The sequence below is a fragment of the Dapis purpurea BLCC-M126 genome (genome assembly GCF_050015975.1).
In the GTDB taxonomy this organism is placed as follows: domain Bacteria; phylum Cyanobacteriota; class Cyanobacteriia; order Cyanobacteriales; family Microcoleaceae; genus Trichodesmium.
Map to the genome: position 1 here is coordinate 1 of NZ_JBNHER010000238.1, position 57,671 is coordinate 57,671.

The 57,671-nt window shown below is 34.9% G+C and carries 43 protein-coding genes and 2 tRNA genes (1 of these 45 running past the window's edge); 19 read left to right on the top strand and 26 right to left on the bottom strand.

Annotated features, from left to right (window positions below):
* Positions 1-937 precede the first annotated feature (937 nt).
* The 5 genes from ACP6PL_RS21325 to ACP6PL_RS21345 form a co-directional block, all read right to left on the bottom strand.
* Complete coding sequence (locus ACP6PL_RS21325; RefSeq protein WP_426547283.1) at positions 938-2,629, bottom strand: sodium:solute symporter family protein; 1,692 nt, start codon at positions 2,627-2,629, stop codon at positions 938-940.
* 341 nt (positions 2,630-2,970) lie between these two features.
* Positions 2,971-3,480, bottom strand: a complete 510-nt coding sequence (locus ACP6PL_RS21330; RefSeq protein WP_426547284.1) for an ester cyclase — start codon at positions 3,478-3,480, stop codon at positions 2,971-2,973.
* Positions 3,481-3,550: 70 nt separating this feature from the next.
* The gene (locus tag ACP6PL_RS21335; RefSeq protein ID WP_426547285.1) at positions 3,551-4,132 is read right to left on the bottom strand and encodes a Crp/Fnr family transcriptional regulator; all 582 of its coding nucleotides are present in this window, start codon (positions 4,130-4,132) and stop codon (positions 3,551-3,553) included.
* 214 nt (positions 4,133-4,346) lie between these two features.
* The gene (locus ACP6PL_RS21340) at positions 4,347-6,038 is read right to left on the bottom strand and encodes a sodium:solute symporter family protein (protein ID WP_426547286.1); all 1,692 of its coding nucleotides are present in this window, start codon (positions 6,036-6,038) and stop codon (positions 4,347-4,349) included.
* Positions 6,039-6,326 carry a DUF4212 domain-containing protein gene (locus ACP6PL_RS21345; protein ID WP_426547287.1) on the bottom strand — a complete coding sequence of 96 codons (288 nt, stop codon included), beginning with the start codon at positions 6,324-6,326 and terminating at the stop codon, positions 6,039-6,041. It lies immediately after the preceding gene.
* A gap of 865 nt (positions 6,327-7,191) precedes the next feature.
* Between ACP6PL_RS21345 and ACP6PL_RS21350 the strand changes: the two genes are divergently transcribed.
* Entirely contained in the window at positions 7,192-7,755 is a 564-nt protein-coding gene (locus ACP6PL_RS21350; RefSeq protein WP_426547288.1) for a Fur family transcriptional regulator, read from the top strand.
* Here the strand turns inward: ACP6PL_RS21350 and ACP6PL_RS21355 are convergent.
* The 6 genes from ACP6PL_RS21355 to ACP6PL_RS21380 all read right to left on the bottom strand — a co-directional run bounded on the left by ACP6PL_RS21355 (position 7,694) and on the right by ACP6PL_RS21380 (position 17,743).
* The gene (locus ACP6PL_RS21355) at positions 7,694-10,213 is read right to left on the bottom strand and encodes a hypothetical protein (RefSeq protein WP_426547289.1); all 2,520 of its coding nucleotides are present in this window, start codon (positions 10,211-10,213) and stop codon (positions 7,694-7,696) included. The two genes, ACP6PL_RS21350 and ACP6PL_RS21355, sit on opposite strands and share 62 nt — an antisense overlap.
* Before the next feature lie 662 nt (positions 10,214-10,875).
* Positions 10,876-11,256 carry a response regulator gene (locus ACP6PL_RS21360; RefSeq protein WP_426547290.1) on the bottom strand — a complete coding sequence of 127 codons (381 nt, stop codon included), beginning with the start codon at positions 11,254-11,256 and terminating at the stop codon, positions 10,876-10,878.
* A 469-nt stretch (positions 11,257-11,725) separates the two neighbouring features.
* Complete coding sequence (locus tag ACP6PL_RS21365; protein ID WP_426547291.1) at positions 11,726-13,804, bottom strand: PAS domain-containing sensor histidine kinase; 2,079 nt, start codon at positions 13,802-13,804, stop codon at positions 11,726-11,728.
* Between the two features lie 46 nt (positions 13,805-13,850).
* Positions 13,851-15,788, bottom strand: a complete 1,938-nt coding sequence (locus ACP6PL_RS21370; protein ID WP_426547292.1) for a response regulator — start codon at positions 15,786-15,788, stop codon at positions 13,851-13,853.
* A gap of 969 nt (positions 15,789-16,757) precedes the next feature.
* Positions 16,758-17,000: a NifU family protein gene (locus ACP6PL_RS21375; protein ID WP_426547293.1), complete on the bottom strand. Its 243-nt coding sequence runs from the start codon at positions 16,998-17,000 to the stop codon at positions 16,758-16,760.
* Positions 17,001-17,095: 95 nt separating this feature from the next.
* Complete coding sequence (locus tag ACP6PL_RS21380) at positions 17,096-17,743, bottom strand: DUF3386 domain-containing protein (protein ID WP_426547294.1); 648 nt, start codon at positions 17,741-17,743, stop codon at positions 17,096-17,098.
* A 520-nt stretch (positions 17,744-18,263) separates the two neighbouring features.
* Between ACP6PL_RS21380 and ACP6PL_RS21385 the strand changes: the two genes are divergently transcribed.
* From ACP6PL_RS21385 to ACP6PL_RS21395, 3 genes are all read left to right on the top strand, one after another.
* Complete coding sequence (locus ACP6PL_RS21385) at positions 18,264-20,027, top strand: pentapeptide repeat-containing protein (protein ID WP_426547295.1); 1,764 nt, start codon at positions 18,264-18,266, stop codon at positions 20,025-20,027.
* A 217-nt stretch (positions 20,028-20,244) separates the two neighbouring features.
* Entirely contained in the window at positions 20,245-21,336 is a 1,092-nt protein-coding gene (locus ACP6PL_RS21390) for a TauD/TfdA family dioxygenase (protein WP_426547296.1), read from the top strand.
* A 12-nt stretch (positions 21,337-21,348) separates the two neighbouring features.
* Positions 21,349-21,543, top strand: coding sequence for a hypothetical protein (locus tag ACP6PL_RS21395; protein WP_426547297.1), 195 nt, complete (start codon positions 21,349-21,351; stop codon positions 21,541-21,543).
* Positions 21,544-21,671: 128 nt separating this feature from the next.
* Here the strand turns inward: ACP6PL_RS21395 and ACP6PL_RS21400 are convergent, their stop codons facing one another.
* Positions 21,672-22,637 carry a GNAT family N-acetyltransferase gene (locus ACP6PL_RS21400; RefSeq protein ID WP_426547298.1) on the bottom strand — a complete coding sequence of 322 codons (966 nt, stop codon included), beginning with the start codon at positions 22,635-22,637 and terminating at the stop codon, positions 21,672-21,674.
* Positions 22,638-22,839: 202 nt separating this feature from the next.
* On the opposite strand from ACP6PL_RS21400, the gene ACP6PL_RS21405 reads away from it, so the two are divergent.
* The 4 genes from ACP6PL_RS21405 to ACP6PL_RS21420 all read left to right on the top strand — a co-directional run bounded on the left by ACP6PL_RS21405 (position 22,840) and on the right by ACP6PL_RS21420 (position 28,400).
* Positions 22,840-23,478, top strand: a complete 639-nt coding sequence (locus ACP6PL_RS21405) for a beta-carboxysome protein CcmP (RefSeq protein ID WP_426547299.1) — start codon at positions 22,840-22,842, stop codon at positions 23,476-23,478.
* A 696-nt stretch (positions 23,479-24,174) separates the two neighbouring features.
* Positions 24,175-24,573, top strand: coding sequence for a response regulator (locus tag ACP6PL_RS21410; RefSeq protein WP_426547300.1), 399 nt, complete (start codon positions 24,175-24,177; stop codon positions 24,571-24,573).
* A gap of 1,343 nt (positions 24,574-25,916) precedes the next feature.
* Positions 25,917-27,644 (top strand): ABC-F family ATP-binding cassette domain-containing protein, encoded by a 1,728-nt coding sequence (locus ACP6PL_RS21415; RefSeq protein ID WP_426547301.1) that lies wholly within the window; start codon positions 25,917-25,919, stop codon positions 27,642-27,644.
* A gap of 168 nt (positions 27,645-27,812) precedes the next feature.
* Entirely contained in the window at positions 27,813-28,400 is a 588-nt protein-coding gene (locus ACP6PL_RS21420; protein WP_426547302.1) for a hypothetical protein, read from the top strand.
* Between the two features lie 556 nt (positions 28,401-28,956).
* Here the strand turns inward: ACP6PL_RS21420 and ACP6PL_RS21425 are convergent.
* The 8 genes from ACP6PL_RS21425 to ACP6PL_RS21460 form a co-directional block, all read right to left on the bottom strand.
* Positions 28,957-29,268 (bottom strand): hypothetical protein, encoded by a 312-nt coding sequence (locus ACP6PL_RS21425; protein ID WP_426547303.1) that lies wholly within the window; start codon positions 29,266-29,268, stop codon positions 28,957-28,959.
* 11 nt (positions 29,269-29,279) lie between these two features.
* Entirely contained in the window at positions 29,280-30,125 is an 846-nt protein-coding gene (locus ACP6PL_RS21430) for a hypothetical protein (RefSeq protein ID WP_426547304.1), read from the bottom strand.
* 190 nt (positions 30,126-30,315) lie between these two features.
* Positions 30,316-31,767 carry a hypothetical protein gene (locus tag ACP6PL_RS21435; RefSeq protein WP_426547305.1) on the bottom strand — a complete coding sequence of 484 codons (1,452 nt, stop codon included), beginning with the start codon at positions 31,765-31,767 and terminating at the stop codon, positions 30,316-30,318.
* A gap of 399 nt (positions 31,768-32,166) precedes the next feature.
* A complete protein-coding gene (locus ACP6PL_RS21440) occupies positions 32,167-32,613 on the bottom strand; it encodes a hypothetical protein (protein WP_426547306.1) in 447 nt (148 codons plus the stop codon).
* Positions 32,614-32,620: 7 nt separating this feature from the next.
* Positions 32,621-33,010, bottom strand: coding sequence for a 50S ribosomal protein L7/L12 (gene rplL / locus ACP6PL_RS21445; protein ID WP_426547307.1), 390 nt, complete (start codon positions 33,008-33,010; stop codon positions 32,621-32,623).
* A 97-nt stretch (positions 33,011-33,107) separates the two neighbouring features.
* Positions 33,108-33,193 (bottom strand) — tRNA-Met (locus ACP6PL_RS21450).
* A 782-nt stretch (positions 33,194-33,975) separates the two neighbouring features.
* Positions 33,976-34,045: transfer RNA gene (locus tag ACP6PL_RS21455), tRNA-Leu, on the bottom strand.
* 389 nt (positions 34,046-34,434) lie between these two features.
* Complete coding sequence (locus ACP6PL_RS21460) at positions 34,435-34,635, bottom strand: hypothetical protein (protein WP_426547308.1); 201 nt, start codon at positions 34,633-34,635, stop codon at positions 34,435-34,437.
* A 598-nt stretch (positions 34,636-35,233) separates the two neighbouring features.
* Between ACP6PL_RS21460 and ACP6PL_RS21465 the strand changes: the two genes are divergently transcribed.
* The 3 genes from ACP6PL_RS21465 (at position 35,234) to ACP6PL_RS21475 (ending at position 37,981) form a co-directional block, all read left to right on the top strand.
* Positions 35,234-35,968: an SDR family NAD(P)-dependent oxidoreductase gene (locus tag ACP6PL_RS21465; RefSeq protein WP_426547309.1), complete on the top strand. Its 735-nt coding sequence runs from the start codon at positions 35,234-35,236 to the stop codon at positions 35,966-35,968.
* Positions 35,969-36,136: 168 nt separating this feature from the next.
* Complete coding sequence (locus tag ACP6PL_RS21470) at positions 36,137-37,282, top strand: AAA family ATPase (protein WP_426547310.1); 1,146 nt, start codon at positions 36,137-36,139, stop codon at positions 37,280-37,282.
* A gap of 123 nt (positions 37,283-37,405) precedes the next feature.
* Complete coding sequence (locus tag ACP6PL_RS21475; RefSeq protein WP_426547311.1) at positions 37,406-37,981, top strand: hypothetical protein; 576 nt, start codon at positions 37,406-37,408, stop codon at positions 37,979-37,981.
* Positions 37,982-38,107: 126 nt separating this feature from the next.
* Here ACP6PL_RS21475 and ACP6PL_RS21480 read toward each other — a convergent pair whose 3' ends face one another.
* Complete coding sequence (locus ACP6PL_RS21480; protein WP_426547312.1) at positions 38,108-39,076, bottom strand: GNAT family N-acetyltransferase; 969 nt, start codon at positions 39,074-39,076, stop codon at positions 38,108-38,110.
* Positions 39,077-39,266: 190 nt separating this feature from the next.
* On the opposite strand from ACP6PL_RS21480, the gene minC reads away from it, so the two are divergent.
* The 5 genes from minC to atpC all read left to right on the top strand — a co-directional run bounded on the left by minC (position 39,267) and on the right by atpC (position 44,257).
* Positions 39,267-40,058 (top strand): septum site-determining protein MinC, encoded by a 792-nt coding sequence (gene minC, locus ACP6PL_RS21485; RefSeq protein ID WP_426547313.1) that lies wholly within the window; start codon positions 39,267-39,269, stop codon positions 40,056-40,058.
* A 388-nt stretch (positions 40,059-40,446) separates the two neighbouring features.
* Positions 40,447-41,253, top strand: coding sequence for a septum site-determining protein MinD (minD, locus tag ACP6PL_RS21490; protein ID WP_426547314.1), 807 nt, complete (start codon positions 40,447-40,449; stop codon positions 41,251-41,253).
* Positions 41,254-41,313: 60 nt separating this feature from the next.
* Positions 41,314-41,598, top strand: coding sequence for a cell division topological specificity factor MinE (minE, locus tag ACP6PL_RS21495; protein ID WP_426547315.1), 285 nt, complete (start codon positions 41,314-41,316; stop codon positions 41,596-41,598).
* A 582-nt stretch (positions 41,599-42,180) separates the two neighbouring features.
* Positions 42,181-43,635 (top strand): F0F1 ATP synthase subunit beta, encoded by a 1,455-nt coding sequence (gene atpD, locus ACP6PL_RS21500; protein ID WP_426547316.1) that lies wholly within the window; start codon positions 42,181-42,183, stop codon positions 43,633-43,635.
* 208 nt (positions 43,636-43,843) lie between these two features.
* Complete coding sequence (atpC, locus tag ACP6PL_RS21505; protein ID WP_426547317.1) at positions 43,844-44,257, top strand: ATP synthase F1 subunit epsilon; 414 nt, start codon at positions 43,844-43,846, stop codon at positions 44,255-44,257.
* Here the strand turns inward: atpC and ACP6PL_RS21510 are convergent.
* The 3 genes from ACP6PL_RS21510 to ACP6PL_RS21520 form a co-directional block, all read right to left on the bottom strand.
* Positions 44,254-44,553: a DUF7734 family protein gene (locus ACP6PL_RS21510; protein ID WP_426547318.1), complete on the bottom strand. Its 300-nt coding sequence runs from the start codon at positions 44,551-44,553 to the stop codon at positions 44,254-44,256. The genes atpC and ACP6PL_RS21510 overlap by 4 nt on opposite strands.
* A gap of 395 nt (positions 44,554-44,948) precedes the next feature.
* Positions 44,949-45,569 (bottom strand): DUF3177 family protein, encoded by a 621-nt coding sequence (locus ACP6PL_RS21515; RefSeq protein WP_426547319.1) that lies wholly within the window; start codon positions 45,567-45,569, stop codon positions 44,949-44,951.
* 179 nt (positions 45,570-45,748) lie between these two features.
* Positions 45,749-45,976 carry a Calvin cycle protein CP12 gene (locus tag ACP6PL_RS21520; RefSeq protein ID WP_426547320.1) on the bottom strand — a complete coding sequence of 76 codons (228 nt, stop codon included), beginning with the start codon at positions 45,974-45,976 and terminating at the stop codon, positions 45,749-45,751.
* Positions 45,977-47,234: 1,258 nt separating this feature from the next.
* On the opposite strand from ACP6PL_RS21520, the gene ACP6PL_RS21525 reads away from it, so the two are divergent.
* Positions 47,235-48,479 (top strand): FIST signal transduction protein, encoded by a 1,245-nt coding sequence (locus ACP6PL_RS21525; RefSeq protein WP_426547321.1) that lies wholly within the window; start codon positions 47,235-47,237, stop codon positions 48,477-48,479.
* 593 nt (positions 48,480-49,072) lie between these two features.
* Here ACP6PL_RS21525 and ACP6PL_RS21530 read toward each other — a convergent pair.
* The gene (locus ACP6PL_RS21530) at positions 49,073-50,164 is read right to left on the bottom strand and encodes a metallophosphoesterase family protein (protein ID WP_426547322.1); all 1,092 of its coding nucleotides are present in this window, start codon (positions 50,162-50,164) and stop codon (positions 49,073-49,075) included.
* Positions 50,165-50,462: 298 nt separating this feature from the next.
* On the opposite strand from ACP6PL_RS21530, the gene ACP6PL_RS21535 reads away from it, so the two are divergent.
* Positions 50,463-52,160 (top strand): hypothetical protein, encoded by a 1,698-nt coding sequence (locus ACP6PL_RS21535; protein ID WP_426547323.1) that lies wholly within the window; start codon positions 50,463-50,465, stop codon positions 52,158-52,160.
* 1,537 nt (positions 52,161-53,697) lie between these two features.
* Here ACP6PL_RS21535 and gcvP read toward each other — a convergent pair.
* A complete protein-coding gene (gcvP, locus tag ACP6PL_RS21540; protein WP_426547324.1) occupies positions 53,698-56,616 on the bottom strand; it encodes an aminomethyl-transferring glycine dehydrogenase in 2,919 nt (972 codons plus the stop codon).
* 649 nt (positions 56,617-57,265) lie between these two features.
* On the opposite strand from gcvP, the gene ACP6PL_RS21545 reads away from it, so the two are divergent.
* Positions 57,266-57,671 carry part of the coding region annotated (locus tag ACP6PL_RS21545; protein ID WP_426547325.1) for a tetratricopeptide repeat protein on the top strand (this coding region is incomplete at its 3' end). The annotated region continues 65 nt past the right edge of the window, so 406 of the 471 annotated nt are shown.

The window sequence follows — 57,671 nt, forward strand, 5'->3', positions numbered from 1 at the left end:
TATTGAAACGGGTGAGCCACGAAATCATTTGCACTCACCGATGGCAAATGTCTAGTTTTGTCTAGTTTTCAAGAAGGTGGGTAAGGTCTAAAGGGTTAAAGTTAGTTTTAGAGAAAAATGCTCGTACATGGTCTAAGGTCATCAGGACTATTACGAGTCCACGCAAAATATCAATTGATATTATCCGTGGAATGCGGTCTTGATTTTGATTTTTAGAGTCTAATACCATTGGAATAAAATTATAAATTCTTAAGCCCACCCTGACCAAGCTATCCCTTATAAGGAACTCCTAAAACTCTTTTCTGATAGGGAGATGGGGGGATGGGGAGATGGGGAGGTGGGGGGAGAAAAACCTCTAATTAAATAGGTTTACTCTCCTGAAATCTGCATTGAATAGCAAATATATAACTTCTCTATGCGTGTCAAATTTTATGTTAAGGAAGATGTTTATAAAGCATAGCTTACCAAGGGGGGTTGGGGGATTGAACTTTTTTGTTTTCATATTGTAGTCTACCTCAATTAAAACTGCTCTCATCCTGACCTGCATTATTTAATAAAGGTCTGCCACTCATACCATATTATTTTCAATAAATGTCTGTGGGAAGCGCGACAATACAAGAAAAAGGTAAAAAAATACTCCAATAGATCTCCAATACACCTCTAATCGGTCATCTTCCCTGCCCTACTCCCCACACTTCCCGCTCTTCCCACACTTCCTACCTATAGATCCCATTTGGGATCTATATTTTTTCCTCTTCCCTCCTGATATCATGTCCGCTGGTATCGTTTGTGTAAAAGTTAGGGTAAATATCTACAGGAAATTTAAGTTTTTTCCAGCTTTTAAGCCTTCTTCCTTCTTACTTCTTCCTTCTTCTTTACCCTTACTTACAATACTGATGCTACCGGACTTGATATGACTCCTGACTCTTTCTTTAAATTAATCCAACTCTTCCTCCCCAATATCGCTAATTGGAGCAGGTGCAGCTAACGGCGATCGCAAGTCTCCCACCATCTCTTGTATTTCTAATGGTGGAGGAACTGTCATCCGAGATACTAGCAAAGTCACAACAAAATTCAATAACATTCCTATTGTACCGATACCCTGATCGGATAATCCCAAAAACCATGTCGGCATTCCGTAAAATCTTACACCAATAATATAGATACTTGTAAACACTAAACCAACTACCATACCACTTACTGCTCCTTCCCGGTTGGTGCGCTGATCGAATACTCCCAAAATAATTGCTGGAAAAAAAGTAGCAGCAGCGACACCAACTCCCAAAGTTGCTATCTCAATCACAAAACCGGGGGGGTTAATGCCGAAATAACCAGCAAAGGCGATCGCTAATACTACCATTATTCTGCCTACCATTAATCTTTTTGCCTCTGATGCTTCTGGATTAATAAGGCGGTAGTAAACATCATGAGCAATAGCACTAGAAATCACTAATAACAAACCCGATGCTGTAGACAAAGCAGCAGCTAATCCTCCTGCTGCCACTAATGCAATTACCCAAGGAGCGAGTTTAGCTACTTCAGGAGTCGAAAGAGTAATAATATCTGGGTCAAGAATGATTTCATTAGTCTCTGTCTCTGGAGTCAACTGCAAACGACCGTCATTATTTTTATCGGTGAATTCTAATAAACCTGTGTTTTGCCATTTTGTCGCCCAGTCTAACTGTTGCACCTCCTCCACAGTTTTGTTGTGTAAATTATCAATTAAATTATATCGTGCAGCAGCAGCTAAAGCAGGAACAGTTGTGGAAAAAATGGCAATAAACAATAATGCCCAAGCTACAGAATACCTAGCTGCTGTCACATTAGGCACAGTATAGAAACGAACAATAACGTGGGGTAAACTAGCAAGCCCTACCATGCTAGAAATAGTTATGAATAGAACATCTAGCATAGTTTTTTTGCTGAAGGCAGCGGTATATTCGGGAAAACCTAAGTCAACCTGAACTTGATTCAGTTTTTCTACAAGATCGCTAAAAGTAAAAGCCAATTGTGGGAGCGGAATATTTGTCAGAATATTACAAATAGCAATAGCTGGTATCAAATAAGCAACAATAAGTATAAAGTATTGGGCGACCTGAGTCCAAGTAATGCCTTTCATGCCTCCTAAGATGGCAAAGAAGGCCACTATAACCATACCGATGACAACACCAACTTCAATGGGGACTTGCAAAAATCGACTGAAGACAATACCAACACCCCGCATTTGCCCGACAACAAAAGTTAGGGATATGATGAGGGCAGCAATAACCGCAACGATACGAGCAATATTAGAGTAGTAGCGATCGCCTATAAAATCTGGTAAAGTATATTTACCGAACTTGCGCAAATATGGGGCAAGCAGTAATCCCAAGAGTATATAACCTCCTGTCGCTGCCATTACATAATAAGAACCATCATAACCTAAAATTGACACTGCTCCTGCTATAGAAATAAATGAAACTGCAGACATAAAGTCCGCTGCTGTGGCAGCACCATTAGCAATTGCAGGTACGCCCCTGTCGGCGACGAAAAAACCTTCACTATCTTGGACTCGTGATCGCCATCCAATGTACAGGTAAAGCATTAAGGAAATTGTTACAAAGATAAATGTCCAAACTTCTGTATTCATTGAGTTTTTCATACACTATAGCAATCTGTTCTTAGCCAGTATATCTTCTGGGAGTAGACACAGCTAAAATCGATGGTAATTATTCTACCATTTGCTGTATCTTCACAACAAAGTAGCCAGGACAAGAAAAGTTATCAAGTAGGTATCATATAAAATCCGGTTGAATACTTATTATATATTTAGGGGAGATGAGGGATGGGGGGATAGGGAGATGGGGAGATTGAATATTGAAGTCTAGATAGAATTATGAACAAATTCACTTGAAAGCCTTTTTATAAGGCTTTCAAATCTTAATTTCCGCAGAAGTCTAGTACCAATAATTTCTACCAACTCATCTACTGTCACTTCTTTGATGCACAATCAAAACATCCATAATTAAAAACCTTCAAAACTTTGGATAGAATATTCTTCAGGATATATGGAATAAATGTAGGACTAGGAAAAAACATAATACCTAGTTGTTGCATTAATTCTTGAACATCACCTTGTCCCCAATGTTCTACAATTTTGCCATTCTCGACGCGATCGATATGAATAACTGAAAATGTTACTTGTTTTCCTGTTGGGGGAATACCCATCAACTCTCCCTGATGAGTTCCTTGAAAAATTCCACGAGTTACAACTTGATCGCCTTCTACTATCACTTCTTCTAAAATATGGCGACCATCAGGAAATGCAGCAAACATAGTTGCTCCATACTGCATAACTGCATCGCGACCTTCGAGCGGATTTCTATCGAGTCCTCTAGCAACAATATCGGCAGACATCAACTTTAGACCTTGCTCAATATCTTGTTGGTCAAAAGCTTCATAGAATTTGAGTACGATTGCTTTGTTCTGTTCTAGTGACATAATATTTGTCTGTAACCAATATATTTTTAATCACTCTAGTGTACAGATTTGTTACTCGCATTGACTTGGGTTAAGATATTCTTTTTTTATTTACTCTTCGTTTCAAACGACTTAGAGATTCTGGCTCGATACCAAGATGGGATGCAAGATAATATTGTGGTATACGTTGTAAAAGTTTCGGCTCACTGTTGAGAAAATTAAGATAGCGTTGTTCAGGTGAATCTCGATATAAAGAAAGCAAACGGTCTCGTAACTGAAAAGCTAAATTTTCTACCACAAGTCTAAGTAATTTTTCTCCATCTACTTCAGTTTCCAACACCTTAATCACTTGTGTATTTATAATTAGCACCTCAGAATCTTCGATTGCTTGACATGAAAAACAAGCTGGTTTTTGTTTGCGCAAACTTTCATAGTCTCCCAATGTATGATGTTCGGGATGAAAAAATAGTGTTAGTTCTTTGCCATCTTTAAGAAAGAAGGTTCTGAGACATCCTTTTTTCGTCAATCCTACGAAGTTACAAATATCACCCTCTTGAAATAGAAATTCTTCTTTATAAACTTTCCTTAATTCAAGAAGAGGTTCAACAAGAGTTAAATCAACTTGGCATTGTGGGAAAAGTTTTTTAACAAATAAATGTAGCGACTCATACATTTACCTAGTATATGTTCCTTGATAAATTCTAGCTAACTTTCAGCTTTTTTTCGAGGGGCAGGGCTAATTCATTGTGTTTAGAGAATATTTGTCACCCTATATTTTCCATTAAGTAACTGTGGCAAGATATAGGATATTTCAAAGGATATAATTTTTCTCCCGTGACAATTAATTAGTCCTGCTGCCTGCAAAGGGGATTTAAAATCAAAAAAAATTAATCTAACTCTTCCTCCCCAATATCGCTGATTGGAGCAGGTACAGCTATAGGCGATCGCAAATCCTCTACCATTTCTTGTATTTCCAATGGTGGAGGAGGTGTCATCCGAGAAACTACCAAAGTCACAATAAAATTTAGTACCATACCCACAGTGCCAATACCTTCAGCAGAAATTCCAAAAAACCATGTTGGCATTCCCGCAAATTTGACACCTATAATATAGATAGTAGTAAACAATAAACCTACTACCATACCAGCTATCGCTCCTTCCCGGTTAGTACGTTTATCAAACACTCCTAAAATAATCACCGGGAAAAAACTAGCAGCAGCTAAACCAAAAGCAAAAGCTACCACCTGAGCAACAAACCCTGGTGGGTTAACTCCAAAGTAACCAGCAATAGCAATAGCAAACCCTACCATTATTCGCCCTACCATTAACCGTCGCGCCTCCGATGCTCCTGGATCGATCATCCGATAATAAACATCATGGGCAATGGAACTAGAAATTACCAACAACAAACCTGATGCTGTAGATAAAGCAGCAGCTAATCCTCCTGCTGCCACTAAAGCAATTACCCAAGGAGCGAGTTTAGCTACTTCTGGTGTAGAGAGAACAATAATATCCCGATCAATCTTAATTTCATTAGTCTCTGTATCTGGACTTAGTTGAAAGCTACCATCATTATTTTTATCGGTAAATTCTAACAAACCAGTATTTTCCCACTTTGTTGCCCAGTCTAACTGTTGCACTTCCTCCACAGTTTTGTTATGTAAACTCTCAATTAAGTTGTATCGGGCAAAAGTAGCTAAAGCGGGTGCGGTTGTATACAAGATAGCAATAAACAATAATGCCCAACCAGCAGAATATCTCGCTGCTCTTACATTAGGAACCGTATAGAAGCGGACAATAACGTGAGGTAAACCAGCAGTTCCCACCATCAACGCAATAGTGATAAACAAAACATCCAACATACTTTTGTTAGTAAAAGCAGCGCTGTATTCTTGGAAACCCAAGTCTACCTGAACCTGATTGAGTTTTTCGACGATATCGCTGAAAGTAAAAGCAAATTGAGGAATGGGAATACCTGTAATAACTGTTGCAATAGCAATAGCTGGAATCAGATAAGCAATAATTAGTACAGTATATTGGGCAACCTGAGTCCAAGTGATGCCTTTCATCCCACCTAAGATAGCGAAGAAGGCAACAATAATCATTCCAATAACAACACCAGTCTCGATATCAACTTGCAAAAATCGACTGAAAACAATACCGACACCACGCATTTGCCCAGCAACGTAAGTCATGGATACGAATATAGCAGCGATAACTGCAACGATCCGGGCAATATTTGAGTAGTAGCGATCGCCTACAAAATCAGGGACTGTATATTTACCAAACTTCCGCAGGTATGGGGCGAGTAGTAACGCTAATAATACAAAACCTCCAGTCCATCCCATCAGATAGATTGAACCATCATAACCCAAAAAAGAAATTAACCCCGCCATGGAAATAAATGAGGCGGCAGACATCCAGTCGGCACCAGTAGCAGCACCATTAGCAATAGCAGGTACACCTTGATCGGCGACAAAAAAACCTTTACTATCTTTAACTCGCGATCGCCATCCAATGTACAGATAACCCATAAAGGAAATAGTAACGAATATAAATGTCCAGACTTCTGCACTCATTTAGTCTCTCCTGTCAGAATTAGATTTTTTATCAAGTTTGTCCATGTTGTATTTTTTATCAAGTTTATCCATTTGAATGGCGTAGGTAAAAATTAAGATTACGAACACATAAATTGAACCTTGTTGTGCCATCCAAAAACCCAAGGGGACACCGAAAAATTGAATTGCATTTAAGGGTTGAACTAATAAAATGCTAAAAACAATTGAAACTAAAGCCCAAACTATTAGCAAGTTTCTGATTAATGCTGTATTAGCACGCCAGTATGCTCGACGTTGTTCTTCGTTCATTTTTTAAGTTTTTGATTGATGATAGATATTTTTATCAGATTTTTTACCCAAAATCTGATTAATTTAGGACTTACGCAAAGAAACCCGGTTTTGAGAAGAAATCTTTAGCTAATAGCTGAAGCTATTTCAAAAGCTCTATACTTCTGACTTCTCACTTCTGACTTCTGACTTCTGTAAAACAGGTGGCTTGGCTCGATTCCAAGTATATTATTAAAGCATTATTTGATATTTGGAAAAAATGTAATATTAGTTATCATTTCTGTAGGTTTTATATGGTTATATTAATCTGGGAATTTAGAATATTTGCAATATAAATTAATTCAATTCTTAAATAATAAATATTTACAGCAATTTATTAGATTGAGAAACTTATCAAACGATTCTAAATTTATGAAGTATTTTTATGCTGAACAGTCTTAAATCGCGAAGGTAACATACAGCACTTTTCAGATAGATAGACTTTACGTCACAATCAAAACCTTATAGGGACTTTCTATAGAACGTCCCTATAATGGTATACTCATGAAAACCACTGTAAATATTGGATGTAAATAAATCAACCCGACTTCTCCTCAGCTATAATGAAGTTTCATCAAGAAATGGTATTTATGTAGCAGATTTTTCCCAAAACTTAGGAGTAATATAGACTGACAGTTAAGCAGAAAAAAAGTATTGCTAGTAGTATGATATAAAATTTTTCTTTTAAGTTTTAATTTGCTCTTATTTAGCTCTTGCAAAAATATTTCAATAAGTATATATTTGCTATATATCGTAGATATACCAATTAAAGTAAAGGTTAGGACATTTCTCAATTCTTAAACTTAGTTAGGGATTAGTTCTAAATTCTAAATTCTAAATTCTAAATATGGCCTTCTATAACCATGATTCACTTAAGTCTGAACTTAACCAAAGAGGCTGGCGTTTAACTCCTCAAAGGGAAACTATCCTACAGGTGTTTCAACGTCTACCTCAAGGCAAACACTTAAGTGCAGAAGAAATATATCATCTGTTGCTACATCAAAAGGAACAAATTAGTCTGTCTACCATTTACCGGACACTACATTTGTTGACAAAAGTAGGTATTTTGCGGGAACTAGAACTAGCAGAAGGACATAAACATTACGAGATTAACGCCCCTAACCTTCGTAAACATCACCATTTAGTCTGCCTTCAATGTCATAAAACCTTTGAGTTTAATGATGATTCCATACTGAAAATAAGTAAGAAGCAAGCTCAAAAAGAAGGTGTTGAAATGTTAGACTGTCAACTAACAGTTCATACTATTTGTATAGAAGCTGTACGGAAAGGTTGGCCTGCTTTAGTAGCTAGCAGTTGGTCTTGTCCAAGAACTAACTTAGGAATCAAGTCTAACTCAAATCATCAAAAGGCAACTTTGGAGGAGGAGGGGGAACTACCAAACGTTCAATAACTGCTTTATGACTCTCGCGGTTAGTTTGGACTTCTGCAGCGATCGCCTCAAACTTAACTTCCAAACAACCATAAGCAATATCCAGTTCCGTAATTACCTCTAGTTGCCCCATTCCATTTGGAATAAAATCAGTTAACCAACGTGGTCCAGATACTATTGTTTGAGCTTGGCGATCATAAACCCAAATCTTAACATAAATGCGAGGTAAACCTTCCGGTAATTCTACCCTAACTTTTACCGCTCTTCCAGCAATCACATCTTTAGCCAGCACTTCTAAATCAGGAACTGGCACTAGTTCCTCATCAGGTAAAATATAAGTCTGTGTAGAAATTGATTCATCCTGCTCCTGAGAAATATTATCTAAACCAAAATTCCATTGTTTCTCTTGGTTTGGTAAAATTTCTTCTAGTTGTTCATCTTCTACCACAAATTCTTGGGCTTCCCAATTAATTTCATCATTATTTTCACTAGCAAACTCCTCATCATCAACCATTACACTTATAGAATCATTATCCTGTAATTCTTTTTCAGTTTTTTGGTTAGAGTCTGATTTATTCTGTAATTCTGTACCCTTGTCTGTTTCTTCAGTTGGTGACAAAGAAGAAGCCTTCATCCATTGCAACAACTCAGAATCATTAATCAAAGAATAAGCCTTGGAAAAGAATCTATCCTCCAAGTTCAAAGCCTTAAACTCCTTGTTTATAGGAGCAAATTTTGTGGGAAAGGGTACGAGATTTTGCTTATTGTCATCTGCTTCCTCTTGGTTAATAGTTTCCGACTCTGACTTTTCTATTTCTGCTTGTGAAATTGTTTGCTCTTCAGGCCGATCCGAATTTCTCCAAACATCATCCATTTCATCTGGATCTTTAGGAGTATTTGACTTAGCCAATAAATCATTGATTTGAGTCGCATCTTTAGCCACATTATCCGGTAGTGGATTTCCAAATATTGGTAATTCTAGTGATTCGGGATCTGACTCACCTGTAATAGGTTTATATATTTGTGGTGGTAAAGGTTGATCTTTATCTGTTTTCTGCTCTGGTTGAGTCTGATTAATTTTTTCTACTAATTCCAGAAAAGAATGGGGTTTTTTCTGTGGCTTTATTCCGGCTAAAGTTTTTGTTTTTGGACTCATTCCCTGATGCCCATCTTCAACAAAATTATCATCAATTGCGGCTAACAAATTCTGCAGTGGAGCTGTAATTGTGAAAGATTTATTAGCGAGAGTATTCGTAGGATCTGTGAGAATAATTTGTCCTAATATTAGACGAGTTCTAATATTTTCTGGCACATTAATTGTACAGGCAAATATAATAGGTGGTATTTGCTCTGGCAGAGTTTGCTCTACTTCAATTAAAATTTCTGAAGTTTGAGGATTACGCAAACAAATTTTTAAGTTTCCATTGACTATCGGAGTATTATTCTGTGCAATGGCAGCATCTTTTTTTGTTAGATTATTCTGCAAAGGCAGGTGATTAAAGCCTTCATTAGATTGAATATTCTGATTTTGATTATCAATAATTATCTGCCCAGATATAATTAATGCTTCTCCTGGTTGAGCAATATAAGATGCTCGATCTAAAGTTAGCTCTAAAGGGAAATTTACAGTAGAGTTAATTTGGTCATTAGTATCTATATTTGTTTCTTTATTTATCTCTAATTCTATTTCTTCCTCTTGCTGAAGTTGCCCCAATATTGATGAATTATTTATCAGAGTTTCGGTTAGTTCTTTTAATTGATTCTCTATATTTTTGCCTTCTTGGTTTTGACTTGAAATATTTGGCTGTTCTTGTTCACCACTATCTAGTAAATCAGTGATATTTTCCATAATCTCTGATTCTTCAGATAATGCTTTTGATTCATCTTGAACCTGACCATCTAATAATTCTATTTCATCTGATTTAATTACCTCAAGTTTTGGCAATTCAGAATTATTTTTGACTGTATTTTCTTCCAAATTAATTGCCACTTCATCTGTGTCTACTTGACCTGAAAAAAACGATATATTTTCATTAGTAATTAAGTCCTTTGGCTCAGGTTGAGAATTTGCTACTATATCGGGTTTCTGATTCTGTAGTTCTAGTTGTTGTGAAAAATCTGAAGTATCATACTCTGTGGGCAATACTTCTAGATGGACAATATGTTGCTTTGTTTCTTTTGATGATGTGGTTAGTTTAGCTTGACAACGAAATTCCCACTTACCAGGCTTGAGGCGGGTAAAGGGGACAATAGATATGAGACCTTGAGAGTGAGTACGACTAGAACGTTTATGAACTCGCCTTATAGGTGGGATTTCTTCAGTAGAATCGTGAATAATGCGAATCTGGACTTCTGTATTGGCTATATGGGTATTAGCCACAATGCGATAGCGACCTTCTAGAATTTCTACATCGGCTGATTCTAAAGGTAGCCAGGTTTGGTCGCCTTCTTTCTGTAGCAAAAATTCCCAGTCTGACATCTACGGCTACAGCTTTACTTTACAAAATATATCTTCTTAAGTTTATCTCAAAATTATTATTTATTTAAGTAATTTTAGGCAATCAAGTCATAATTTCTTTAATCTTAAGATTTTCTTGATTTTTATAATCATAAATAATTATTTTTGTCAAGATAAAATGCGGATTTGATATTAGACCTCTCCCAGAAAGAGGAAGTAGGGAGTAGAAGGAAAGAATTAGTAATTTCTGCCTATGGGATTGATTTGATTTTTGATTGTCAGAGATGTCTATTTTAGGAAGGTTAATCTCCCACTCCTGCTATCAATTATTAAAGAGGTAATCATACATTATATCATGTCCGCTGGTATGGTTTGTGTAAAATTTGGGGAAATATTTACTATATTTAAGCTTCTTCCTTCTTCCTTCTTCCTTCTCTATAAAATACCGATGCTTTTTAGGTGAAGATGAAAATTTTTTATAGCAAATTAAGCGGATTTGATATTAGACCTCTCCGAGAAAGAGAAAGTAGGGAGTAGAAGAAAAGAATTAGTAATTTCTGCCTATGGGATTGATTTGATTTTTGATTGTCGGAGATGTCTATTTTAGGAAGGTTAATCTCCCACTCCTACTATCAATTATTACAGAGGTAATTATCCATTATTCATTATCCATTATCAATTAATTAAGAATTCCAACCCAAAGTTGTTTCTATTTCAGTTGCTAGAGACATAGGATCGAAGGGTTTAGTAATTACTCCATTTACTCCCAGCTCAAAAAAATGACGCTTATCATCTGAGCTAACTTTAGCTGTCAGGAAAATTACTGGAATTTGCTTAGTGGCTTGATTAGCTCGTAATTCTTGAAAAGTAGCAAATCCATCTAGTTCAGGCATCATTACATCTAAGAGAATAGCATCTGGTTGTTCTAGTTCAGCTTTAACAATACCTTCTCTACCTGAACTACCGGTAATTACTTGCCAACCACCAACCATTTCTAAACTAAGTTGGGCTACTTCCCTAATATCATCTTGATCGTCTATTAGTAAAATTCGTTTTTTTCTCATCCGACTTCACGCTTGAAAAGTATTAGCTTTTTAACACCTTTGTTACAACAATTGCTGATATAGAAGAAACTTCTTATACCAATTATGCTGCATTAATACTTAATTTGAGAAATACTTTATACTTTAGTATTTTTCTCTAATATCAAGTCTCATTAATTAGCCATAATAAAAATTATATAGCTGTTAAAGAGAGGATATTTTTTCTGAGCGGAATGCTGCAACAACAAATTTTCCCTTGTTCCCCACTCCCTGCTTTCTACTCCCTCAATTTTTTATTTTGCGTATTCAAAGAAACATGATATAACACCTACCACATTTTTTCAGAATATCTAGGAAACTTGAATTAGATTTAGTATTATAGCACTCACTATTACTTTTAGAAGATATCAAAAGCATAAAATTTAGACAAAGTAGGATTTTTCCTTCTAGCTTTTTGTTTCTTCTTCCCAAATTCTACTATCATACAACTTTAATCAAAAATTGGTAAAGTAACAAAAAAAGTGCTGCCCTTTCCCAAAGTGCTTTCTGCCCAAATTTGGCCTTCATGTTGTTGGACTATACTACGACAAATAGCTAGACCTAAACCAGTTCCTCCCTTCTGACGAGAGTCAGAAGCATCAACCTGTTGAAAGCGACCAAAAATACTTTCTATTTTATCAGCAGGAATACCTCGTCCTTGATCTTTAACCATAATTAAAACTTGATAACTAGAATTAATTCTACAAGCTGGTGCTACAGCAATATCTCCTGGAACGCCGGAAGTCAAATTATGGGAGTTATCAACTTGATTTTGACTGATTCGTTGTTTGCTGGCAGTTAACCATACAGTTTTTCCTGTAGAGGAATATTTGATAGCATTACTTAATAGATTAGTCAAAGTTTGAATTAATCTGTCGGCGCATCCCCACAACTTAGTATCTATTGGTGTTACTGATAAATTCACTCCTGTTTTCTCGGCTATAGGTTGCATTTCACTTGCCGCTTGCATCATTAACTCAGAAACATTGCAAGTTTGTTTGACCATTGTAACTTGATTAGAATGAAGACGCTCTAAGTCTAAAATATCGTTAACCAACCTTACCAAACGATCAGTGTTTGCAACAGCAATATCTAGCATTCTTCTACCTCTTTCTGGTGCTTGATTTAGTAATCCACTTTTCAATAAACCTAAAGCACCGTGAATGGAAGCTAGAGGAGTGCGTAACTCATGACTAACTACAGAAATAAATTCATCTTTCATCTGTTCAACGGCAAGTCGATCTGTGATATCTTTAAATGTCACAACCGCACCAGTAATTTTTCCCTGTTCTAGAATAGGTGTACTGACATATTCTACTGGAAAAAATGAGCCATCTCGTCTTCCAAAAAATTCATCAGTAACTTGACAAACTATTCCTTTTTCTAAGGTTGTTCTAACTGGACAAGCTTGACTATTTTTTTCTGTAGAAATACGATCAGTGTTCCTGTTAGTTTCACCTCCATACATTATGAAATTCCAGTCATTATTTACCAGTTCTTTAATTGCATAACCAGTCATTTTTGCTGCAGCAGGATTAACAAAAGAAATTTTACTAAATATATCTATTACACAAATTCCCTCACCCGCTGATTCTAAAATTAATTGATGTTGGTGACGAAGTTGTTCCAAAGATCGTTCTACCTGTTTGCGATCGCTAATGTCACGGGCAATAGTTGATACTCCTATAACATTATCTTGAGTATCTTTAATTGGAGATATTGTTAAGGCTACATCTATATGTTTACCATCTTTTCTCAGATGTACAGTTTCATAATTATCTATGCCGATACCCGCAGTAATATTTGCTAAAATTTGGGGGATTTCATTTGGTCTTTCTGGTACAGCCAACATTGAAATAGAACGACCTTTTACTTCATAAATAGAGTAACCGTAAATTTCTTCTGCTCCTGAATTCCAACTATAGATAATTCCTGCTAAAGTGTTGCCAATTATTGCATCATTAGATGATTCTACTATGGAAGCTAACCTCGTCATAGCTTTTTCTGTTTGCTTTTGCTCTGTAATGTCACGCCCTAAAACGACAATTCCATTTCGTTTTCCATCTTCATAAAATAAGGGAACTTTAATGACATCATAAATTTTTACACTTCCGTCTTTTTTTTGAATTACCTCTTCACTCCTAGACAAAATTCTTTTATTCCATGCTTCTTGATCGCTATGTTGGCAATTTAAAAGAGCTTCTTGATAAAATTTACTGATTTCTCCCAGTTCAGCATCTGATTTACCATGATAATCTACTTTTTCTATATCAAATAATTCTAGCATTGACTTATTAGCTTCTAACCATTTTCCTGTACCATCTTTAAAACAGACAATATCTGGCATGGCATTAATTAAAGTACGAAGCTTTAGAGAAGTTTCTTGGTATGTTTTCACCAGTTCTTGTAAAGCTTTTTCTGCTCGTTTACGTTCCTGTATTTCCGTTTTTAATTTAGCATTACTAGCTTTGAGAGATGCTATTAAATCTGTTTTATTTTTAAGAGTATCTTCAATCATTTTTCTTACCATATTTAACTCAATAATATCAAGAATGAATATTTATTAAAAAAAAAAATTAAATACTTGGAGTGCGTTTGATCCGGTTAAGAATACGAGTGACTAACTCAGAATATCTAAAAGGTTTACTCAGATAATCATCAGCACCAGCAGCAAAAATTTGATTATGAATATTAGAATCTTTGTGAGCTGTAATAAATACAACAGGAATTCCACTCCAATGAGGATCGTTACGAATAACTTTACACAAATCTATTCCGTTAAAATGTGGCATTTCTATATCTAAAATTAATAAATCTGGGGCTGTATCTTCCAAGGTTTTCCAGAAATATCGCTCATCATTGAGAGTAACCACTTTAATTCCCCACTGCATTAGTATGTGTTTGGTAATCTCTAAAGTTGGTAGATCATCATCTACTATCATAACAGTTCCGGGTATCTGATTTTTTCGCCATATATCTAATACTACATCTATTACTTGAGCTGCTGGTATTTGTTTTGTTAAATATGCTGATGCCCCTAATTTAGCAATTTTTATGCGATCGCTCAAATCACCTTGAGTATTAAGTACAACTACTGGTAAAAATGGCATCTGACTAGAAAATTTTGCTAAGATTTTTTCAGCATTGCTGGCAATTTCCAGGTCTAGTAAAGCCACATTGGCAGAAAATAATAAATCTTGGCAATGAAAGTTGCAATTATGATTAATACAAGCATCCATATCTGTAAGTAATGTAGAATTTTTCACCACCATAGATTGTACTTTTTTAGTAGTAGCTTCCTTAGTTAATTCTTTGGCTAATAAATTATCTTCTAGTATTAACAATAACTTGCATTCTTGGGAAAAATTATTTGTATAACTTAAATAAGTTTGTGTAGAGGATTTAGCATCAAGATATTTCAGTTCCTGATTTACACTTTGTTTATTATCAATCTTACTACTATGCCCATCTATCTCATTGCGTAGAGTGGTAAGTAGTTTAGATATATGAGAAATTTTTGTGGAATCAATAGGTAATTCAGATGCTAATAAAGTTTCTATTTCTCTAGATAAATCTGACCCATGATTCAAACCAAATGTACCCAGAGATCCTACTAATTTATGAGCTTCTTGTTGTGCTTGATGTTGCAAATTAGTCTCTAGTTTTCCATTTTTTCCAGCTATTATTGCTTGTTCTACTAGATCAATTCGCTCAGTTATACTTCCCTTAACTCTATCCCAAATTGTATTTATCGAGTTTTGTAAATTTTCTTTAGGTTGCTGAGATATATTATGTTGAGATTTATCATGTTTTTTCCTTTTTTTTGGTGGTAAATTATTCTTTTCTTGTTTAAGCCTATAGCCCAAACCATAGACAGTTTCAATTAAATCAGTGGGAGCATCTACTGATTTTAATTTGTGCCTTAAACCCTTAATATGTGCTCTAACAGTATCTTCTGTGGGTGTATCTTCTAAATCCCAAACCCGATCTATAATTACACTACAACTAAATACTCTTTGGGTATTGTGCATCAACAGATTTAGTATTTCATATTCTTTAGGAGTAAGATTTAATTGCTTGTCATTGTAACTAACTTCACAACTTTGAGGATTTAAACATAAACTACCCCATTTTTTGATTACTGAAGCAGGGTCATTTCCCCGTCGTAATGATGCTCTAATTCTAGCCAAAAGTTCTTCCAAATTAAATGGTTTAACTACATAATCATCAGCTCCAGCATCTAAACCCTTGATCTTATCTTGACTGTTGTCGCGAGCTGTTAAAAGTAGAATAGGAATTTTTTTATTAATAGAGCGCAACTTTTGACATAGGGTAATACCATCTAACTTTGGCAGCATTACATCTAATAAAATCAAATCATAATTAAAAGCTTTAGCTTGGTGCCAACCTGCTTCACCATCTGTTGCTATATCAACAACAAAAAATTCTTTAGTTAAGGCATCAGCTAAAGTTTCGGCGATAATTTGATCATCTTCTACAACTAAAATTTTCATTGATTGGCTGTTTTAATTAATTGTAGTTACTGTTATTTTAATCAACTTTTTTAGTAAATAAGTTTTATTTAAGAAATAGCATTTATAAAATAGATGATATACAGCATTTTATAAGTTTAGAAAACACCAATTATGGGAACATTAGAGGAGAGATAAAATACTGTATTCATTTATCAAATAAGTTCCATAGTAGAGTAATTTGTTAATATTTACATATCTGATACAACTAATAGTGTTTCAGGGAATTCATGCTCTTAAAATTCACAAATCAAAAGTAATATTTGATTATCTCAAAAATTTACTATACACTAATTCATGGGATTTTTTTTCACATCATAAGTTAGAAACTATTTTTAACATCTTTCAAGTAAATTTGTGTAACTTTAGATAGTTTTTCCTCCTAGCTCAGAACTACTAAAACACAGTTTATTACTTCTAATAAGCAAATTAAATAAGTATATTATTAAGTGATAAAATATATATTTTTGCCGTTCAATTTTTAGGTGTTTTGAGAGAAAGACAGTGGTTTACAAATAGTGATATTTCAAGAAAAGTTCGAGAAGTAATTACTATTCCTTTGAAAGGAGATAATTAGGGCTGTTTTCTGTTCCCTATTAAGATGTTCTCTATTTACACCGTAAATCAATATATCTATAAATGTTAAAAAAATTAATGCCTAGTATTAGTACTATACAAGACCACCTCTTAATAGCTAGCAGTTAACGAAGTCAGAAGTTATTTTTGTAACTGGGATTAAGTGAGCAACCCTCCAAAAACATTTCGCCTTCAAAGGCGAGGTTTTAGACCCAATTATTCTAATGATCTTTTAATTTTTTCACTTATAAATATGATACGAATATTTCAAGATAAGACCCAATTAATTATTTAATTGTTGGTGAAGCTGTGATAAGTTACATTGATAAATTTTCCACCCACATTTAAAAGTAATGTGAGTGGAAAAAAATATGCTTACATCACAGAATTAACTTCAGCAATTTCAGGAATTTCTTCCCTGAGTTTGCGCTCAATACCCATTTTGAGAGTCATGGTAGAACTGGGACAAGAACTACAAGCTCCCTGTAATCTGAGATTAACTATTGGACCATCAATCTCTACTAATTGCACGTTACCACCATCTGCTTGAAGATAGGGTCGTAATTCATCTAATACAGTTTCAACATTTTCCTTAGTAAGTGCTAGTCCTTGAGTCATTTTTTTCTCCTTGTTTTTTTGAATATATTACGGATAGTAGAACTATGGTTTATCCTAACTGACTGAACAGGGGAATAAACTAAAATTTATGATTTTTATACAACTGCTGCTTCTAATAGTTTTATATTAGAATAGTTAAATTCAGTAGTTGTTTTTTGACCCTTTTCTGTCGAATTAACAACTTGGCTAGTCATTATGTAGTAGTTGCCAAATTTTTCATAAGAGTCCTCAAATTCTAGTTCTCTAATTACTTCATTAGTTTGAGGGTTACGGAAAATTGCGTTATAGTCAGTAGCAATACAACCTTCTGGTGTCTCCAAGCTTTTATGAGTGTTAATCACAAAGGCCATCCTACCCATTACTCGACTAACTAGACAAATTTCTTTGCCTCTAACTTTGTAATTTGATCCCATGGCATCCCCTTCAACGAGAATTTCAACTGCACCTGTGTCATCGCTATTTCCTAGACTGAAGCTATTTTTACCGTGGGATGCTTCAAATGATGAACGTTTGCGGTGAGTCACTACGTCCCGTAATTGGGTATAAACACTTTGTTGTACTTCTTCGTCTGGGATACCTGTTACTTCTACGGTTAAGTCTGGTTTGATGCAAATTTGGCCATTGTAGACTTCTGACCCTTGTTTCAGTTCGATATTAGCACTACAACCAGGAAAATTAGAATCCCAAGTGTAGCGATTTTCGTAGGCAGCTTTAAATAAATCACGAGCATTTTGCTCAGTCATAGAAACCTCGTTTTCTAGAAATTTTCTTCTATTATTTTACCATAAAATATTAATTTGGGCATTTAATACTATTGGAAATGAAAAGTATAACAATTCTGTTACAGTAATAATATTTTGGCGCAGATTGATAGTTTTCGAGTCAGGATTTACCAAGTTATAATTTCCATATTTTTCAGTTGATTTTAGCTATTATTTAATTCTTTACATATTATCGATAATTCCTAGAGATATAAAATATTTAACACAAAAAAATTCTACTTATTTATAATCTATTTTTTTTGTTTTACTTTAATTCTAAAAATTACAGGATTTAATTTATTATAAAAATCTGAATAACTTGAGATATATTTTTTTTATTTATTCACAAAAAATCTTTTTATAATTATTAACAATTACTGAAATTAAAAAAGGCGGTAATTTGTAATTGCTACTAAATAAAAAAGATGATATAATTATAAAAACATATTTTTTCCATTAGCCCCCTATTGACAAGCAGAAAAAACAAGGTGGTACTATTAATATGAAACAAGACCTTTCTAACCATGGCTATGAAATTATCAGACAAATTGAACGTCACCAACAGCAGGGAGAAGTTACATATCAGGGACTAGCTCTTAAACAAGACCAAGAAGTTGTCATCAAAGAATTTCGTTTTGCAGATGGTGATGCTAATTGGGCAGGATTTGAAGCTTATGAACGGGAAGTAGAAATTCTCAAACAACTACAACATCCTCGCATTCCCAACTATATTGATGCCTTAGAAACTCCTGAAGGATTTTGTTTGATTACAGAATATCAAGAAGGAAAATCTTTAGCAGAAAGGAGAAGTTTTACCCCAGAACAAATTAAGCAAATCGCTATTTCAATTTTAGAAATTTTAGTTTATTTACAAAAGCATACACCGCCAATTATTCATGGCAATATTAAACCAGAAAATATATTAGTTACTTCCGATGCCAACGGTGATAGATTTCCTACCGCATATTTAATTAATTTTGGTTGTGCGCGTATGGGAATAGAAGAGAATTTAAGTGAGGGTTTCAGTGGTACGCCAGGGTTTATGCCACCAGAACAAGAATTAAATAGCACAGTCACTATTAATTCTGATTTATATAGTTTGGGTGTAACTCTAATCTGCTTGTTGACAGGTACTCCCACTACAGATGTTAAAAAATTAATTGACCGCAACTATCGCTTTAACCTGAAAAAATTAATGCCACAACTGAGTACTTTATTCACTATGTGGCTAGAAAAAATGGTATCTCCTAACGACAAAGATCGTTTTGACAATGCAGCAGCAGCTTTAGCTGCACTCAAACCTATTCCGGTTTTTGGTGATGCTGCTAATTTTAAGAATGTGGCGATGGCAATGCAACCTGTAAAAGCATCTGCTATGGTGGGAGTAGCGAGTATTGCTGCTCTTGCTGTCTTGGCGACAAGTTTAACAGTTTTCCGACAGCAACGATATCAACCGAATTCTCACAGAGCACCAAGACATCAACGGGAAAGGACGATCACCAGATTTTCTGATAACAGTGCAATTGCTCAATTGCGAGCAACTTCAGAATGTTTCGCTTGTAACCTCCGTGGTGTAAATTTGGCAGCTCTCAAACTCGAAGATGCTTATTTACGGGACGCAGATTTACGGAAAGCTAATTTGAGGGGTGTTGAATTTAGAGGAGCAAGATTACAAAATGCGAACCTCAAGGAAGCGCAATTGCAAGGAGCAAATTTTATCAAGGCTAAACTTGAGAAAGCAAATTTATCTCGTGCTAGTTTAGAAGGTGCAAATTTAACCCATTCTGATTTCCAAAATGCCACATTGGAAAGAGCTTCTCTTGGTGGAGCAAGTTTACGTCGAGCAGTTTTAGAAAATGCGAACCTAAAACAAGCAAATTTATCTGGTGCAAATTTGACCAATGCAAATTTGCGTGCTGCTAATCTCCATGGTGCTAATCTTGATGATGCTAATCTCACTAGAGCTAATTTAAAGGGAGCTAATTTAAGAGGAGCTAATTTAAATGGTGTAAAGATGCATCGTGCTAGTCTCCGAGGTTTAGATCTCAGAGGTGCGACTTTAATAGATGCTAGTCTCAGGAGAGTAGATTTAGTAGGAGCAAATTTAGCAGGGGTTAAGTTAATGGGTGCTGATCTTGAGGGAGCTAACTTGAAGGGAGCTAACCTGAAGAATGCTAATTTACTAGGTGCAAACCTGGAAAAAGTAAATTTGGAAGGTGCTAATTTAGAAGGTGCAATTATGCCTGATGGTAGTTTTAATGAGTAGATGGTGAGATATTAGGGGTTTGGTCATTTCAGTTATCAGTTAGCCTCCTAGATCCGAACTTCATTAATAGTACCTCTGGCTTAAGTTAGAGGTACTGGTAAGCGGAATTTTCTTTTTTATCCCCTTGCAAGAAGAGGCTTAATAACTTATTTCATGGTCACAAAATCCCTAGTGAGGCTAAAATTTCCTTGATAGCAATATTTTGGAGGTGACAACAATGAAACTGAATAAAGACGATAAACCATATAGACAATCAAATCAAAGTTTTCCTCTGGTAACTGCTAAACAAAACTGCACTGATTTTAATTCCCTACTTGATTATCTCAAAAATCATCAGCACGAACTCAAGTCTATTCTGAGGAATCATGGTGCTGTGGTTATTAGAGGATATGAAGTGAAGACTCCCGAGCAGTTTCAACAGGTTGGATTTAGTATTTTTCCTAATCTGCAAAATCAATATCCTGGTGGGGCACCTCGTCATAAAGTTGCTGAGTATGTCTGGACTGCTTCTGGTGTGCCAAGTTATCTATCAATTGCTGGTCATACAGAATTATCTTACTCTCCATCAGACAAACCTGCTTATATATTATTTTTTTCGCCTCAAGTTGCTACAAGTGGAGGCGAAACTCCAGTTATTGATATGAAATCAGTTGTATTAGATTTACCTAAACATTTACAGCATAAGTTTTCTCACACCCATTTAGTCACAAAATTTTATTGGGTAAGTACACAGAAAAAATTATTTGATGTGCGATTATGGCAGTGGCCTTGGTTTCGTGATGTTAAGTCTTGGAAAGCTGTATTTAATACTCAGGATAAGGGTTTAGTCGAAACAAAATGCTTGGATACAGGACGACAGACTGAATGGCTTACTAATGATAACTTAATTGTTTCTTGTTCGATGCCAGCAATTAGTTCTCATCCTATTACCTCCGAAACTATCTGGACTGGATGGATCCCTAGGTTTCATATCTGGGGTGTTTGTATTAATGCCTGGTTTGTTGCTAAGTATCAAAGAAAATTCAGGAATTGGTTAGTATTTTTTATCTTATTTTTAATCACATTTGGGCAAATTTGTCTCGAAAAATTGATTCCAAATAATCGCAAATATAGAGTTTTGGATGTAGCATTTGAGGATGGTTCTGATTTATCTTTTTGGGATGTTTATCATATTGTCAAGAGTTATTGGCAAAATACAGAATTATTTTCCTGGCAAGAGGGAGATATAATAATTTTAGATAATTATCGTATAGGCCATGGTAGGCTTCCTTTTACTGGAGAAAGAAAAGTTTATACAGCTTTTGCTTAAGATACATATTAAATGAATAATGTTAAATTTTTCCTAAGTATTCAATTAGGGTATGAAGGTTATGGGATGACAAATAGGGAATTTTCAGGGATTTGTAGTCAAATGATTTTTGCTCAATCTGTTATTAGTTATCGTATTGCTCTAGGAGTCAGAATTCAGGACTCAGGAGTCAGGAGAAATATTGGATTTAAACTCTTGAATTTTTAAATTCGTATTCAATAGAACATCTGTAAGTTGAGGAAGTAATGAGGGTGATTATTGTATAACCGGATTTTATATAATACCTTTGACAAACGTAATTAGCTGATAGCTTAAACTGAATGGTGACAATTTCTCTACCGATAATCATCAATAACATAAATATCATAATTGTTATAAGCTGCTTCATTAGGATTGTGCATTGCTACTCCTAAAATATCAATTTTAAACCCCCTATTTAATATTTGAAGGTAGGCTTGTTGACGACTTGTGTTGACTCCAGCTATTAGTTTAGACATTCCAATAATATTGCTAAAAATTTCACATTCATTCAATAATTTTCCAAAGCTTTCGCTTGAGCAGAACTGAGTTATATCGCTCCGTTTTTTCCCTGAATTAACTGCACCAAATTTAATATAACAATTATTACTTCCTGCTTCGGTATCTGCACCATAATGACAAATAGCAAATCCTTCTAAATTCCCATTTTCCCAGAGAAATAGAGTATCTCCTAATCTCTGATTTGCTACTACTAAAATTTCTGACTGTAAATCCAATCCGGAATAAATATTATTAGTTAATTCTTGACTGGCTTGTAAATATTCTTTTTGTTGTTTTGCGGAAATTTGTGAATACCTAATGCTTTGTAATTGTTGCTGTTTTTGAGAAACAGATTTAGTACAAATAGCAGTTAAAAAACGGGGCATAAAACCAAATTTTTGATAAAAATATAAATGTTGAGGACTGCGGGAAAATGTAAAGAAACAAATCTGTTGGGTTTGCCAATTTCTGAAGCATTCCATTGTCGCTGACATCAGTTTCTGACCTACTCCTTGATTCCAAAAATTTGGATGTACTGATAAAGGACCAAAACCACCAAAACTACCCCATTTAGAAAGAAAATTAGAACCTACTAATTGACCATCTATTTCTGCTGCTAAAGCTGCATTTGGATAAGCATACCAACGCTGCATATAGTTAGTATCACCATAGAATGTCATTGGGTCTGGCAAACCTAAAAATGTACCAAAAGCTAATCGAAATATTTGATCGGCTTCAGATAATTCTTGTTCTTTAAGTAAGCGAATATTAATTTGATTCATTAAATTTTTTTTTGATGATTGGTTGGAGAAAATACTTTAAATTTTTAGTATTTATCAAAACTTAATCATGAGAAAATAAGGAACTAGATTTATTACTCAAAATAGAATTATGATGTTTAAATTTTGACTTAAGAGAAACAGTTAACATATAATAATTACGATTAAAGATGTAATTTCATCCCCGTACATGGAGATTTAAGCCTTGGGTATAGAACTGCGTAGTTATGTATTTATAGACAACTTGCAACCTCAGCACGCTGCCTACATTGGTACAGTAGCCCTTGGCTTTTTACCATTACCAGGTGATACTTCCCTATGGGTAGAAATTTCTCCAGGTATTGAAATTAATCGGATTACGGATGTGGCCCTCAAATCTAATTCTGTTCGGCCTGGGGTACAATTTGTGGAACGACTTTATGGTTTGCTCGAAATTCATTCCAGTCGTCAGGGAGATACAAAAGCTGCTGGTAAAGCAATTTTGCAAGCTTTGGAAGTGCAGGAACGCGATCGCCTGAAACCTCGTATTGTCTCTAGTCAGGTTATTCGTAATATTGACTCCCACCAAGCACAGTTAATTAATCGTAATCGTCGTGGCCAGATGATTCTGGGTGGCCAAACTCTCTATGTTTTGGAGGTCCAACCTGCTGCTTATGCTGCTTTAGCGGCCAATGAAGCAGAAAAAGCTGCTTTAATTAATATCTTACAAATTCAAGCTGTCGGTAGTTTTGGACGGCTTTATTTGGGAGGAGAAGAACGGGATATTTTGGCTGGTTCTCGAGCAGCTTTAGAGGCCATGAAAAATGTTTCGGGTCGAGAAAATTCTGACCAACGTCAAGAATAAATTACAGAATTTTGAGTATTAATTTTCTGGGGTTACATAAATGAGGGATAATTTTAATAGTTTTGGGAAATGGGCATCTTGACCATTCCTGATATTTTCGGATAGCCAGGATGCCACTTATATTCATCCTGCCTTTCAGCAATGCCATTTTTTAGACATACAATTTATCTTAGTTGAGCAATGTTTGGTTAAATCTACATATAGTAGTTTGCAACTTGATCGGGTACAAAATTATGGGGTAGTAGGGAAGAAGGAGCAGGGAAAAGGGTAGAAATTAATTTTAATACTATTTCTCTGTAACAATGCAATTAATAATTATTCCCAATTTTTTTCTGGGGCTTGCATATATCAAGTTATATTAAGTGCATCTTCATAGAAAATTGGTAGTGCCGTGTTAAGGCTTAAATTTTACTTTAGGAAAATGGTACGATGATGATTTTTCAAAGCTTTTAGTCAAAAATATATTCCACTCTTTAAGCTTGATACAAAAGTAGAAAATGTACCTCACTATCCTGAAAAGTGCTGTATTTATTTCTGGAAAAATTGTAATCTTATATAAAATTTATAAAGTCATTTTGTGTAAGCAAATATTGGCTGTATTAGCTAGTATGATAATTGGGTACAGATACTAAAATTTGTATAACCCTAATTTTGTTCAAAATTGTTCCTTAGATAGAAATTGCTAAAAATTTAACAATGTCGGAAAAACTTAAGTTAATGGTTGTTGATGATGAACCTAATAATTTAGATTTACTCTATCGAACTTTTAGACGTCAATTTAAAGTGTTTAGGGCAGAAAATGCTAGTTTAGCTATGGAAATTCTCGAAGCTGAAGGGGAAATGGCTGTAATTATTTCTGACCAAAGTATGCCAGATATGACGGGTATTCAACTTCTCAGAAAAACAAAAGATAGCTTTCCTGATACTGTTCGGATTTTGTTAAGTGGTTATGCAGAAGAACAAATAAATTCTGAAGTTGATGAGATACAACAGGCTGATATTTTTAAATGTGTAACTAAACCTTGTTCTCCTCAAGAACTCAAGGATGTGCTTCAAGAATCTATAGAATTATATAAAACTAAGAAAGGTTTATAAGTCAGAAGAAAATAACTGAAACTTTTAAATATATATAAGGAATATAATGACTAAAAGTTATTGATTTTCGTGGGTTAATTTTTACTCTGCTATAGTGGTTATGATGTTAATGAGATATAGTATTTTTTTGTCTTATTTCTTATCTGTTACCTTATCCGTATTAGCTAGAATTTAAAACTTATATATCTCACTAATTGTAAGTATTCAGCTATTAGGAGTCAGCGTTTCTGTTTTTAATTCTGGACAAATAGCTTTTTTTATGTGAATGAATAAGACACATTCGCTATGGATATTTAATACCAATTATCAAAAAATTTGCTATCGTTTATCACTTTATAACTTGGGAAAATCAAGATTATAAGCCTAGCAGAATTTTTTTTTAATGCCAAATTTAAATAAGATAGTTACACTAAATATCTAACCAAAACTGTTAGTAAATTTGCTCCAAAGTTCGGGAGTAAAAATAAAATGAGACCTTATTAAAAAACTATTTATTATGGTTATCAGACTATTTTAAGTCAAAAAATTCTATTTTTGAGTCTCAGTAAAAATAAATACTAAAATTATTACCTCCTGAATTATGACTCCTGACTCCTGACTCCTCAAAACAAGCATACTGTAGCAATATTTTATGAAATTGCTATAACATACTTAAAAATAAGTAGGTGAGCATAAATAAGCATAACAAGTGTAGGAAAGGTTTAATGGACTCGATGGAAAATATCAAGGCTTTCTCATAACCCTCCCCCTACAATTTTTTAAAGTTTAATTAGACCTACCTACTTAATAAAGGGAATTAAAATACTTGACGCCACTATTTTTCTCTGAGTAAAAAGGCATATTAAATCTAAGAAATGATATTTAAGCTATTTGTTATAACTCTGCCATAGTATACTTAGCTAATCCGATAGATCAACTAAGCTAATACACATTTAAAATGTGTATTAGCAAGTTAGAAGTCAGAAGTTAGAATGAATAAAGATTTTCCCTTAAACAAGGTACAGAACAATAAGTCGTTTAAACGCACAACAGCTTACCTGACTCCTAAGCAATAATCTAAGTATTCATAGCAAAAATTTATTGAATTGGTATAACAATATTTTGTTTAAAGATATTTTCCAAAACTTTTGAAATTTGGTATAGCCTCTTTTCAACAGGATAAATAATTGTCTTAATATGTTGATGATAAATTTTAACAATTACCGACTCCAAAAAATATCAAAATATTGAGATAGAAAATCTAATTAAAATTTGTTAAGATATACAATACTTGATAGCCAATATTAAGAACTTGGCCAAAAAAACTTAACTTTCTGTTAACCTACCTAGGAGATAAATTATAAATGCTAAGATTAGAACATATAAGTAAAATATATCCGACAGGTGTTGTTCTCAAAGATGTTAACTGGGAAGTTAAACCAGGCGATCGTATTGGTTTAGTTGGTGTTAATGGAGCCGGAAAATCAACTCAATTAAAAATTATTACTGGGGAAATGGAACCTACTTCTGGAGAAGTTATTCGCCCTGCAAGTTTACACATTTCTTATCTGACTCAAGAATTTGAAGTAAATCCTAACCGTACAGTTAGAGAAGAATTTTGGACAGTATTTACAGAAGCGAATAAAACTCACGAATCTCTTCTGGAAGTACAACGAGAAATGGAAACTGCTACTCCAGAAAAATTAGATGAACTTATTCATAAACTAGACCGTTTGCAACGACAATTTGAAGCTTTAAATGGTTATGGATTAGATGCAGAAATTGAAAAAATATTGCCAGAAATGGGATTTGAAACAGAGGATGGCGATCGCTTAGTTAGTGCTTTTAGTGGTGGTTGGAAAATGCGGATGAGTTTAGGAAAAATTCTTTTGCAAAATCCAGATGTATTACTTTTAGACGAACCGACTAACCATCTAGATTTAGAAACAATTGAGTGGTTAGAAAATTATTTGAAAAATTTAGTAACTCCTATGGTTGTAGTTTCCCATGACCGGGAATTTCTTGACCGACTTTGTACTCAAATTGTGGAAACTGAAAGAGGAGTTTCTACTACTTATTTGGGGAACTATTCAGCTTATTTAGAACAAAAATCAGAAAATCAAGCAGCACAACTTAGCACTTACGAACGACAACAAAAAGAAATAGAAAAGCAACAAGCTTTTGTAGAAAGGTTTCGTGCTAGTGCTACTCGTAGTACCCAGGCAAAAAGCAGAGAAAAACAGTTAGAAAAAATAGAAGTTATAGAGGCTCCTACCGCAGGATTAAAAACTTTAACTTTTCATTTTCCCCCTGCACCTCGTAGTGGTCGAGATGTAGCAATAATTAAAGATTTAGTTCATACCTATGATGAGAAAATTCTATTTTTAGAGGCAAACTTAGAAATAGAAAGGGGAGATAAAATCGCTTTTTTAGGACCGAATGGTTGTGGGAAATCTACTTTACTGCGAATGATTATGGGATTGGAAAAACCCACAGAAGGCACAATTGAGTTAGGTAAATACAATGTTATACCTAGTTATTTTGAGCAAAACCAAGCGGAAGCTTTAGACTTAACAAAAACCGTGATGGAAACTATCCATGATGAAGTTCCTGATTGGAAAAATGAGGAAGTAAGAACTTTACTTGGTAATTTCTTGTTTAGTGGCGATACGGTATTTAAAAAAGTAGCTGCTTTGAGTGGTGGAGAAAAAGCTCGTTTAGCTTTAGCAAAAATGCTTCTTAAACCAGGAAATTTTATGTTATTAGATGAGCCAACAAATCATCTAGATATTCCAGCAAAGGAAATGTTGGAATCAGCACTAAAAAATTATGATGGAACTGTAATTATTGTTTCCCACGATCGTTATTTTATCTCTCAAGTTGCTAATAAAATTGTGGAAATTCGAGATGGTGAATTTTATCCTTACTTAGGAGACTATCATTATTATCTAGATAAGCTTGAGGAGGAAAGAGAAGCAGAAAGGTTAGCCAAAATGGCTGCGGAAAAAGCTGCCAAAAAAGCTGAAAAAGCTGCCAAGAAAAAACAGAAGGAAAAAGAAAGTAAAAAGTCAAAAGTTAAAAGTCAAAAGTAATAAAACAAGAAGGAGTTAAGCCAGGAAATTATTTATAGAGTATACCCAGTTAGGTCTGTATTGATGGGAAGTAGCAAATGCGATAATTGTATAACCGAATTTCAGATAAAACCTATTACCTAAAACCTTCTTCAATATTCAGTTTAATATTTCGGTAGGATTTTAATTATGTCTATCATTGCTCTTTTTCAAAACACATTTTTACTAAGTAGTCTAATAGTATTTTGGGGTGATTCACAGCCAATACTTAAAGCATTTAATCATACAGTTAATGCCGAAAATAATGTATTAGTGGTTCAAAAATCTGCACCAGTCGCAGCAGAATTACAGGAAATTTTGCCGAAAATAAAAGAGCAAACTCAAGTGCCAATTTTGCTACCTACTAAATTATTAATTACAGGTACAGATAGGAAGATTTATGTTGAGGGTAAAGGTACAAGTAATGGTTATGAAATTACTTTAGCCTTTGAACCTAATTGTAGTGGTAATGCTTGTTCAATTGGTTATTTTAGTGCTCAAAAGGGAGGTAAATCTTTAGAAGATGAATTTAGTAGAGAATTAAGTTTAGTGGAAAACATTAAAGGGTATTTTAGACCCTTAACTTGTGCTGCATCTTGTGCACCTCCAATTATTGGTTGGGAGTATAAAGGAGTGTTTTATCGCATTTCTTTAAAAGGTGTTGGTCAAAGTCCTGAAATTGAAGGAGACACTCTAGGAAAAATGGCTAATTCTGCAATTCAAGCAGGGGCAAGATAAGATTAATTAGGGTTTGCTCAAAAAAGCAGAATTTTGGAGGGGTGGGAAGACTGATATCAAATCCGGTAGCAATAGAGAGTTCCACAGTATTTTCCTATCTCATTGGTTGAAAAAATATCAAAAACAAGATGTATATTTTGTTTTAAGACAAAAAAAATCAACCATGATAAAACGAGGTAAAAAATATTGTTAACTCTCAGAATTAAAAGTAAATATCGGTGAAGCTAAACTGTTATTGAATCAAAAAATTACCAAAATTTTGAAGATAGGAACATATAATCTACTCGTATATAAAAAACAGAAATATCGTCAAAAATATGTTAAATAGCGAGAGGAGAAAAAATATTAAGAATTGATTTTTTTTGGTAACTTAAGCTTCATTCAGGATTGTTCCTGCTAATAAGAGTCTGTTGCTAATTAAATAGAAGCTAGATTTCACAATTCATTTCAGATAAAATTTCTACAACTTAATTTTGACATAGCTCCTGGTGGGAAATAACTACGACTCAACAAAAGTTAACACAAACAGACTCTGTATTATTTTAACGAAGACAAATTAAACCTGATTAACACCTATCTCCAGTAGTCTTTCCAATCTTGCACTTGACCAGTATTCTGTCGGATATGCGATCGCAAAAATAGAATCAAGTCGAATCAACCATGTCACCTGTTTAAAAGTATCATCTTCTTCATCAAATTCATCTGGTGGAACTAATACCATAATTTCTACAAAATCTTCCGTTACACAAATGGGAAGACCATAATAAGTTTCCTCTGCTTCAATGCGGACTTTACTACCATTTTCTAATGCTTCTGTTAATCTTTGATAAAGAAGATTAGGCTTTTTTGACTTTTCTTTTTTAGTCACAATTATTCTCCTTAACTATAAGGTTGCAGTTTAGCACTTTTAATAGTATTAACACACAACTGCACTACTAACTCAGTTGCAGTTGCAGCACTTTGTAATTGAGCAAAATTAAGAGTATCTGGCTGAATATTAGTTTCAGACAAAACTCTCTTAATACCATCATCAGTTAACCGCATTCCTGCTTCCATAAAATCAGTACAAACTCCTTTATGTCGTTTAGTTAATGCTCGACTACGTTTGCACCAAAAATGGCTAATAACATGAAAAACGTGTCCCTTTTTCCAATCAAAACTAACTGCTACTACTGGTGCTTTGTGACGCACTAATAAATCGTGACTGGCAGCTTCAATAGTAACTTTAGGATTAAGAATTTCAATAGGATGACTGCTAGCTTCTAACCACCATTGCGGATCTGCTCCCAATACTACTACTTCTGACCACAAACTATTTAAACTTGCCTCTACAGAAATAACTTCATCCCCAGTATGTTGTTTATTCCAACGAATTGTATTAGGAAAAGCATGGTCAATAAAATTACCTAATGCCCAGTCCGAAGTTACTAACCATTTACCATTTTCTACCTGTTCTCTCAGAGAATTAATTAGTTGATTTTCATAGGAATTAGAACAGTTCACAAATATAATTTTGGCATCCAATTTTTGTGGATTAGGATTTATTTTTACTGGTACTTTTAAACATTTAAAAATTTTTTCAACGTGGTCATAACTACCTGAGTAAACAGCTATATCCTCTTTGGTAATATTATTTAAAATTACTAAATCTTCAGGACGTTGTTCTGCAAATCTTTGCTTTACAGCAACAGCAGCTACTTGATAAGCTTTCTGCATATCTTTCATAGTTTCACCAAACTCTAAAGGGGAGTGGAGGAGTGAGGGAGTAAGGGAGATTGAGCAAAAAAGAAACCGGGTTTATTGCCCTGATTATTTTCAAATCACAAAATTTTCTGGATAAACCCGGTTTCTACTTCATTAACAGATAATGAAAACTATCTCTAATTATCAATTATCAATTATCCATTATCCATTATTACTTATCATTACGCACTGGCAAAGAAGTCTCCATAATTTCCATCAACAACTCCAGTCGTGAAGGGTGAGACAACATTGGTACCAAGTTAGGCAGAGAGTAGTAGTCACCTTTGAAACTAAAAGTTTCCACTGGCACTTGCTTCTGCTTCAGTTGACTTTCCACATAGTTAGAAGCATAATTACCCAAACGCACGATAACCACATTTGGCATCACCGCCAACTCACGACAATAAGCAGTATAAGCATCAGCAAAATAAGGTGAAGTATTTTCTCCTTCATCTGTCACCAGAATAAACTGCTCAACAACTTGCTTTTTGCGTCGCATTGCTTCTACAGCACAACCACAACTTGTACCTCCACCTGCGCGAATATGTTGGAAACCACGTTCCCAGTCACTCAACTCTGTACCTTCTGCAGTCACAAGGTAAGGCATAGTATCAAAAGCGTAAACAAATAGTTCGGCTTCAGTAATACCCGAAATTAGAGAAGCTAAACGCTTACCAACTTCGATCGCCTTTTCCATGGAACCAGACTTATCCACCAGTAAAGCAGTTGGGAGAGAAATTTTACCGCGCTTTTTGACTTGCTCGTTAGTCACCTGCTCCAACTTGGCAGCAGTTTCCGCATCAACCGGGGAAGCATCGGCAGCAACTTTAGCTTTATAAGCAGATACGCGATCGCTCTTTTGTGCCTCAGTCAATTTCTTATCTATTAATGTCTTTACCTCTGGGTGTTCCATTGCTCCACGAGCAGTCAGAGATTTCAGGTTATTGATAATTTCCTGGGGAGACATAGAATTAATCAACGCTACTAATACAGTAGGTGTTAATTTTTTTACTGCTCCTACAGCAATAGTATAGGGAATGTTGTGTTCCACTATTAAAGCTGCTTGCTCTGCTGCTGTTTCTGTTTTTGCCAACTGCTTCAGCATGAAAGCCAGACTATCTTCTGGAGGTCTTTCCTTAAATAAGATAGCATCAGCGCGAGAGTTAGGTTTAATGTGCAAAGTAGCATATAAATGCTTCATTGCCTTGCGGTTACGGATAGCTGCGCGGTCGAAAAATTCTGTATTTTGTTCGCGCTTGCGCAAATAACGAGTAACAGCAGTCCGTGCGGAACGTGGCATTTTATTTTGCTGTTGTTTCATAAAGTCTACAATGCGTGACACCTGATAAGGTGGGAAGTTTTGTAGCATTATAAAACCTGCATCTCGGTGTTCTGTAAGATTACTTGTTAGCAAGTTTCCTAGAAAAACTTCTTTATGGTCTCGCACATCACCGTTTTTTTGATACCAAACTGCTAAATGTCCGTAAAAAATTGGGTCTAACTCAACAATTAATTGATGAATTTCTGCTACTTTTTCTAATTGACGGTGAGGAGTAGTTAGCAGACTATTGAGCATTTCTAGACGCAAGTCATGTTCATCTTTATTCATATTGGTTTTATTCATTTTAACTACTTCCTTATTCAGTTATCAGTTAATATTTTCAAGTGAAGGTTAAATGTAAAAATGATCGTATACTTGATAACCTATAACTACTTGATATTAACTGATTTAATTACAAAAAAATAAACTTTGAATAGACAATTATCGTTGGCAGTTTTGCGGAGTATTAATATTGATATTTATAATGAAATACACCGCGCAAGTTCAGAGATTTTTGTACTTATAAGCTCCCCAATAAGTTGTATGTAACCTCTCTATTTTAGGGCGCGAACTGTAAATAAAAGCTTGTAGTAGGGCTTCAGCCCGAAGATAGATAGGGCTGAAGCCCTACTACAAACAAAAATTTTTTGAGCGGTTAGTTATTTAGACATAATATTAGTGTTTAAAGATAATTCAAAATTATCAATGAAATTGGTCAAAAGGTTTTAAATCTGGTTTTACCCAATTTTTGCGAGCTTCCCAAGACATCAGGTATTCTCTACTGTAATATTCAAAAGGTAAAGCTGCATTTTCGTAAAGGTTGACTAAATTATTTGCCATTTCTACAAAATAATTATTGGCTGAATTAATAGCTACATATTGCCGAACAATTTTTACCCAAAACATTGTAATTGTTTCATGGTAACCACTATTTTTAGTCATTTCAATACCCAGAGATGCGTTATATTTTTTGATGCGATCGCGAATATTATTTATAGCCTCTGATTCTGAGTAATTAGTCAAATACCATAGAGCCACAATCAAATGTGCCCCATGAGTCCAATTGCTTCTTGGCAAAGTACAATTATTAAATTCTTTGACAAGATTTTCTAATTCATTACTGCTGAAATCAATAGTTTGATTAGACATACTAAAATTATTTCAAAGAAACTGTTGCTCCTAATTCTTCTAACTTTTGCTTAATCTGTTCAGCTTCTTGAATATTGACATTAGATTTAATAATTTGGGGTAAATTATCGACTATTTTTTTTGTTTCCTGTAAACTTTCAAACAGATTTAAACTGCGTATCTCCTTAATAAAAGATATTTTTTTATTAGCAGGAAATTGCTCTAAGACAACATCAAAAATAGTTTGTGGTTCGGGAATATATTTCCGATCGTCGTCGAAATTAGGAGGAGGTTTTATTACAATCTTAGGTTTGGAACTTACTTGAAAATAATCTTCTATTTGTTTCACCAATTCTGTAGCTTCCAACATTGTAATAGATTTGAATTTTTCCAATATTTCATCAGTTTTTATAGACATGATACTTTCTTCATATAATAAAAATTTTATATACTGAAAATTTATCGACCAATTACTTAAAATAAATACTTTACGCAAGTCAAAAAAGCTGTTTCTTCATACGCAGGATTTGAACCTGCGAAATCCTTTTTTGGATTTGCTTGATTATGAGTCAAGTGCCTTAAACCACTAGGCTAGTATGTAAGCTTTTTCTGTTAGGGCGCAAAGTAAATATTTTGATTTTTTATTAAATATTCGTAGGGTGAATAAGTGTTGCGATTGACACTAATATAAAATCTTATAATTTTTGCCGACTCTAACTATTTTGTAATTTTCTGTAAATCTGTATAATTTTTTTTAAATGACCTTTTCTTTATTTAAAATCATCTCGCACAAGTCAAGAAAGCTATTTGTATACACACAGGAATTACACCTGCTTTTTCTTGAGACCAAATCAAGCGCCGTTTGGCTAGTATGTAAGCTTTCCCAGTTAGGGTGCGAGATGAAAATTAAATTTTTGATAATTTATATTTAATTATATAAACTGACATTTTTTTTACATTAATATTTGCTCTAATCATTCGTAAAACAGACTCATAAAGTCGATTTGCTCCCATTACACCAAGTCCCCGGAGGCAAAAAGTTAACAATTATCAATAAAATCTTAGACAATTTTTAAGATAAAAAAATTTATTAACTTTCAGTAAAATACTTCGCACAAGTTGAAAGAGTAATGAATACAATACAGCCGTTATTATCAGTTTTCAACCTGACAGTGAACCCGCTAATCTTTATCTCAGAGAGACTTAGAAAGCTTCGCTATTTCAGTCGCCCGAACATCCCTACCTTAGGACCGTTAGAAAATGTATGTATACTTTATCAGTTGGGGTGCGAAGTCTTTTCAGTTATCAGTCAAAGTTTAAATTTTTTTATTCCTATTAGAATAGTTAAAAATCACTTCGTACAAGTCAAAAAAGCTGTTGATTCATACGCAGGAATCGAACCTGCTACACTTTGTTCTTGAGACAAATGCTCTACCAAATGAGCTAGTATGTAAGCTTTTTTTGTTAGGGCACGAAGTGATTTTTAACCACTATTATTATGCTCCGCACAAGTCAATAAAGCGTTTGACACTAACGCTCTATCCATTGAGCTATATCCCCACAAAATATTCAAAGAGGGGATAGTAGGACTCGAACCTACAACCTTTGGTTTAGCAGACCAAAATGTATGTACACTTTACAAGTTAGGGTACGGAACATTATAGCTTTCAGCATTCAGCTATTAGCTGTCAGCTTTTTCTGCGGAATCCTACGCAAACAGAATTAAGACTCTACTTTTAAGGACAAGTTTTAAAATAAATCACTTTTGTAGTAAGACTTTATTCTGGCTTAATTAATAAAGCTTTTATGCTGATAGCTGATGACTGAATACTTACATTTTATTTAACCATAAACTGCTTCGGGACGAACAATTAAATCCCCACTTGGACGATGATCTAAAACGTAGGAATTAAAGCGTTCTTTACCCACATCAAAATATTGAGCTAGGCGTTCTTTAATAGCATTTTCTTTCATATTTTCTGTGATGCCTAGTTGATTTTCTGTCACATCATAAGAACGCCCTTCAAATCTAATATGAACCATATCAACACCTCTCGATTTTTTATCTAAAGAAAACAGAATATTTTTCTAGTTGATTTTATACTTATTGCTAGTTAATAAAAGACTGATAATATTGCACTATCGAATTTTAAAAAAACTCAAATTTCACAAGTTTAAAGTCAGCATAGACAACTCATATTTTGTCTAATACAGCGGTTCCTATTACTATTAAACATCTCCAAAAATTCTCAACATTTAGTCACAGCAAAAATTTAACTTCTGACTTCTGACTTCTAACTTCAGTTATACCTGATGGATATTTGTGAAAATTTTGATTAATTATTTAGTTTTCAAGGTGCAGATATGGCTTGTTTCTCTAGAGGTTGTTTGCCTCTCCTTTAAATGCCATATTTATATACTACATAAATAATACATAAAGTGTCAAGGGGGTAGAAAATTTTTTTTTGAGGAGATTGAAAGTTAACTATATCAATAAATATAGAGAAATTACAGTTCGTGAAATATAGATATTCTGCTAAAAAGCCTCCATAAAATCTAAAATCTAAATCTAGATTCTATACCTCAAGAACATAGTATTAAACAGTAGTCCAAAATTATTAGTTTTATTTAGGAAAATAAGATGAGCGAAAAATCTGCAGCAGTTGTCATGGGTGTTGGTTCAGAAGAAGGTTTAGGTGCGACACTTGCTAAATATTTTGCTAACCAGGGTTTGCACGTTTTTGTTGCTAGTCGTAGCGGAGATAAACTACAGTTAATTGTCGAAAAGATCGCACAACAAGGTGGAGGCGCAACTGCTGTCGTTACTGATGCAACAGTCGAACAGGATGTCGAACAACTATTTGCAGTCGTGGAAAAAGCAGGTTATCCTATTGCTCTTGCTGTTTACAACGCTGGTAACAATATTCCTGCACCTTTATTAGAAACAGACAGCGAAACCTTTATCAACCTTTGGCAACAAAATTGTTTTGGTGGGTTTTTATTTGGAAAACAAGCGATCGCTACCATGAAAAAGCGACAACAAGGTACTCTTTTTTTTACAGGAGCGACTGCTTCCTTAAGAGGAAAACCACCTTTTACAGCTTTTGGAGTAGCAAAAGCAGGTTTGAGAGCATTAGCTCAAGGCATGGCGCGAGAATTTGGTCCTGAAGGTATTCATGTTGCTCATATAATTATTGATGGTGTTATTGATGGGGAAAAGTCTCGCACAAACTTCCCAAATTTTGTTTCCCAAAAAGGTAAGGAAGGTTTATTACAACTTGATGCTATTGCAGAAACCTATTGGGCTATTCACCAACAACATTCAAGTGCATGGACTCACGAACTTGATTTAAGACCATTTAAAGAGTCTTTTTAAAGAGTAGAAAATTAGCTCGAAAATCAAAATTTAAAAGTTAAGATAAATAGTTTGATATAAATAACTTTTTTACCTTTAAAAAAGCATTTTTTAATCTTGTTTAGTATTGCATAATGGCAAGATACTAAAAGTGCTTTCTCCTTTTTTTCCAAATTCTTAATTCTGCCAATGCTAAAAAAACTTTACGTCAACAACTTTAAATGTCTGGTCAACTTTGAAATTAAATTCTCAAATATAAATTTACTACTAGGAGCAAATGGTTCGGGAAAAACAACAGTTTTTGAAGTTTTGCATAAACTCCAAAAATTTATATTAGGAGAATTTGAAACTACCGGAAAATATTATCAAGTCTCAGAAATTTTTTATGAGCAAGATTTAACTAGATGGCAAAACTCACCTGTTCAGAAATTTGAATTAGAAATTGCAGGAAACGGAGACACATATTTATATGTTCTAGAAATTGAATATCCATATAATTCTTTTCCCAAAATGCGTTCTGAAAAATTGACCTTTGATAAAAAACTTCTATTTGAGTTTGATATCCAGGAGACTTTCGGAGAAATTCCTTATGCAAGACTATTTAATGATTACTCTAGCACCAAAGGATCTATGCTTACTTATTTTGATTTTTCGCGCTCAGGAGTAGGTTTTGTTCCTGAAAAACCAGACCAACAAAAACTTACTTTCTTTAAAAAGTTAATTGCCAATTTTTTTATTGTTCAAATAAATCCTTTTGCTATGACTACAGAAAGTCGTCAAGAGGAAAAACATCCTAATAGAAATATGTCAAACTATGCTGCTTGGTATAGTCATCTATCTCAAGAATTTCTCAATCAAATATTTGAACTTACAGTAGAATTGCAAAAAATAATCAAAGGTTTTAATTCTTTCCAAAATCAAAAATCTGGAGAAGCCAGAATTCTTTCGGCAATTTTCAACCTTCCTACTAAAACTTCTTATAAACTCAACGAATTATCAGAAGGTCAAAAAACATTAATCGCCCTATACACCTTACTATTTTGCACTCCAGAAACAGATTGTACTTTATGTATTGATGAACCAGAAAATTTCTTAGCTTTACCAGAAGTACAACCTTGGCTAATGAAACTTTTTGACTATTGTCAATCGAATCAAAAACAAGCATTATTAATTTCTCATCACCCATCTTTAATTAACTATTTAGCTAGTAATTCAGGTTATTGGTTTGAAAGACAAGAGAACCAACCTGTGCGGGTACAGAAAATTGTTGAAGAAGATGAAGAAGGTTTATCAATTGCCAAACTAATAGAACTTAGATGGATTTATGATGATTGAATAAAAATTATGTTTAAAGAAACCGGGTTTGTTGAACGTAAAAGTGAGTATTGTGGGGGATTTAATACAAACCCGGTTTCTATCTTTTGATTTGATATTACTTCTAAATTAATTTTGCTAAAAATGACTAAAGTAACAATTTTGTGTGAAGATATTGACCAAGAAAGATTTATTAGAAAATATTTAATTTGCCGAGGTTTATCATCTAGAGATATTAGTTGTTACCCAAATACTAAAGGTTTGAAAGTTAAAAATAATAATGCTTCAATTTTAGCCTATTATCCCAAAATTTTAAAAAGTTATAGAAGCAGAAAAAATTCTCAAGATATTGCATTAGTAGTAATGATTGATGCTGACGATAAAACTATAGATGAAAGAATTCGTTCTCTAAATATGGCTGTAAATAAAGAAGAAGGAGAGCGAAACAAAGATATGCGTTTACCTAATGAAAAAATAGCTATTTTTGTGCCTGCCAGAAATATAGAAACTTGGTTTTCTTATATTAACGGTAATCAAGATTGTAATGAACAAGATGACTACAAAAATAAAACTCTAAATACCACAGAAAGAATTACATTAGCTGAAGCTTCAGCAACAAAATTAGCATCCGATATTTGTCCTCAAGGACTTGATGAAAATGCTCCGGATTCCCTACATCATGCTTGTAATGAACTGCAACGATTACAATTAGATAAGTGATAAAAAGTTTTTGTTTGTAGTAGGGCTTTAGCCCGAAGATAGATAGGGCTAAAGCCCTACTACGAGCTTTAATTAAACTATTCAACCGGACACAATATAACAAGTTTTTTAACCGAATAATATACTTCACGAAATTTCTTTCACATAAGCTATCTGAGTATTAACTCTTTCAAAACCCACCGACTCATAAAGTCGCGTCGCACCTGAAAGGTTATCCGCGTCAACATACAACATTGCAGTTTCGATCCCCTCTGCTTTCAACAATTTCAATGCCGACAGCAAAATACCACGCGCCAAACCCTGTTTACGGAAACCACGTCGAGTACCGAGCATATAAATTAAACCATCTTTACGTCCGTTTAATTCATTATTTTCTGAGTGAATTTGACAGTCACAAAAAGCAGCAAAAGTACCATCAGATGCAACAGCAACTAAACTTAACTCTGGTTGATATTTAAAATTTTTGAGTTTATTCTTAACCTCTTCAACAGTTATATCTTGATGATTCCAATGGTCAATAAAAGTTTGATTAAACATTTCCACCCAAGCTGCTGCATCTGCTTCATTATCTATATTTTTTAGGGTGAAACCTTCAGGAAATTTAGCTTCTGGAATAGGTTCGGTAAGCGATCGCTCCATCGTCAGAAAATACCGCCCAATTTTAAAACCACAACTTTCTAATAAAGCTATACGTTCAATATTATTACTATGTCCTCCAGACAGCACTCTAACTTTGACATTTCTTTCCCTACCAACTTCCCCCATTCGTTTCTGTCCCCACTCCAGAATTTGAGTTTCTAAATTATTACCTTGAGTTTGAGGATCGACTCGAAACCACAAAATACCTGCTATATCTTCTCCCATTTCGGGAATCATCAGTCCCGCAAGAGCTACAAGTTGACTGTTTCCATCTTCCCATAGACAAATATCCCGCTGCTTATCTACAGAAGGATTTTCAAATTGCATTAACATTTCTCCGGGAGATGGCCATTCATGGAATTGATTAGCTGATTCACTATCGTTTAGCAATCTAGCGATCACCTCTAAATCTATTTCACCTCTATAAAAACGAGGTATTATTGTTTTAATTCTCATAATTAGCCAATTTATTTAGTTATCACTTCAAACAATAATTTATTTATATGTAGAGACTACCTTGAAATTATCTCCTGACTCCTGACTTCTGACTCCTGACTCCTGACTTCCATAGCAGAACTCTTAACTAAATGACTGATATGATAGGATAGTTTGCCTATAGGAAAAGATAAAAAACATCTCATACTTTATGTCTTCTGATGCTTCTGATGCTTCCGTCTCAACTACTTCCACCTCAACACAAGAAGTAAGTACCAACTTACAAGTTAGGTTCAAAACAGAGGAAGGAAAGTTGTTATTACTATTGCCACCAGAATCTAATCATGGTGAGATAGAAAGTCCAACAGCTATGACGTGGACAGAAATTTGGCAACAGTTAAAGCAACGCCTCAAAGCGGGAGAAAGATTTTGGCAACCAAATACAGAAGTAGAGCTAATTGCATTTGACCGCCTATTAGATACTCGTCAACTCCAAGAAATAGCCGAAGCTCTTTTAGAAGTAGAACTAAAATTAGAAAGAGTTAGCACATCACGCCGTCAGACTGCTGTAGCAGCAGCTACAGTAGGCTATTCTGTGGAACAAAAATCTGCCTTGACTACCCTAAGTAAAACTCCTACAGAAAAGGTTCAACCTTTAGCTGAACCACTTTATCTACAAATGACTGTACGTTCTGGAGTAGAAATTCGGCATCCAGGTACCATAATAATTGTAGGAGACCTGAATCCAGGTGGCTCTGTAATTGCAGATGGGGATATTCTTGTATGGGGTCGTTTACGGGGAGTAGTCCATGCAGGTGCTAGAGGAAATTCTAAAAGTGTAATTATCACTTTGCAAATGGAACCAACTCTCATTAGGATTGCCGAGCAAGTTGCTAGAGGGCCAGAAAAAGCACCAGTCCAATTTTATCCTGAAGTAGCTTATGTGGTAGACCAAGGGATTCGTATTAGCAGAGCTAAAGATTTTGCTAAGATATATCGTTAACGAAGTCAGAATTCAGAAGTCAACCCACCCCTAACCCATCCCAGGATGGGAAGTCGGAAGTTATTTTTGTAATGGGGATTTAAACTTCCCTCCAAAAACATTTCGCTTTTTAAGGCGAAGTTTTAGACCCAATTATTTTGATAAATTTATTTAGGATATAGATGAGAAACCTCCAAAAATTATATTTTTAACTTCTGGTAATTAATGGCCTCAAGATAAACAATTAAAATTTAGGCGGGAAAAATAGTCATACAAAGTTTAGAATATATCAGTTTTGAAGTCTTTGCTAATTAACTTAATTTGGCAAAAACAAAATTTTCTTGACAAAATTCCCTTTTGTCTCGTAACAAAAATTGACCATATACAATTAGTTAATGTCTGATAGCTTATGAGCAGAATTATTGTGATTACTTCTGGTAAAGGTGGAGTGGGAAAAACTACCTGCACAGCAAACTTGGGGATGGCTTTAGCTCAACAAGGTAGGCGAGTCGCAGTAATTGATGCGGATTTCGGTTTGAGAAATTTGGACTTACTTCTGGGTTTGGAAAATAGAATTGTCTATACAGCAGTGGAGGTTTTAGCAGGAGAATGTCGCCTTGAACAAGCAATAGTTAGGGATAAGCGACAACCCCGTTTATCTCTTCTACCTGCGGCTCAAAACCGGATGAAAGAGGTAGTTACTCCCCAACAAATGCAGGAATTAGTAAATATGTTGACGCCAAAATATGAATATATTTTGATCGACTCTCCTGCTGGAATTGAACAGGGTTTCCAGAATGCGATCGCGCCAGCCCAAGAAGCTATAATTATTACAACACCAGAAATATCTGCAGTCCGTGATGCAGATAGAGTAATTGGACTCCTAGAAGCAAATAATGTCAGGAATATCCATCTAATAGTTAATCGGATTAGACCCCAGATGGTACAAGCTGATGAAATGATGTCTGTACAAGATGTAGAAGAAATACTTGCTATTCCACTTATGGGAATTATTCCAGATGACGAAAAAGTAATTGTATCTACTAACCGAGGAGAACCTTTAGTTTTATCAGAAAATATTTCTCAGGCAGGTTCAGAATTTAATAATATTGCTCGTCGTTTGGATGGAGAAAAAGTAGAGTTTATAGACTTAAACCCCCCACAGGAAAACTTTTTTACTTGGCTGCGTAAACTATTGTCATCTAAAGTTATTTAATCCTTGAAAATTTTACCTAAACCCACCTAATAAATGAACTATTGAGTTAAAAATAAGCTAATGCTAAATGAAATTATAGAAAAACTTTTTTCTAGAAATACTCCTAATAGTCGTGAAGAAGTTAAGCGTCGTCTCAAACTGGTTATTGCCCATGACCGTGCCGATCTTAATCCAGAATTAATTGAAGCAATGAGAAAAGAAATTATGGAAGTAGTATCTCGTTATGTCGAAATAGATGATAGCGATTCAGAATTTTTGTTAGAAAATAATCAAAGAGCTACAGCTTTAGTGGCCAATTTACCTATTAGACGTATTAGGGCCAAGCAAGAGACTGATGATAGTTAAGTAATTACATAACGAAGATTAATAATTTTAACATTATTGTTGACATAATCTATTATCTTAATTATTTTGTTTATATTTGACAATAGTAATATAAAGTGATACTTTAAACGGCTCAACTATCATATAGAAAATTCGTGAGCAAAATAATTAATATCATCCTGGATGAACGCTTCAGTGATAATCTAAAAAATGACCGGAAAATTGGGTTTCAACCCTAGCCCTTTTAGGGCAACTAAGGTTTTTCTTAATAATTTGAATGTCCCGTATTTGTCCGGGAAAAGCGGAAAGTCAATGAGAAACTCATGTCTTGAAGCACAATTTCAAAATGTCAATTCCCCCTAACCAAAGTTTTTAAGTTGTCGCCGGGGGACACTCGGAGACTAAAAACGGACGTGGATGAAAGCATAACCCTATCTTATCCCCTCCCAGGAGAGGAACTAAAGGGGTGGGTGTCGCATTCGATCAAACGTTAACCCGCCGATAAGCATTTGCTTAGTAGGAATCTCCCATGTAGAACATAGGAGAGGGTGTCAAATATTAATCTTCCCAATTTCGGATAAGTCAATAATTACAGTAAGTAGAATGGTAAGCACCGCAGAAAAAACAAACGTAGGATATATTACTCAAATTATCGGTCCAGTAGTAGATGCCAAATTCCCTAGTGGAAATCTTCCAGAAATCTACAACGCCTTAACAATTACAGGTCAAAATGAAGCAGGACAAGATGTGTCCGTGACCTGTGAAGTACAACAACTTCTAGGGGACAACCAAGTTAGAGCTGTGGCTATGAGCGCCACAGATGGCCTGGTACGTGGTATGGAAGTAGTAGATACCCGTGCTGCAATTAGTGTACCTGTAGGAACCGCAACCCTTGGTAGAATATTTAATGTTGTCGGTGAACCAGTAGACGAATTAGGTCCAATTACCACCGAGGACAAATCACCCATTCACCGTGAAGCTCCTAAACTTGTAGAACTAGAAACAAAACCTGCTGTTTTTGAAACAGGTATTAAAGTTGTAGATCTATTGGCTCCCTATCGTCGTGGTGGAAAAATTGGTCTATTTGGTGGTGCGGGTGTAGGTAAAACCGTTATCATCATGGAGTTAATTAACAACATCGCTAAAGCTCACGGTGGAGTATCTGTGTTTGGAGGTGTGGGAGAACGGACTCGTGAAGGTAATGACCTTTATAATGAAATGATTGAGTCCGGCGTGATTAACCCAGACAATCTCACCGATTCTAAAGTTGCCTTGGTTTATGGTCAGATGAACGAACCACCAGGAGCAAGGATGCGTGTTGGTCTGTCAGCTTTGACAATGGCAGAATATTTCCGGGATGTTAGTAAGCAAGACGTACTGCTATTCATTGACAATATTTTCCGATTTGTACAAGCTGGTTCTGAAGTATCTGCTCTTTTAGGAAGAATGCCTTCTGCTGTGGGATATCAACCTACCCTTGGTACAGAGATGGGTGAATTGCAAGAACGAATTACATCCACAAAAGAGGGTTCAATTACTTCTATTCAAGCTGTGTATGTACCTGCGGATGACTTGACAGATCCTGCGCCTGCGACTACTTTTGCTCACCTAGATGCTACTACAGTATTATCAAGGGGTCTTGCTTCTAAGGGTATCTATCCAGCAGTTGACCCCTTGGATTCTACATCTACTATGTTGCAGCCAAGTGTAGTTGGTGATGACCACTACAATGTTGCTCGTTCAGTACAATCTACTCTACAAAGATACAAGGAACTTCAAGATATTATCGCCATTCTTGGTTTAGACGAATTATCAGAAGATGACCGCCTAGTTGTAGCTCGTGCTCGTAAGATTGAGCGCTTCTTATCACAGCCATTCTTTGTAGCAGAAGTGTTTACAGGTTCTCCTGGTCAATATGTGAAGTTGGAAGATACCATGAAAGGCTTCAAAATGATTTTATCTGGTGAACTTGATGACTTACCAGAGCAAGCTTTCTACATGGTAGGTGGTATTGACCAAGTAATTGCTAAAGCTGAAAAACTTAAGGCAGAAGCATAGTCATAATTTGCTGTGTTAGTTATCAGATATCAAATAAATATTGACCAAAAAATAAAAGGTCTCAAGCTTCTCCTTTCAAGGGGATGAACAAAATATCTGATTCAGTATTTCAAGCCTCTGGCTGAAGCCAGAGGTACTTATAACTGATAACTGATAACTGAAATGGCAGTCAACTGACATATAAAAAACAATAACAAATTATTGACAAATGACATTAACTGTGCGTGTAATAGCTCCCGACAAAACAGTTTGGGACTCAGAAGCTGAAGAAGTAATCTTACCTAGTACAACAGGTCAATTAGGAATTTTAAGTGGACACGCTCCACTATTAACTGCTCTCGATACAGGTGTAATGCGAGTTCGTCCTGGAAAAGATTGGGTACCGATCGCTCTGATGGGTGGTTTTGCTGAAGTAGAAGCAGATGAATTAACTATACTTGTTAATGGTGCTGAAAGAGGAGATGATATTGACAAGGAAGCAGCACGTTTAGCTTATGAGGAAGCCGAAAAACGTCTGCAAACCGCTGAAAGTGGTGATAATCTTCAAGAAAAGATTCAAGCTCAAAAAACCTTAAAGCGAGCCAGAGCACGTTTGCAAGCTGCTGGTGGAATGGTTAACTAAAGTCCTACTTCTGTTAACAGGGACTGCATTTGTTCCCAGGTCAGTCCCTGTTTAATATAGATAGGTGTTTCTGGATTGTAGGGACTAGCAACTAAATCGATACTGAGAATTCTAGCTGTTTCTGGTAATACAGGTATATCTGGGTTAAAAGCAGTAGGTTGCATCAGAGAACTAGAAAAACCTTTAAAGATAGCTATTTCATCTGGTTGTTCATTAATTACTACTTTAACTATTAATACTTGATTCGGTCGTTTAATTGTGTACTGTTCCAAACGATGAGCAATATTATTATTCATTGTTTGTAGGTAAAATATTCTCTTAAGGATATATTAGTTCTTATTAGGGGTAAGGTGAGGTACAAAATTCTTGATTTTAGGGAATAGGAAAGAATCAAAACAAGTTTACTTTCACAAAGAGCGATCAAGGCTATATAACATCAATATAATAGATATTTATAAAACGAGTAAAATTAAGTAGTATTGCAAAATTATTTGTACGTTTACTAATTGCGTTTTGCCTCTTGTATATTTCACACCAAATGTTAAGTTGATTTGTTTCAGGTACTTAGAGAAGAGGAAAAAATAAATTATCAAATTTTTAACTATACCTAGTTTTGCTGGCTCTATTCTCTACTCCTTACTCCCTAAATTCAGGGTAGTTGTATATTTTTTAATTTTGAAACCCGATAATATTAATTTCCTGTAGCAGAGCGCCCTTGTCTCTGTAATTTAACCAAAACAAAGTAGCAAAGAAAAATTGTATAAATTATTAATCCAGAAAATCCCAAAAAACCTATAAATTCTTGAGGCCAATCTGGGTGAAAAATTTGTTTAAATAACCAGGGTGGATCTAACCAAACGTTACAAAAAGGATCGTTTAGTAATTCATTGCGAGGTTTAAAAGCACAAACTATAAAAGGAATTTGAAATATTGCTCCAAGTAGATTATAAACAGTAGCAGCCCAACGCCAAGAAGTAAAGCCAGCCTTGAGAGGAGAATTTCTTAGCTCTCTAATTTCCTCATTCAAATCTACCCAGAACCACAAAGATACAGGAATTAAAAATCGAGCTATTAATGATGTGAAAAAACTAATAGGTACTGCTGGAATCATTAAATAAACTGTGATTGCAAATAAACTAGCAACTCGCCAATAAATAATCAATAAGTGTTGAATAGCTTCAGATTTTTTGACAAAAGCCCAAATCAATATAAATAAAGGTATTACTATAGTCAATAATACTGCTAACCTATAGTCCATCCAGACAAAAGTTTCTAATCCAGATGTAATAGCTAAGGGTAAAAAAATTAACATAATTATTAATTTATCAAAATTATTTAAACATCATTAATTAACAATAAAAAGTTATTTATGGTATTATACTAATCCAGTAGTAAGCAACTGAGTCACAAAGTGAAGGACTTCAGTTGCTTACTTACTGAACATATATACTCAATAAACTACATCTTGATGCAGCCTATTATTAGTTAATTTTAGTTATCGTGTACTCGACATTCAACAGCATCAGGATTATCATCGCAATAAGTTTCAAAGGAATTTTTAGGTTTATGTTCCTTTTGATGAGAAGCTTCAGCTTGAAGTTCTTCCACTACATCCCAAGCTGCTGCACATTCTTTAGAGTTAGCACCAGAAACATCACAAGCGTTACGAGCTACCTCACGCTCTTGTTCAATTTTTTCCTCAATGTTATTATTAGTCATAGTTTTCTTAATTTTGACTTACTACCTACAGATTTTAGGATTTAATTCCTAACTAAACTAGAACACTAGAACAAGGGCTAGGAATTGAAAAATAGGCCAAGAAATCAGCTAAAATTATTTCTCTATTCCTAGTTATATAGTTTTTCAGAAGTCCCTAACCAAATGATCTTGATCTTTTAAGATTTGCCTACCAAGAATCAAAGTATTAGACTCCAAAATGTCCAGGCTGTAAAACAACATTTAATATACTAACATAGCTAAAATGACAAGCTGTTCTATAAGTAAAAATTATCAAATAAAAACAAAAATTATTGTAAATCTCAGAATAGTTCTATAAGTCTTTAATATTTTTAGTTATAAGTTAGAGCTTATTGATAAATTAAATCTTAATACACAATTATTTAAATAGATAAGTATGCTGAGATTTTTCAGGAAATTCAGAACTTTGCGCATATGTTGAGGTATACTTTAAAACTAACGTTTATTTTCTGTTATCTTTTCTCTATTCCCTACTCCTCCCAAATTTTATACCTCTAAGACTCTAAAATGGCTGTGAATGCACAAAAAAAAAGTCACGAAAAATTACAATTCAATATAATTAAATCTGGTTCTTTGTGGGAAATAAAAATCAAAAACAATGGCTGTAATTAACTGATTGATATTGATAGGTAAAAATCTATAAATTGTGGATTTATTTTCATCATACAAAGGTGAGAAGAATTTCTTTCCTAAGTATTGTGGAATTCAGAATTCAGATTCCTATAAAACAAGATAATATTTTTTATATAAATTATAATAGATTTTGAATCAACTCGTGAGAAAAGGGTGGAACTTCCAGGTAAATTGTTAAAGAAGCAGTCACCACTCAGTAAGATAATTTTTTTTAACGTTGAGAAGGAAATTTCAACCCAAGCCCAAAAAGCTGTTAACGTAGTTAAAACCCAGGAAACTAGATGTTTTAGCACCATTACAGCACCGAAAAGCTAAACACTGATAGCTAGTTAAATCAGCAGATAAATTACGCAAAAACCGGGTTGAGTAAAGGAATTTCCTGAGAGCTAAAAACAATAATAAAGGCAATAAATCCTATTTCTTGTTTGAGTGTTTGAGTCTCGTAGGACTCAAAAAATTAACTCTATCCTCTGGTATTTTACCTTATTTCTACCTTTTACCCTCTTCGTGATTCCCTATTCGCAATTATTTAACTGAAATATTAACATTAGAAATATAATCATAATTCATAAGGAGAATCAAACAGATGAAGTGGTCAAACTTTATTTCAACACGTCCCTCATTAGAAGCAGCAGTTAAAGAAGTAGCAGAAAAAAGTTTAGAATCATTAGGAACTGCAGCAGATTTAGGACTGGTATTTATCTCATCAGCTTTTACCAGTGAATATCCACGACTAATGCCCCTGCTGAAAGAATATCTACCAGAAACAATTATAATAGGCTGTGGTGGTGGCGGTATTGTGGGTATGAATGACCACGGAAAACCAGAGGAAGTAGAACAACAAACGGCCATTAGCCTCAGTTTGGCATATTTGCCAGAAGTAACAGTAAAAGCTTTTCACATATCAGCAGAACAACTACCAGATTTAGACAGTTCTCCTGATGATTGGTGTAATCTAATCGGAGTACCTACGGCAGATCAACCTCAATTTATTATTCTTGCCGATCCATTTTCTGCTAAAATTAACGACCTGCTTCAAGGGCTAGATTATGCTTATCCTCATTCCCCCAAGGTGGGAGGATTAGCTAGTAGTGGACTAAATGGCCAAAATACCGGAATCTTTTGTGAAGATAGACTCTATCAAGAAGGAGTTGTAGGAGTCTCTCTCTCTGGCAAGATTATCTTAGAAACAATAGTAGCTCAGGGTTGTCGCCCTATTGGCAAACCTTATCGGGTTACAGAAGGAGAACGTAATATTGTTCTAGAACTGGAAGAATTAGTTAGTTCCGATCAAATTGTTAGTGGTGGTGTTAAACAATCTCCATTAGAAGCATTACAGAATTTAGTCCAAAATCTCAGCGAAAATGACCGAAAATTAGCAGAAAACTCTCTCTTTGTCGGTATAGTCGGAGACGAATTTAAGCAAAATTTAGAGCAGGGAGACTTTTTAATCCGTAATTTGATAGGGGTAGATCCTAAAGCAGGAGCGATCGCTATAGGTGATAAAGTGAGAACTGGACAACGTATTCAATTTCATTTACGGGATGCCCATACTTCAGCAGAAGATTTAGAAATGTTACTACAGCGCTATCAAAGAGAAGTTGCTTTGGAGACTACAACTACAAACAATGCTGTTGCTTTAATGTTCTCTTGTTTGGGACGTGGAGAGGGACTATATGGTAAACCTAACTTTGATTCTAGATTATTTAGTAGTTATTTGAATATTCCTATAAGTGGATTTTTCTGTAATGGGGAAATTGGCCCTGTAGGTAGTAGTACATTTTTACATGGTTATACTTCTGTATTTGGTATTTGCCGTGAACCTTCTTGAGAAATTGATATACCTGAAATCACAATTCAGAACTCAGAAGTTAAATTTGCAGGACGGACTAAATTTGAAAGTTTAAGAATGCCTTAATGGTAATGGCGACTGCTAGAACTGGTAATGAGTTAAAAGTCAAAAGCGATAAGTCTGCACTTTTGACTTGACTATTTTTTACAAAAAAAAATTATTAACTATTGAAAATAAAGTCTAAAATCAACATATTTCTTGCAAAAGTTAGAAACAGAGAATAAAAAATAGAACCTACATTCCGCACGACAAAATGTAGTATAAACAATAGGAGACAGGAGACAGGAGACAGGAGACAGGAGACAGGAGACAGGAGACAATTATAGTGGTCAATAGGAGTAAGTAATTGAGTATTTATGCTTAATATTTTCCTGAGAATTTGACTCCTCAGAAACGTCAATGAATCGGAGCTACATAGTATAAATACCTACCAAGCTGCCGTTTTTATACTACTTTTAATGCTACAACTTGACGTGCGGAATGTGGGATAGAAACATTATAAAAAAGTCAAAAAAAGTTGATTTTGATTTTGGTCATAGGTTGAATAATTTACTTAGGCAAATAGAGTACTTTTATTGCAACAGTAATGTGGCATTATTATCAATACTATTAGTAGCACTAAAACTTTGAAAATATTGCCGGACATCAGGTGGAAAATTAGGAAAATCTAACACAGCATCCCCATTCGCAATATCAGCCCAAAAATAACGCAGACTAGGAGCAAGTTGGGCAGCAAATTCTGGCGATAAATTTAAAGGAGGGTTAGTCAAAAGTTTAGACATAAAAGGAAAAGATCGATCGCCGATCCAGTCCCTAGAAATATCACTTAAGTCAGGCAAGTTAGGCAAAGAATTAACGCGATGACTTTCAATTTGTAAAGACTGTTTACCATTGGCATCAGTAGTAAAATCAATTATTCGATAAGGATGAGGATAACTAACTAAAGAACCAGTTGTAATTTCATAAATTCCTTGATATTCAGCAACATCCTGAACATGAATATGACCAGTAAATATAAGCTTAACACCTGCAGATTGGAGAATATCTAACAATAGCGACCTATTTTCTAACATATAACGACGACCAAGAGGATTATTATATTGATCTGGCAAATGTTCAATTACATTGTGATGTATCATCACCATCACTAATTCCTCTTCAGCAGTGCTTAAAACCTGTTGCAACCAATTTAATTGTTCTATCTCTAAACCACCAGTATATTCTTGTTTTCCTGAATTATCAAATTGATTAGAATTTAGCCCAATTATCCGCACTCCTGGCAATACTTGTTCGGTATAATATAATCGTTGTTGATAATCATATCCGCAATGATGATAATAACAAGGAAAATCTGCTAAAGCAATAGAATAATCATTGGCAAATTTGACAGGTACATCGTGATTACCAGGAACTACATAAACAGGGTAAGGAAGTGCCGCTAATCTTTTGCTTAACCAAGTATGATTTTCTGGTTCACCATCTTGAGTTAAGTCTCCAGGTAGTAGTAAAAAATCAATATCTAACTTACTTAAATGTTCGAGTACCAGTTCCAAAGCAGGAATACTAACTTCTACTAAATGAAAACGATGTGCTTGTTCAGCAATAGTATGAGGGACTGCAATATGTAAGTCACTCGCAACAGCAAATCTAAAATTTAAAGCCATGGAAAAAGTCCTCTGGAAGTTAGGCTAAATTAATATGTTAATTATTTTTCTAGATTTCCATTGTATTTCACAATTAGTGAGGAATAAAAATATGGCCATAAATCTCAAGCTGTTGGAAATCTATAGCACTACAAATAAAGTGTTAGGACATTATTGCCCCTTTCAAATATAGTTTGTCCTGTGAATTTAACTTCTGACTTCTAACTTCTGACTTCTGCTATAGTTGACGGTAAGGGATGATAACATTAAGATTAAAGATAGAAATAATAAGGCAATTTGTAGACTCTAGGTGAAAGCAATGCCAGAAGCTGAACTTCCTGGAAACCAGCACTTACCCAAAACAAATGATCCAGTAAATCACCAAAAACTGGACCACAATCATGCATTGGACAAAATTGAACAACATCTAGCTCCAGAAGAACAAACATTTCCAGAGAATGATGAGTGGGAAACTGTTAATTTTCCTGATGCTATTAGTGTAGATTCAATTCCAGTATTAGAGACAACTTCAGCAGAACCACAAGATTTAATATTAACTACTCAAAACCGAACCGAAAGAAAGTCCCAGGAAGTTCCAGGATTTGAAGTAGTTTTGACAAAAGACTCTACCGAAGAACTAGAATCTGCAAATCTTATGGAAGCTTTGCATGAATGTAATCGTGAACTGGTAAATAGAGTTACAGAACTAGAAACATCCTTAGAAGAATGTCAGAAAACTCTAGAAAATCAAGAAAAGTTACTAGAAGAAAGAACTAGAGAACTAGCAGTAACTCAACAGCAAGTAACTCGTTTATTCTACAAATTAGAATTGTGTAATCAAATTATTCAGCGTCAGGAAGTTTTAGTAGAGTCTCTAACAGATAAGTGGGAAAATAGTCAACAACAACAGGCACAAATGGAAAGAGAATGTGCCTTAACTAAACAATCTTACAACCAACAAAATTATCATCTTAAAGAATTAGAAAATAGTTGCCTAGAGTTGCGTTCAAGACTATATCGGCAGCAACAGCAAACTCTACAATTTAAAGCAGCTTTAGAAAGATGCTTGGAAATGCCGGGGAGAATGGATGTGGTAAATCAACCAACAGAAAAGCCAACAGAACTATCTCCACTTGTGGCATCTCAAGTAAGTTCTCAATCTCAACCTTCTAAACAAGAGAATCCTTTCATTCAGGCTGACACTAAAATATTACCTCTTATAAATTCCGAACCAGTTAAACCTTGGTCTCCACAAACAAAAAATAAACAAGAAGAAAAATCTATTCTTGACAAGAAAGAAACAACTATTGCCAAGATTAATTTGGGCAAGAAATTAGATTTACCTCAAGGTTTGACAAAACAACAACAAATCTCATCATCAGAAGAAAATACTCCTGAGAATGACTTTTTCGCTGAGATTAGCGAAAGTACATTAAATCCTACCCTACCCTCATTTAGTAGAATAGGTGAAGTTTCAGATTATGAATTAGTAGACAAAGCATCTCAAAAAGATATTTTAGAAGATACAGAAGCAGGAGAATATGTAGTTATAGAAAATGATTTAGCTGAAGCACAAAGTCAATATCAAGAAACAGAAAGATTAGAAGAAAATAAGATCATAGCAGAAAATAAAACAGCAGATACTTTTGCAGAGGAAGCAAATACAACAATTCAACACGAACGCATATCATGGAATATATCTACAGGAAAGTGGAATGTTTGTGAGTATCAACCTGAACCTGAACCAGAAACAGAAACAGAAATAAATGCCGAAATAAATGCAGAAGAGTTTTATGAAGTTGTGGAGGAAGTTCAGGAAGATGTTGAAGAAACAATACCGGTAAATAGTAAGTTACATTTACCAACTTGGAGCCAACCTGTATTTGAGCCTGAACCTTTTGAAGAAGATGTGGTATCAGAAGTTCCACAAAAACAAGACCTCTCACTAGGAGCAATAGATTTGCCTAGCTTTCCCAGAATTCCTATTGACGATCAACCATCGGCAGTGAATGGGTAGAATTAAGTGGAGAAAGATTTGTGTGTCTTAGTTTTCATTATGAAATGGGAAAAATACTTTATTAATATTATATTTCTACCAAATCATAAATATGTCATTAGCAAGTTTAACAGATTAGAACAAAGTAATTTCAATGTTTCTCAGAATACTTTCTAATCTTGAAAATGATACTGTTTAAGCACACTTACATATTATATTATGTTCGCTGGTATCAGAGCGTGTAAACCAAAGGGTGAATATCTACAGGAAATTTAAGTTTTTTTGGGGTTAATACCCTTCAATAAAGCCTGACAAAGCAAATTTCTCAATTCTCAATTCTCAATCCTCAATTCTTACCCTTTTACAATACCGATGCTACCGGACATGATATTAGACCTCTCCGGAAAAGAGAGAGTAGGAAGTAGGGGGAAAGAATTAATGATTTCTGCACGATAATTGATTTTATTTTTAATTATTGGATATGTCTATTATACCAATTTGATAAATGTTTGCTACAAATGCTAGAAGTAAGGAAGAAGGAGGAAATATTGAAAAAAAGGGGGAAATGATAGATATAACTATCTCACATGAATTAGAGTAGCTATTTTTCAGCACATCCGATCAGGGGCTACCTTTTCGTAGCATTCTTTTTTCAAAGTGGTATTATACTTTTCGCTTTATAATGAAAAAAACTGGCAAATTATTGTCATATAAGGATTTTAGCTATTTATAAATCAAAAATTCTGGAATTACTACTATGTATTAATTTGAGCTATTTTTTCCATTGTTTAGACGAAAATTAATGAATTTGCTGATAGAATAATCTGGCACGTGGTATGCGGAAGTCAAAAGTTTACTACAAAAGCTTTGTCTTAGGCTTAATGTTTAGTGCTATATATTATATTGGTAATTTTTTATCCAGATTTTTTGCACTAAAAAATAATCTAAAGTGTATAAATATCCATCACAGCAATATTTAATCAGGATCTCCGAATCGAAATTGAAGATATCTTTGCCTGAGAACATTAAAAATGACTATCATTATTAAAAACAAAAAATCAAGATTTTACAGCAGATTGCAAGTAAATGAGGTACAGTCTTTGATTTGGTGAATCCCCAGCATTTAAAAATTTGCTTGACAAACTTTTTTTGCTGTACCTGATAAACCTGAAATACGTTGTACATAAATCTTTAATCCTTTATTCCAAAATATTTTGAGGTTCTTGTCACCTCGTGAGGGGAACTGAAGACAGATTCCCCTTTTTTTCACTTTAATGTCCGAGCAAATTCACTCCTACAGTAATAATTAGGGTTTGCTGATTAAATCTAAAAGCATGGGCAGATAAAGGTTTGAGCATTTTCAAGTCCTGAAAAAGTAGGAGATTTTAAGCCAGGGTAAGCTCAAAAAGTTAGTATTTGGGTAAGAGTTAGGGAGGTTGGAGCAAAGGATAATTTTTCTGATTACCTCCTGTATAACTCCCTGTCTGTGTTGAGTTTTCACCACTCCCTACTCCCTACTCCCTCCCTTCACCATCAGACTTTTGAGCGCAAGCCCTAATTAACTATAAGCTTCTATCGGCAAACAAGAACAGACAAAATTGCGATCGCCAAAAGCATTATCAACCCGCCCTACAGCAGGCCAAAACTTATGCTCTCGCGTCCAAGGTGCAGGATAAGCAGCACGTTGGCGAGAATAACCATGCTTCCACTCATCCACCATTAAACTTTCAGCAGTGTGAGGCGCATTTTTCAACAAATTATCCTCTTTATCTGCTTTACCAGTTTCAATTTCCTCAATTTCCTGACGAATAGAAATCATCGCATCACAAAAACGATCTAACTCCTCCTTCGACTCACTCTCCGTCGGCTCAACCATAATTGTACCTGCTACAGGCCAAGAAACAGTCGGCGCGTGAAAACCATAATCCATCAAGCGTTTAGCAATATCTTCTACTTCAATACCAGCCGACTTTTTCAACGGACGCAAATCCAAAATGCACTCGTGAGCAATAAACCCATACTTGCCCTTGTACAAAACCGGATAATAATTATCCAACCGTTGAGCAATATAATTAGCATTCAAAATTGCTATCTTAGTTGCATCAGTCAAACCATCTGCACCCATCATGGCAATATACATCCAAGAAATTGGCAGAATACTCGCACTACCCCAAGGTGCAGCAGATACTGCTCCACTAGAATTTTCTCGACCAATACTAATAACAGAATGTCCTGGTAAAAACGGTGCCAAATGAGACTTAACCCCAATTGGCCCCATTCCTGGACCACCGCCACCGTGAGGGATGCAAAAAGTCTTGTGCAAGTTCAAATGACAAACATCGGCACCAATTTCCGCAGGACGACATAATCCGACTTGAGCATTCATATTCGCTCCATCCATATAAACTTGCCCACCGAAACCGTGGATGATTTCACAGATATCAACAATGTCTTCCTCGAATACACCGTGAGTAGAAGGGTAAGTAATCATCATGGCAGCCAAATTATCTTTGTGCTTTTCTGCCTTTTTCTGCAAATCTGCAATATCTATATTTCCTTGTTTATCGCACTTGACAACCACAACTTTTAAACCACTCATCACTGCTGAAGCAGGGTTTGTACCATGAGCAGAATCAGGAATTAAACAGACATTGCGATGTGCTTCCCCACGGTGAGCATGATATTCGCGAATTACTAATAAACCCGTATATTCTCCCTGGGAACCTGCATTTGGTTGGAGAGAAATTGCTGCAAAACCTGTGATTTCTGCCAACCATTCCTCCAGTTGCTCAAACATTATTTGATAACCTTTGGTTTGAGAAGTGGGAGCAAAAGGATGAATTTTGGCAAATTCTGGCCAGGTTACAGGTATCATTTCTGCTGTAGCATTGAGTTTCATTGTACAGGAACCCAAGGGTATCATTGATGTTGTCAAAGATAAATCTTTTGACTGCAAACGATGAATGTAACGCAAGAGTTCTGTTTCAGAATGATAACTGTTAAATACTGGGTGAGTTAGATAACTGCTAGTCCGAGCATAAGAACTTTGAGAAATTGGGGAAATATTTTCATTTTCTATGTCTGGCAACTTTTCTCCACCAGCAAAAATTTGCCACAGATTTTGTACATCTGTATCAGTAGTAGTTTCATCTAGAGAAATACTAACTATTTGCTCGTCAAAAGTTCGTAGATTAATACCTAGATTTTCAGCCGCATCAATAATTTCTTTTGCACTCTTCACAGGAGAGTCAACACCCACTGTTACCCGAATAGTATCAAAAAATGCTTCTGTACCAATTTGATAACCAAGCTGTTTTAAACCTGTTGCCAACTTAACAGTCAAATTATGGATATTTTCCGCAATTTCTTTTAAACCATCGGGACCATGATAAACTGCATACATACCTGCCATTACCGCTAGTAAAACTTGAGCAGTACAAATATTGCTAGTTGCCTTCTCCCGCCTAATATGTTGTTCCCGTGTTTGTAGTGCCAATCTTAATGCTGGATTGCCATTAGCATCTTGAGAAACTCCAACAATACGTCCAGGAGTTTGTCGTTTATAAGCTTCTTTCGTAGCAAAGTAAGCAGCATGGGGACCGCCATATCCGAGAGACACACCAAAACGTTGAGTATTACCTACCACAACATCAGCACCAAATTCTCCAGGAGGGGTAAGTAAGGTTAAACTGAGTAAATCAGCAGCAACAGTTACTAAACCTCCTACCTCGTGAACTTTTTCCACAAATTCGCGGTAGTCATAAATTGCTCCGTCAGTAGCAGGATATTGGAGAAGTGCGCCAAAAATTGGTTTATCAAAGTTGTAGGTGGGGAAATCCCCAACTATTACTTCTATTCCCAATGGTTGTGCCCTAGTTTTCACAACTTCAATATTCTGAGGATGGCAGTTAGAGTCAACAAAGAAAGCTTCTGCTTTGGTTTTGCATAAACCGTAACTCATACTCATCGCTTCGGCTGCTGCTGTAGCTTCATCAAGCAGGGAGGCATTAGCTATTTCTAAACCAGTTAAGTCTGTAACCATAGTTTGGAAATTCAGCAAAGCTTCCATCCTTCCTTGAGCTATTTCTGCTTGGTAAGGAGTATAAGCGGTGTACCAACCAGGATTTTCTAGGATATTGCGGAGGATAACTGGTGGGGTAATACAGTCGTAATAACCCATACCAATGAAGGAACGAAATACCTTATTTTTAGAGATTATTTCTTTGATTTGGGCAAGGGCAGCACTTTCACTCAGATACTTGGGCAAATTGAGGGGTTGCTGGTATCTAATTTTTTGGGGAACTGTTTTGTCAATTAAGTCATTTAGGGAAGAAATGCCTAATACGGCCAACATTTGTTGAATTTTCTCAGAAGTAGGGCCAATATGTCGTTGAGAAAAATCTGTTGACTTTTGGCCTTCGTTAGCTAGTTGTAGTTTATTACTTGACTTTGTATTAGATTGATATACTGCTACCACTTTGATGTTCCTTGGAATCAATGTCTCATTTATTTAGTTGTAACAAAAATTCATACCTTAATGCTAGGTAGAGAGTCAAGTTATCTGTTGGGATGATGGGCCAAAGTTCGGTATTTTTAACCAAGAAGTAGTTACAGATAAAAAAAGGAATCTGATAATTTGAGAGATTGCCACAGGGGGTTTAATGTTGAGCAGACAAAAATAATTAATTTTCCCACCCCCCTCACAATGACGTAATCAACCCAATTGTCATTGCCAGGCGGTAATCAAGCGGTAATCAAACAGTTAACCTTCTCGAAAAAGTATAAACTTAGCCGAAGCAATCTGATAATTTGAGAGATTGCCACAGGGGGTTTAATATTGAGCAGACAAAAATAATTGTTTTTGCTACCCCCCTGGCAATGACGTAATCAACCCAATTGTCATTGCCAGGCAGTAATCAAACAGTTAACCTTCTCGAAAAAGTATAAACTTAGCCGAAGCAATCTCTTTTATTTTCCACCTCCCAGTAGTGCTTAACCCAATAATCAATCCCATAAATAACTGATAACTGATATATTAATAACTGATAACTGAATTGCATATCTTCCTTAAAACTAGAAATATACATAGGTGAAAATTTATAGTTGTGAGGCAAGGGTTAACATTTATGGTTTTTCCTAAGAAATGGTTGTCTATTCTCAGTGTTAATAATCTGATGTTATTTAATGTCAGTTTTCCTGTATTAATGTTGCCCAATATTGTCAATGACGCAGAAGTAATTGCTCAAACAGACAAGATTGCTGAAGCAGAAAGATTATTTATGCAGGGAACTGAACTATTTAAGCAGGGAACAGCAGAATTAAAAAAACAGGCAATAGAAATTTGGGAAAAAGCACTGCAACTTTATCAAGAAACTGGCAATAGAAGAGGAGAAGCTTTAAGCTTTTTGTTTATTGGTCGTGTCTACAGTGACTTAGGAGAAAAACAACTTGCACTAAATTTCTACAATCAAGCTTTACCTATATTTCAGCAAGTAGGCGATAGCCATCTGGAAGCAACGACTCTCAATAATA

Bases quoted from the DNA above. Each gene is read 5' to 3' on its own strand.
- ACP6PL_RS21360 (WP_426547290.1), bottom strand. From the start codon at position 11,256: ATGAGAAAAAAACGAATTTTACTAATAGACGATCAAGATGATATTAGG.
- ACP6PL_RS21420 (WP_426547302.1), top strand. From the start codon at position 27,813: ATGTCTATCATTGCTCTTTTTCAAAACACATTTTTACTAAGTAGTCTA.
- ACP6PL_RS21435 (WP_426547305.1), bottom strand. From the start codon at position 31,767: ATGAATAAAACCAATATGAATAAAGATGAACATGACTTGCGTCTAGAA.
- ACP6PL_RS21355 (WP_426547289.1), bottom strand. From the start codon at position 10,213: ATGTCAGACTGGGAATTTTTGCTACAGAAAGAAGGCGACCAAACCTGG.
- ACP6PL_RS21480 (WP_426547312.1), bottom strand. From the start codon at position 39,076: ATGAGAATTAAAACAATAATACCTCGTTTTTATAGAGGTGAAATAGAT.
- ACP6PL_RS21410 (WP_426547300.1), top strand. From the start codon at position 24,175: ATGTCGGAAAAACTTAAGTTAATGGTTGTTGATGATGAACCTAATAAT.
- ACP6PL_RS21330 (WP_426547284.1), bottom strand. From the start codon at position 3,480: ATGTCACTAGAACAGAACAAAGCAATCGTACTCAAATTCTATGAAGCT.
- ACP6PL_RS21340 (WP_426547286.1), bottom strand. From the start codon at position 6,038: ATGAGTGCAGAAGTCTGGACATTTATATTCGTTACTATTTCCTTTATG.
- ACP6PL_RS21475 (WP_426547311.1), top strand. From the start codon at position 37,406: ATGACTAAAGTAACAATTTTGTGTGAAGATATTGACCAAGAAAGATTT.
- minC (WP_426547313.1), top strand. From the start codon at position 39,267: ATGTCTTCTGATGCTTCTGATGCTTCCGTCTCAACTACTTCCACCTCA.
- atpC (WP_426547317.1), top strand. From the start codon at position 43,844: ATGACATTAACTGTGCGTGTAATAGCTCCCGACAAAACAGTTTGGGAC.
- ACP6PL_RS21525 (WP_426547321.1), top strand. From the start codon at position 47,235: ATGAAGTGGTCAAACTTTATTTCAACACGTCCCTCATTAGAAGCAGCA.
- ACP6PL_RS21395 (WP_426547297.1), top strand. From the start codon at position 21,349: ATGAATAATGTTAAATTTTTCCTAAGTATTCAATTAGGGTATGAAGGT.
- rplL (WP_426547307.1), bottom strand. From the start codon at position 33,010: ATGTCTATAAAAACTGATGAAATATTGGAAAAATTCAAATCTATTACA.
- ACP6PL_RS21390 (WP_426547296.1), top strand. From the start codon at position 20,245: ATGAAACTGAATAAAGACGATAAACCATATAGACAATCAAATCAAAGT.
- ACP6PL_RS21325 (WP_426547283.1), bottom strand. From the start codon at position 2,629: ATGAATACAGAAGTTTGGACATTTATCTTTGTAACAATTTCCTTAATG.
- ACP6PL_RS21460 (WP_426547308.1), bottom strand. From the start codon at position 34,635: ATGGTTCATATTAGATTTGAAGGGCGTTCTTATGATGTGACAGAAAAT.
- ACP6PL_RS21365 (WP_426547291.1), bottom strand. From the start codon at position 13,804: ATGGTAAGAAAAATGATTGAAGATACTCTTAAAAATAAAACAGATTTA.
- ACP6PL_RS21440 (WP_426547306.1), bottom strand. From the start codon at position 32,613: ATGTCTAATCAAACTATTGATTTCAGCAGTAATGAATTAGAAAATCTT.
- atpD (WP_426547316.1), top strand. From the start codon at position 42,181: ATGGTAAGCACCGCAGAAAAAACAAACGTAGGATATATTACTCAAATT.
- ACP6PL_RS21430 (WP_426547304.1), bottom strand. From the start codon at position 30,125: ATGAAAGATATGCAGAAAGCTTATCAAGTAGCTGCTGTTGCTGTAAAG.
- ACP6PL_RS21530 (WP_426547322.1), bottom strand. From the start codon at position 50,164: ATGGCTTTAAATTTTAGATTTGCTGTTGCGAGTGACTTACATATTGCA.
- minD (WP_426547314.1), top strand. From the start codon at position 40,447: ATGAGCAGAATTATTGTGATTACTTCTGGTAAAGGTGGAGTGGGAAAA.
- ACP6PL_RS21375 (WP_426547293.1), bottom strand. From the start codon at position 17,000: ATGACTCAAGGACTAGCACTTACTAAGGAAAATGTTGAAACTGTATTA.
- ACP6PL_RS21510 (WP_426547318.1), bottom strand. From the start codon at position 44,553: ATGAATAATAATATTGCTCATCGTTTGGAACAGTACACAATTAAACGA.
- ACP6PL_RS21515 (WP_426547319.1), bottom strand. From the start codon at position 45,569: ATGTTAATTTTTTTACCCTTAGCTATTACATCTGGATTAGAAACTTTT.
- ACP6PL_RS21465 (WP_426547309.1), top strand. From the start codon at position 35,234: ATGAGCGAAAAATCTGCAGCAGTTGTCATGGGTGTTGGTTCAGAAGAA.
- ACP6PL_RS21400 (WP_426547298.1), bottom strand. From the start codon at position 22,637: ATGAATCAAATTAATATTCGCTTACTTAAAGAACAAGAATTATCTGAA.
- ACP6PL_RS21415 (WP_426547301.1), top strand. From the start codon at position 25,917: ATGCTAAGATTAGAACATATAAGTAAAATATATCCGACAGGTGTTGTT.
- ACP6PL_RS21335 (WP_426547285.1), bottom strand. From the start codon at position 4,132: ATGTATGAGTCGCTACATTTATTTGTTAAAAAACTTTTCCCACAATGC.
- ACP6PL_RS21345 (WP_426547287.1), bottom strand. From the start codon at position 6,326: ATGAACGAAGAACAACGTCGAGCATACTGGCGTGCTAATACAGCATTA.
- minE (WP_426547315.1), top strand. From the start codon at position 41,314: ATGCTAAATGAAATTATAGAAAAACTTTTTTCTAGAAATACTCCTAAT.
- ACP6PL_RS21370 (WP_426547292.1), bottom strand. From the start codon at position 15,788: ATGAAAATTTTAGTTGTAGAAGATGATCAAATTATCGCCGAAACTTTA.
- ACP6PL_RS21470 (WP_426547310.1), top strand. From the start codon at position 36,137: ATGCTAAAAAAACTTTACGTCAACAACTTTAAATGTCTGGTCAACTTT.
- ACP6PL_RS21385 (WP_426547295.1), top strand. From the start codon at position 18,264: ATGAAACAAGACCTTTCTAACCATGGCTATGAAATTATCAGACAAATT.
- ACP6PL_RS21535 (WP_426547323.1), top strand. From the start codon at position 50,463: ATGCCAGAAGCTGAACTTCCTGGAAACCAGCACTTACCCAAAACAAAT.
- ACP6PL_RS21380 (WP_426547294.1), bottom strand. From the start codon at position 17,743: ATGACTGAGCAAAATGCTCGTGATTTATTTAAAGCTGCCTACGAAAAT.
- ACP6PL_RS21350 (WP_426547288.1), top strand. From the start codon at position 7,192: ATGGCCTTCTATAACCATGATTCACTTAAGTCTGAACTTAACCAAAGA.
- ACP6PL_RS21520 (WP_426547320.1), bottom strand. From the start codon at position 45,976: ATGACTAATAATAACATTGAGGAAAAAATTGAACAAGAGCGTGAGGTA.